This window comes from Roseburia sp. AF22-2LB, from assembly GCF_003461125.1.
In the GTDB taxonomy this organism is placed as follows: domain Bacteria; phylum Bacillota; class Clostridia; order Lachnospirales; family Lachnospiraceae; genus Roseburia_C; species Roseburia_C amylophila.
The window spans coordinates 230,685-288,355 of record NZ_QTWM01000001.1; the positions used below are offsets into that span (position 1 = coordinate 230,685).

The window sequence follows — 57,671 nt, forward strand, 5'->3', positions numbered from 1 at the left end:
TCCGTATGTGGCAGGACAGAATGGCGGAGGAATCTTTGTACTGTTCTATCTTATATTCCTGATTGCCATGGGGCTTCCGGTACTGACAATGGAATTAGCAGTCGGAAGAGCCAGCAGAAAAAGTGCAGTTTTAGGATATAAGGCGTTGGAGAAGCCAAAGAGTAAATGGCATATTCATGGCTGGGTGGCAATTTTCGGCTGTTATATGCTGATGATGTATTATACAACGGTTTCCGGCTGGATGGTAACTTATTTCTATAAGTTTGTAAAAGGTGAATTTACCCCGGGAATGGATGTCGAGCAGACCGGAGCTGTGTTCAGCAATCTTTTGGCAGATCCCAAACAGATGGCATTCTGGATGATACTGACTGTTGTGGTTGGATTCTTTGTATGTAGCCGCGGCTTGCAGAACGGATTGGAAAAAATCAGTAAAGTTATGATGAGTGCATTGCTGATACTGATTATTGTCCTTGCAGTACACAGCCTGACACTTTCCGGAGCCGGCGAGGGATTAAAGTTCTATCTGGTGCCAAATATGGACAGTGTCCGGGAAGTCGGTTTGAAAAATGTAATAACCTCTGCCATGAATCAGGCATTCTTTACTTTGAGCCTTGGCGTGGCAGCAATGGAGATTTTCGGAAGCTATATGGGAAAAGACCATACGCTGGCAGGAGAAGGAGTACGTATCTGTGCACTGGATACCTTTGTGGCGATTATGGCAGGATTGATTATTTTTCCGGCATGCTTCAGCTATGGCGTGGAAGTAGGCGTAGGACCAAGCCTTATCTTTGTGACACTGCCAAATGTCTTTGTAAATATGGGTGGCGGCAGAATCTGGGGCGCACTGTTCTTCCTGTTCATGACATTTGCAAGCTTTTCTACGGTAATTGCCGTATTTGAAAATATCATGTCCTTCTGCATGGATATGTTTGGCTGGAAACGCAACAAAGCGGCACTGGTAAATGGAATCATTATTCTTATTGCCAGTCTGCCATGTGTTTTAGGATACAATGTGTGGAGCAATCTCCATCTGATTGGCGGAAGGGATGTGCTGGACAGCGAGGATTTTATTGTAAGTAACCTGCTGCTGCCAATCGGTTCTCTTGTTTACCTGCTGTTCTGTGTGACGAAGTGGGGCTGGGGATTTGACAACTACTTAGAGGAAGCAAATACCGGAAAAGGCATTAAGATTGCAAGAAGATTAAAGCCATATTTCCAGTTTATCCTTCCGATACTGATTCTGTTTATTTTGATTCAGGGATTGTTATAAAAGAGGAAAAAGATTGTAATTACAGGAAGCATATGCGATTGCATCATTAAAAATAAAGTGTGCACTGCGGCGTATAAGGTAGATGTCGCAAGCGACCGCCGCAGGCGCAAGAAGGTGCCAGGGCACATTCTTTATTCTCAAATTTTATTTTACCAGTGCTTCTGCATAATCCAGTGCATCCACAATATTGTGATGGAAATTTTCTTTTCCAACTAATTCAATAAAACCATCTTTTTCCATCACGCGCATTGGCTGCTCATTGACATGGGAGAATACCAGCGTGATATTTTTGCGTTTTGCACGGTTGGCAAGCTCATGGAGAGAACGCATTGCGCTGGCATCAATGGCAGGAACGCTACGCATACGGATGACAACAACCTTCGTATGATGGTTACTGTTGATATTAAGAATCTGGTCTGCTGCGGCGAAAAACATCGGACCGCAGATTTCAAAAACACTGATGGAATGCGGGATGTCACGCAGTTTTTCCGCTTCACCCGGTGTAATGTCAGGAGAATCTGTGTATTTCCATGCTTTGATATCAGCTGTTTCTGCCATACGTTTCATAAAGAGCAGAGCTGCTAATACAACATCGATTTCGATGGCAACCACAAGGTCGAAAAATACTGTTAAGAAAAAGGTTGCAACCAGAACGATGATGTCACTCTTAGGTGCCATCTTACAAAGGCGGAAGAAAGAGGACCAGTCTGCCATGTTAGCGGCAACTACTAAAAGTACGGCAGCCAGTGTTGTCATAGGAATCAGTGCAGCCAGCGGCATCAACACCAGAAGAATAATGGTTAAAGTGATGCAGTGGGTGATTCCGGCAATCGGAGTACGTCCACCGTTTCGGACATTGGCAGCAGTTCTGGCAATGGCTCCGGTGGCAGGAATTCCGCCGAAGAGACCGGAGAAAATATTTCCAAGCCCCTGTCCCACTAACTCAGCATTGGATTTATGGGTATCGCCAATCATACCATCGGAAACAACAGCAGACAGTAAGGACTCAATTCCAGCTAAGATTGCAATGGTAAATGCCGGGGACAACATTTCCTGTACCAGCTTCATGGAAAGGGATGGAACATGAAAACCTGGAAATGCAGAATTTAATTCCCCGTAAACACTTCCGATGGTATTGACCGGAAGCTTGGCAAAATAAACCACTGCTGTTGTTACGATAATCGCAATCAGAGACCCCGGAATCTTATCGGTAACCTTCGGCCAGAGCAGCATAATTGCAACAGCCGCAATGCCAATCAGGGTTGCAGTCAGGTTGATGGAGCGGATATTTTTTGCATATACAATTACTTTATCTAAGAATTCAGAAGGAACAGAGGCAATATCCATACCGAAGAAATCCTTTAACTGTCCTACAAATAAAGTAACTGCGATTCCACAGGTAAATCCGGTGGTAATGGTATAGGGAATGTATTTAATCAGGGAGCCAAAACGGCAGATTCCCATAATTACTAAGATAATACCGGCAAGAATGGTAGCAACAATCAGACCGTCGGTTCCATACTCTGCAACGATGCCATAGATGATAACAACGAAAGCGGCAGTCGGACCGCCAATCTGTACACGGCTTCCGCCAAAGAATGAAATAAAAAATCCTGCGATAATTGCAGTATAAAGCCCCTGTTCCGGACCAACACCGGATGCAATCGCAAGGGCAATCGATAGTGGCAGAGCGATGATGGCAACAATGATACCGGAAATGATATCCTTCATCAGCTGCTCCTTCGTGTAGCCCTTCATCACATCAAAGAGCTTTGGTCGTAGTTCGTTCATAATAAAATCTCCTCATTTGTTCCTTTGTTTATAGTGGAAGATGAAATTTCTGTTTTGTCAGGATATCTGCACAGATATTCCAGAATACAGCGAAAACTTCACTTTCCCCCACTAAACACGCAATTCAAAAGTTTAGCACTCTTATAGTCTTATTTCAATGACAAAATCCAAGTTTCAGCCATTTGGTCAACAAATTTGAAAAAATAAAATTTTTTTGGAAATTTTAAAACCTCATCCATTTTTCATCCGTCTAGCAAGTGAAAGGAGGAAGAGCAATGCATGAGAGGGAAACTTTTATAACGATGGCAAAAGAGGATATCAAAAATCAGAAGTTTACATAATGGAGTAGACTATAGTATGGTTTTTGATTATAATTATTATATTAGTAACAATGGTGATATAAAGGCAGCCTTTGGAAATGATTTGAAGAGTTACTATATGCATTATATGTCCAATGGAAAAGCAGAAGGAAGAACTGCTAAATAGTGTGCCAGGAACAAAGGAGAATGAAGATGTGGAAAGAGTTTAAGAAGTTTGCAGTAAGAGGAAATATGTTAGACCTTGCAGTCGGTGAGATTATCGGTGGTGCTTTTAATTAACTGGTAAGCTCGCTGGTAGACAATGTAATTATGCCGATTCTTAGTCTTGTAGTTGGAAGACTGGATTTCAGTAACTGGTTTATTCCACTGGAAGCAACACGCTGTCCACATTGTACAAGCATGCTTGAAATCGAAGGGTAAGATAAAAAGCAGAATTTGAAAACAGAATTGAAAAATGAAATAAAAAACAGGATGTACCAATGAAACTATATTTAGCTCCCTTAGAGGGAATTACAGGATATGTATACCGGCAGGCTTACCATGCATGCTATGAAGATGCCGACAAATATTTTACACCATTTTTAGCTCCACATACGAAGCGAAGCTTCAATGCCAGAGAAAGAAATGATTTAATCCCAGAGCATAATGCTGGCATGTATACCGTGCCACAGGTGCTGTCAAAGAGCGGAGAAGATGTGGCAGCAATTGCAGAAGAGCTGAAAGCATTTGGCTATCAGGAAATTAATATCAACGCCGGATGCCCTTCCGGAACGGTAGTATCGAAGGGAAGAGGTGCCGGACTTTTAGATGATGAAAGAGCCTTGCTTCATTTCCTGGATGAAATGTTTGAAAAGACGGATGCAGAGATTTCCATTAAGACAAGACTTGGCATGGAATATCCGGATGAATTTGAAGGCATTTTAAAAATATACAATCGTTTCCCGATAAAGGAGCTGATTTTACATCCCCGTGTCAGAGAAGATTATTATAAAAATAAGCCGGATTGGACGATGGTAGAGTATGCACTGGAGTACAGCAGGAATCCGCTGGTTTACAATGGAGATATTTTTACAGTGGAAGATTATGAGCGGTTTACAGAACGTTTTCCAACGATAGATGCCATTATGTTAGGGCGTGGTGTTATAAGAGACCCGGCACTCATAGAGAAAATCCGCTCCGGTAGCACAATAGACAGGGCTGCTGAATTAAAGCGGCTTTATACATTTCACAATAAGCTGGTTGCCGGCTATCAGGAAGAAATGTCCGGGGAGAAAAATGTCCTCTTTAAAATGAAAGAATTGTGGTTTTATCTTGGCACACAGTTTACCGGAATTGAAAAACCGTTGAAGAAGATAAAGAAAGCAAACAGCCTGATAGAATACCAGGCTGCTGTTTCAGAGATATTTTCAACTGGTGCTGGAAAATAACCGAAAGAGTCAAATGACATAGAATCATGATGTAATATCAATTGATATGCAATAAAAATTATCACACGATATAAATTGCTATTCGGTATAAATGGGTGAAATAGAAACATCGTCCCCATCCAAAGTCAGAATAGCGATAGTACAGGAGGAACCACTGCGGCTTCGACCGGCACTGCCCGGATTGATGAAAGTAGTGGTTCCCCTTTTGCTTACTTCATAATGGTGGGTATGCCCGGTAATAATAAAATCTGCTTCCGGTTGTGGATAAGGCAAATCGCTTTTCTTATGGATGAGATAGAAAATCTTCCCACCAATGGGAGCCGCCAGAGTCTCCGGCAGATATTTCGTCCATTCGCCTTTGTCGCAGTTCCCCTTGATAATATAAAGCGGAACATGCAGTTCTTTTAAAGTTTCATAACATTTGAGACTTCCAATATCTCCTGCGTGCAGAAGATAATCACAGCTTTGCAGCTCGTCTAAAAATGTATCCTTTAATACACCATGTGTATCTGATAAAATTCCAATTTTCATAAAATGTACCTTTTTGTATGTGTCCTATTAAATTGCGAGGGCGGGATTGCTGGTTTGGGGTTACTTTTTCATTTTATAACGGTTATAATGAAATAACAAGTGTCCGGTGATTGGGAGAGGGGAAAAGACATATCATTGTTTTGAGGAAGTACTGCACTGTCCGTCGGAGACGGATACCACTTGATGCTTGAAAGGGGCACTAAGAATTTCGAAGTAGATATCCTTTTATCTGGCAACTGGCGCAAATTCGCATCCTTGCTCAATTGCGCCTTGCCGGCACGTCCCTGTGCCGGCATTGCCTGTTGCAGGACGAAATTCTAAGAGCCCCTAACAATCCTCATAAGGCATCCGCATTCCGACGAACTGTTCAGCCCTTTCGTCAAAGCAACGGAAAATAGTTTTCCCATTTCCCAATCACCGAACCACGAGATAATTAGAATTTTTAGAGTCATTATAATTTTTGGAACCCATGCCAGCCGGTCTGGTAAAGGAAGATGCATAACAAAAGTCTGTTAGAGGCACTTGGAATTTTGGAGAAAATCTTGCAACGCTGGTACAGGGATGTACCAGCGAGGTGCATCTGACTTCAATGGACGGACTGACACGGATGAAAAAGATAGAATAGTTATTATGACGTAACATTAAGTGAACGTAGGAAAAGGAAAAAGGAGAAAAATATGTTTCGAATCGGTTGCCATTTATCATCATCAAAAGGCTTCCTCGCTATGGCAAAGCAGGCAGAGGAAATCGGAGCCAATACATTTCAGTTTTTTACCAGAAATCCAAGAGGCGGCAAAGCGAAGGATTTAGATGTGAAAGATATAGCGGCATATCAGCAGTATGCTGTGGAGCATGGCATCGGGCAGATTCTTGCCCATGCACCCTATACGATAAATGCCTGCGGCAAAGATGAGCGGGTACAGGAGTTTGCCAGAGAGACCATGGCGGATGATTTGCGGCGTTTAGAGGAGATACCGGACTGCAAATATAATTTTCATCCTGGCAGCCATGTGCAGCAGGGAGCGGAAGTTGGAATTGAAAAGATTGCAGGAGTCTTAAATGAAATCATGTGGCAGGAGCAGAAAACAACAGTGCTGCTTGAGACCATGGCTGGAAAAGGAACAGAAGTAGGAAGAAACTTTGAAGAACTGCAGGAGATTTTAAGCAGGGTAAAATATCCGGAGAAAGTGGGAGTCTGTCTGGATACCTGCCATGTTTTTGATGGTGGCTATGATATCAGCGGACATTTAGAGGAAGTATTAGAAGAATTTGACCGCATTATCGGACTGGATAAGCTGTGTGCCATTCATTTGAATGATTCGAAAAATGTACTGGGCAGCCATAAAGACCGTCATGAATGTCTGGGCGCAGGCAATCTGACCATGGATGCCATTGTGCGGATAATCAACCATCCGGCATTGAAAAAACTGCCGTTTTACCTTGAAACACCGAATGATTTAGAAGGCTATGCCAGAGAGATTGCCATGTTAAAAGCGGCAAGAAAGGATTAGCTTAAAGGTTAAGTTTTTCGGAAAAAAGAACGATATATCAGGTATAAGACGGCATGGAGGCAATTTTGTCTTAAAATTAGGAGGAGAAACATGATTCGTGTAACAGGAAATAACAGCCTTTTGATGAGTTCACTGAATACGGACACAGACAATGATACAAAAGTGGTGGACCTGTTAAAAAAGAGCAGTGAGACAGAGAAGAGCAGCAAGACAACCGGGAAAAAGAGTGAAGAATATGACAGTGTCAAGAAGTCTGCATCCTCACTCAAAGCAAGTGCAGCAGTATTAAGTGAAACAGGAGAGGATTCCATTTTTGACAAGGCAGAAGAAAGCGGAGATTATTCCGGTTTGATTTCACTGATAGAGCGTTTTACCGGAGATTATAACAGTCTTTTAGAAAGTCTGTCAGACCTTGATACAGACAAATCTGCAAATTACAGCAAGGAATTAAAAAGCATTATTTCCGGTCAGAGTGAAGCGTTACAGAAGGTCGGTATTACCGTAGACAGTAATGGAAAACTTGTAATAGATGAGGAAACTCTGAAAAATGCAGATAAGAAGGAATTAAAAGACCTGTTCCAGGGAGAAAATTCCGTTGCAGGAAAAGTTGCTGATAAAAGCATTTACATCGGAGCAAATGCTGCGGCTGACCAGTATGTGGACAGTTGTGCCAACTATACAGCAGGTGGTACATCCGCAGAATATGTCCAGATGGCAAATCTGATAGGCAGTTACTTAGACTCTCTTTCTTGAGATTAAAGTGTCACTAAGTCAGAAAGAAGCGGTTCAAAAATAACACCCTGCAAAGTATCATCCGAAAGTGACTGCGAATAGGAAATACAGGAAGCAATAAAATGAGCTGCCTGTGTGGTACATTCTTGTAAGGAGAAGCCCCGTAAGGTAAGTGCAGATACAATACTGACGAAGATGTCGCCGGTTCCGGGATACCCCGGACCGGCTTTTTTCGTGGAAACAGTATCCACATTTCCGCTGCTATCGGAAATATAGTTAAGGAAAGTGTCGCCTTTTGGACAGCCGGTAATAATACATTTTTTCACACCTAGTGCATGAAGCTTTTTGGAAATGGCAGAAAGCTCCGAATCGGTGCAGTCATGCTCCGGATAAGGCGTATCTGTTAAAAGGCAGGCTTCCGTCAGATTTGGTGTGATAATATCACCCCGGGATACAAAGTCTTTCATGTGATTGCAGAATTCCGGCGTAATATGCTGATAGGCTCTGCCGTGGTCACCCATTACCGGGTCTATAATAAAAAGAGGTTTTTCGGTGAGAGAATCATAGTAATCGGAAATGGCATGAAGCTGTTCTTTTGCACCAAGGTAGCCGCAGTAGATGCCGTCCCAGTTCATGGAAAGAATATTCAGTGCAGCAAAATAATCCTTAAGCTGTCCGGTTAAATCAATTTTCAAGTGGGTAGGGAAACCGGTATGATTGCTGAAAACAGAAGTAGGCACAGGGATTCCCTGTACCTTACATGCACTTACCACCGGGAGGGACACGCTCATGGAGCAGCGTCCCACACCGGATATATCATTGATGATCAGAAGCTTTGGTGGTAAAGTATTTAATTTCATGCACATGCGTTTTCCTTTCCAAGACGTGGCAGCATATTAGATTTTGCCAGTACCGGACGCAGTGCCATGTATACAGCAGTCGCTACGATAACGGATAATACTGCATTGATGCTGGTTGCTGCAATGTTAATAGAAAGTGTAACTTCTGCTGCAGGTTTTCCTAAGATAACCAGTTTGTAGAAGTAGCCGAACAGTGGGTCAAATACAACGTTGAATAACAGTCCGCAGATACTTGCGATGACAACCCATTTGAAAATGTGCCTGCTATCTTTGGAAGTGGAAATTTTACCAATTTTGTGAGCAACCAGACCGGTAATCAGGCCGATGCAGAATTTTAAGATAAAAGTCTTTGGTGCGTATACAATGTAAATCGGGTCTAAAAGGTCGCCGATTGTCATACCGATGGCACCGCCGATTCCGCCATAAACACCGCCTAACAGTAATGCACCTAATACACATACCGCGTTTCCGAGGTGGATAGATGTGGCATCTCCGCCAGGAAGTGCGATTTTAATCTGTAAGAATGTGAATACCACATAGGAAAGTGCTGCCATAAGAGCAGTCAGTACAAGTTTGTAGATTCTTTCGTTTTTCATCATAAAGTCCTCTTTTCTTTCTCTTTGTTGCGGTTTATCATAAAACAGAAATGGCATTATAAAAACATCCAATTTTGATAAAAATGACCATGCCAGTTTAAAGATGAAGAGCAAGTTTTTTATGAACGTAATAATAAAAGAGTCCAATGGAAAGGCATATGGTAAGGCGTATAAATAAAAGTCTTTTCAATTTATGTAGAGAAAGGTATAATAAAATTGCTGGTAAAGTTCAAAAATTACAGTTTATATATGTTATATATGGGAGGATGAAAGAATTGACAGAACAAGGAAGAGTAAATAAGACTGCAATGACAGGGCATACAATTATGGGAATCTTATTGGCACTGGTTAATTTTTTGGAAATTTTCAGAACTTCCAAGAATGTAGTTTATGTGGCGGCGCTTATTGTGCTGGCACTTGGACCGGTGGTAGCAGAATGGATTTGCTATAGGAAAAACCAGGAGACAAAAGCAATCAAGCATCTTTTGGGGATTGGATTTGCAGTATATTATACAGTAGCACTGATAGGTGCCGGCAATCAGTTGGTTTTTGTATATGTAATACCGATGTTTATTTTGATTTCTGTATTTTCAGATTCGAAATATGCATTGGAGCTTGGAATTGGAGCAACTATCGTAAATCTTATTTCTATTGCGGTACATACCATGAAAGGCCAGGGTGAGGGACCTACTTTCTATGGAACAGAGATTATTATACTGATTTTGACAACGGCATTTTCTTATTGCAGTTCTGCAGTTTTGCAGAAATCGTTTTTATCACGGCTGGGTGAAATGAATCAGGCAAAGGGACAGTCTGATACCATGCTTCAGAAAATTTTAGAAGTATCTGATGTCATGACAAAGAAAATTAATGGAATGTCGGATGAAGTAGAGTTACTTGGCAGTGGTGTCAGCGATACCAGAAATGCCATGGAAGAGTTGACCGGTGGAACAACAGATACAGCGGAGGCGGTGCAGAATCAGTTAAGCCAGACAGAAGCAATCCAGGAAAAAGTAATGCAGGTAACCCAGGCTTCTGACAGCATTGCTGAGAGCATGACAGTTACAGCAGAAGCATTGAACGCGGGTAAGAAAAATATTGAACAGCTGGTATCGCAGGTGAGTGTGACTGAGCAGACGAACAGTCAGGTGGCAGCAGAACTTACTTCTTTAAAAGAGTATATGGATAAAATGTATTCCATCATTGAGATTATCAATAATATTACTTCAGAAACCAGCCTGCTTTCATTAAATGCGTCAATTGAAGCAGCCCGTGCAGGTGAAGCAGGAAGAGGTTTTGCTGTAGTAGCATCTGAGATTTCCGGTCTGGCAACCCAGACACAGGAAGCAACGGTCAGTATTGAAGAACTGATAAGAAATGTATCGGAAGAACTGGAAAAAGTAGTGACCATCATCGAAAGCATGATTTCACAGGTTGAACATCAGAATGTAACAGTCAATGAAACTGCCGGCAGCTTCCGTACAATAGAGGATAATTCGGACCGTGTACAGAGCCAGTCGGATGCATTGTCCGGTATTGTGAAAGAATTAGAAAGTGCCAATGCAGGTATCATGGATAGTATCCAGACAATTTCCGCTATTTCAGAAGAAGTAGCAGCTCATACAAATAGTACACTGACAACCTGCGAGAAGAACCAGAAGAGCGTAGAACATCTGATGGCAGAGACTGAAAATTTAATTGAACTGACGCATCAGCTTCAGCAGTAAAGATATTTATTATATGAGCAGGGAGCAGAAAATGGGAGCATATCATAATCTTTCAGAAAAATTACAGCAGAGAATCATAGAAGACAGAAAAGAGCATAGGGCAAATCCATATGCTTTTTCCGAAGAACAGGTTTTGCGCCGGGAGATGAATCATGACAGGGCGAATCTCTGGAGGCCTCCCTTTGTCCGGGACATTGAGAAAATCATGCATCTGCCTTATTATAACCGTTATGGAGATAAGACGCAGGTATTTTCCCTTTACAGAAATGATGACATTTCAAGACGGGCGCAGCATGTGCAGCTCGTTTCAAGGATTGCAAGGAATATTGGAAATGTATTAAATCTCAATCAGGATTTAATAGAAGCAATTTCCCTGGGGCATGACATCGGACATGCACCATTCGGACATGCTGGTGAGAGAATTTTAAGTGCACTTTTGCGGGGAGAGACGGGACGATATTTTAACCATAATGTGCACAGTGTGCGTGTGCTGGATGTACTGGGACAGAGAAATATCAGCCTGCAGACTCTGGATGGAGTCCTATGCCATAATGGTGAAATGGAACAGCAGGAGTATCAGCCGAAAAAGGCGAAGACCTTTGCAGATCTGGATACAGAAGTAGAAATGTGCTATCAGAAGGAAGATGGAATTAAACATCTTGTGCCGGGAACCCTGGAAGCCTGCGTAATGCGGATTTGTGATATTATAGCCTATCTTGGCAAGGACAGGCAGGATGCTGTACGCCTGCATCTTCTGCCGGATGACAGAGGTTTTAACGGAGATACTATAGGCAGCAGCAATGCGGAAATCATCAATAATATGGTAGTTAACATCATTGAAAACAGCTATGGAAAACCATATCTTTCCATGGATGAAGCATATTTTCAACAGTTGAAGCTTGCAAAGACTGAAAATTATGAGTATATCTATCACAATGAGAAAATCGAAAAAGTCATCCGGGAAAATCTGAATCCGATGTTTGAAGAGATGTACTATCAGTTATTGAAAGATGCAAGGGATAAAAATGAAAATTCCTGGCTCTACCGCCACCACATTGCATATGTGGCAGAAAACAACCGGTTCAGCAGAACCTTTTCGAAGGAACAATACATGGAGACAGAACCGAACCAGCTTGTGGTGGATTATATTGCAAGCATGACGGATGATTATTTTGTAGATTTGTACCATGAAATGTTCCCGAAGGGAAAGTATGATGTAAAATACATCGGCTACTTTGATGAAGATTAACTATTTTAATGGCGAGGCTGTTGCCCGGGAAACCATCCGGTCAACAGCCTTCAATTCTTCTAAGAAAAGCTGCTGGTTATAGCTGGAAAGAGTATGATAGATACTTAGCAGTTCACCTTCACAGCTGTTGAGATGCGTCAGACTGGCATTGCGGATGTTACTGTGACCGAGCAGATAGTCGGTGGAAGTATGAAAATAGTCGGCTATTCTTACTAAGGTTGCATAGTCAGGTTCTTTCCCCTGATTGATATATCCATTCAGAGCAGAGGGAGAGATATGTAGTGCATCTGCAAGCTGCCGCTGGGTAATGTTAGCTTCTTCAATCAGGTATCGTAACTTAGAACCGATATTCATATACAAACCTCATCTTTCGTAAATAATACCTCTATTTTAAAACATGTTAAAAAACCAGTGGCAAAAATAAACGAAAGATAAATTATATCAACGGAGCACAAACTATTCACATATGTAAATCAACACCAGCCACCATCTAAGGTAATAATCTGACCGGTGAGATATGGACTTTGTGATACGATAGCATAAGCAAGTTCAGCTGTTTCAACAGGTGTACCATATCTGCCGCAGGGAATTTCGGATTCTAAGTCAGCACGCTCTTCGGCAGAAAAACAGGCGTTCATGGAAGTGTCAATGGTGCCGCAGGCAATGGCATTGACAGAGATTCCACTGGGTGCAACCTCTTTGGCAAGTGCCTTTGTAAAGGAATTAACAGCTCCCTTGCTGGCGGAATAAGCAACCTCACAGGAGGCACCTACATTTCCCCAGACAGAAGAAATGTTAAGAATCCGGCCTGATTTTTTGTGCAGCATATCTGGCAGAGCATATTTGCAGCAGGAAAAAACAGAAGAAAGATTGGTGTTTATAACATGCTGCCATTGTTCATAAGTCATATCCTGCAGCAGGCCGATGTGGGAGATTCCGGCATTGTTAATCAGAACATCAACCGAAAGGGACTGCTGGTGAATTATGGCAAACATATTGGCAACAAAATCCGGATCACTGACATCTCCGATAACCGGAAGAACCGTGACATGATATTTGTCCGAAAGTTCATCAGACAAAGCCTTAAGAGCAGTTTCGGAATGACAGCAATTTAAAATGAGCTGATAACCGTGGCGGGCAAATACTTCTGCGATAGCAGCACCGATGCCCCGGGAAGCTCCGGTAATTAAAACAGTATTCATAAGAAACAAATCCTTTCTGGTTTTTATCTGCATTAGAAAATGATAGCACAGATGAAAGCGTTAAAAAATACAGTTATATTTTAGACTTATTTTAGAATACAGGCAATCCCTTTTGAAAAATCCTGCAGATTTCCCACTTTCAGAAAGATATTCGAAAAATTCTCTAAAAATACAGTAAATATTGCACAAAAAACTTGTAAATATTCGTACAAAATAGTATAATAAAACCATGATATCAGTCTGTATCAAATAAATGGCAAAGGGGTTGGACATCATGCGTATTACTATTTCAGGAAGAAACATCGAATTGACAGACGGTCTTAAGGCAGCAGTTGAGGACAAAATTGGAAAACTGGAGAAGTACTTTACTCCGGACACAGACGTATTTGTAACTTTGAGTGTAGAAAAGGAGAGACAGAAAATCGAGGTTACGATTCCTGTACCTGGACACATTATCCGTTCAGAGCAGGTAAGCAATGATATGTATGTATCGATTGATCTTGTAGAAGAGATTATTGAGAGACAGCTTAAAAAGTATAAGAATAAGATTATTACAAAACAGCAGAGCAACAGCAATTTCCGTAAGGAATATATTGAAAAAGAAGTGGAAGCAGATGATGAAATTAAAATCATCCGTACCAAGAAATTCGATATGAAACCAATGTATCCGGAAGATGCATGTGTTCAGATGGAATTATTAGGACATGATTTCTTTGTATTCGTAAATGCAGAGGATGACAATGTAAACGTTGTATATAAGAGAAAAGGTAACACCTACGGTCTGATTGAACCGGAATTCTAGATATATAACGAAAAAGACTATCACCGGCAGTTCCTTATGGATAACTGGTAGCAGACAGCGGTATCGCAGTTAACGTTTTGACAACAGTCTTGACAAAACGCCAATAGCGGTACCGCTATTTTTATGCTACAGTAGTTATAATATATCGATAAGACATTTCTATGGAACAGTCAATACGATGGGTTATGAGAAGAGGGAGGTTAGGAATTGGCTTGTTACAATCTTGGGGATTATATATGTGAATCCCGCAAACAGCTTGGCATTACACAGGAAGAACTTGCTTTTGGCATCTGTTCAACTGGAACTTTATCAAAAATTGAAAACGGATTTGTGGTACCAAAGCGGAAAAATTATGAAGCTATTATGCAGCGTCTTGGAAAGACGATGGGTATATGCAATATTCATGCAACGGCGGAAGAAATGGAATTATATGCCTATATGCGACAGCTGGTGCATGCAGTAGCAAATAATGATATGGAAGGCAGCAGGGAACTCTGGCAGAGACAACCGGAACATAAACAGGAGGATAAACTGACCAGACAGTTCTTTTCATACATAAAGGCGGTGCTGGACAGTAAGGAAGGAGTCCGTCCGGAACTTGTATATGCAAAGCTGGAAGAAGCGTTACATCTGACGCATCCGGCGGGGCTGGCAAATCTGGTGCAGAAGCGGATGTTTACCTTTGAGGAAATCAACATTATCAACAGTATGGCGGTACAGAAACAGCGGCTTGGTGAAAGAAAGCAGGCACTCCGCATCTGGATGCAGTTATCTGATTATCTGGAAGTAAGAAAAGTAGATGATGAAGAAAAAGAAAAGGTATATCCGATGATACTTTACAATGAAGCTAATCTTTTGTATGAGATGGAAATTTACAGAGAGGCGCTGGAATTATGCAATAAGGGTATCGATTATTGCACAAGGAGCAATAAATATATGGTATTGCCATATCTTTTGCTCTGCAAGTCCGGAATTTTAAAATGGATGGAGCAGCCGGAAGAAGCCATGGATGTACAGCAGTGTGCAGAGCATCTTTTTCAGGTGTTTGAAAATCATAATGCAAAGCCCGGAGAACCAATCTTGATTGCTTTGTGAGATTCTCTTGTCATTCTAAGAAAAAAAGGTATAATATACATATTGAAAAAAGAGATGTAATATACATATTTGAATCTGAAAGAAAGAAGGACATTAGAGAATGAATATCGTAGTTTTGGCAGGCGGCTTGAGCACAGAGCGTGATGTGTCTTTTAAAACAGGAGATATGGTAACAAAGGCATTGCGGAAGAATGGACATCAGGTTATTCTTCTGGATGTGTTTATGGGATATGGAGAAGAAGAACAGGATATTACTGGAATTTTTGAACATTCAGAAGAAGCAAGTGTAAAAGTAGCGGATATACCGGAGACGGCTCCAGATCTTGATAAGGTAAGAAAGAGTAGAAAAGACCAGTCTGCCTGCTTCTTTGGACCGAATGTAATCGCAATGTGCCGTATGGCAGATATTGTATTTATGGCATTACATGGAGAAAATGGAGAGAATGGTAAGATTCAGGCAGCCTTTGATTTGTTTGGAATCCGTTATACCGGAAGCGGCTATTTAAGCAGTGCGATTGCCATGAATAAAAATATGGCAAAGCAGTTTTTTGAAGCCAATGGAATCCCATGTCCGAAGGGCATTTATATGAAGAAAAAGGACAGAAAAGACAGTCTGGCTGAAATCGGAATTACGCTGCCTTGCGTGGTAAAGCCATGCTGTGGTGGTTCCAGTATCGGTGTTTCCATTGTAAAAGAAGAAAGCAATTTTACAAAAGCATTGGATGATGCATTCTTTTGGGAAGATGAAATCTTAATTGAAGAATATGTAGAGGGAAGAGAATTTTCAGTAGGTGTCATCAAAGGAAGAGCATTGCCGGTTATCGAGATTGCACCAAAAGAAGGATTTTACGATTATAAAAATAAGTATAAGGCTGGAAGCACAGTGGAAACCTGTCCGGCAGATATTAAAGACAGTGTGGCAAAAGAGATGCAGAAGCATGCAGTAAAAGTTGCGGAAGCGTTAGGCCTGGACACCTATTCCAGAATCGACTTCTTAGTCAATGCAAAAGATGAAGTATACTGCTTAGAGGCAAATACATTGCCTGGTATGACAGCAACCAGCTTACTGCCGCAGGAAGCCAAGGTAGAAGGAGTAAACTTCGAAGAGTTATGCCAGCAGCTGGTTGATATTTCCATGGAGAAATACGGAGCATAAGAAAGGGCAGAGAAGGCAGATATGAAGGAACTGACATTAGCACAGATTGCAGAAGCCTGCGGTGGAACATTAATAGGTGGGAATGAAGCAAAAGAATATACCGTAACCGGAGTAGAGATTGACAGCCGGAGAGTAAAGGCAGGAAATTTATTTGTTGCCATTCCGGGAGAAAAGGTCGATGGTCACAAATTTATTCCGGATGTATTAAAAAAAGGAGCATATGCACTGTCCCAGCAGAGTCTTGATGTAGATGGAGCTTATATTCTGGTGGAAGATACCGTAACTGCCATGAAGCGTCTGGCACGTTTCTATCGGAGTACTCTTGACGTTAAAGTAGTGGGAATTACCGGAAGTGTTGGAAAGACCAGTACCAAAGAAATGATTGCATCTGTACTGGGCACAAAATTCCGGGTACATAAGACACAGGGGAATTTTAATAATGGAATCGGTCTGCCACTGACTATTTTTCAGATTGAAAAAGAGCATCAGGTTGCAGTTCTGGAAATGGGAATTTCTGAATTTGGCGAGATGCATGAACTGGCAGATATGGCGCAGCCGGATATTATGGTTATTACCAATATCGGTTTATGTCATCTGGAGAATTTGAAAACCAGAGATGGAATCTTAAAAGCAAAGACAGAAAGCTTTGCCCATTTGAAACCGGATGGTGTTGTGATATTAAATGGAGATGATGACAAACTTTCAACTGTAGAGCAGGTGGCAGGAAGAAAGCCTGTATTTTATGGAATCAAGGGAAGGAATCTCTGCGAGACTTCTGTCTGTGCAGATGCAGTTACAGAGCATGGCTTAGAAGGAATGACAGCAGAATTCCACACTCCACAGGGAGACATGGAAGTATTTATTCCAATTCCGGGAGAACATAATGTATATAATGCACTGGCTGCAACCTGCGTGGCAGAACAGTTAGGCCTTTCCATGGATGAAATTAAATGTGGAATTGCAGCCGCTTCCACCATCAGCGGAAGAACGAATCTGATTCACACAAAGGGCATGACGGTTATTGATGACTGCTACAATGCGAATCCGGTTTCCATGAAGGCATCTTTGGATGTCCTGTCTAAGGCAGGGGGACGAAAGATAGCGGTTCTTGGAGATATGGGTGAATTAGGCGAGGATGAAAAACAGCTTCATTATGAAGTGGGAACCTATGCCGGAACACTGCCGATTGATTTGTTATTCTGTGTTGGAACATTATCCGGGAAACTGGCAGAAGGAGCGAAGAAACAGAATCCGGCTCTGACCGTAAAACACTATGCAACCCGTGAGGAGATGACAGAAGAACTTCTTGCTACCGTAAAAGAAGGAGATACTGTTTTAGTCAAGGCATCCCATTTTATGGAATTCCCGAAAGTGGTGGCAGCATTAACCGAAGCATAAGAAAATGTTTTTTTTAATGGTAAATACAGGAAGTGTTTGATAATAATATAGAAAAATGAAAAAAGAAACTGTAACTTTGAAGTATAGTCATCAAAGCTACAGTTCTTTTTTTATCAATATTTGCGGTTTAAAGATATTTCCGGTTATCTGCCAACAGCTCATGCACCGTATTCTGTGTATAGGCAGCAAGATGTTTGCGGTCATCAGCAGAAAGCTGATCTAAATAAATCGGAGTACCATACTGCAGGATAACATGGGTAGGTTTTACCTTTGGAAAATGATTTTCCAGAATATCAGCAGAATTGGTGATTGCCATAGGAACAATCGGACATCCGGTTTTCTCAGAGAGCTTTAGGCTTCCGGCTTTGAAAGGAAGCATTTCGTCCTCAGTCTTGTTTCTGGTACCTTCCGGGAAGATACACATGGAAATGCCGGCTTTAATCTGGTCGATACCGGTCAGGATGGTTTTTAAGCCCTTCTTCATATCGGTACGGTCTAAGAAGAGGCAGTAGAGCCGTTTCATCCAGATGTTTAAAAGAGGAACTTTTCCCATGGTGTCTTTGGCAATGTAACCGGTGAGTCTCGGACATCTGGAATAAGTGATAATAATGTCAAAATAACTTCTATGATTTCCGATATAAAGAACCGGAACATCTTTTGGAACATTTTCTTCCCCGATTACAGTCAGCTTAACGCCACAGATAAACATAATCACACGGAATGCCCACTGCACCATGCGAAGACTGCTGATATCGGCGGCATGGCGGTTACATTTACGGATAATCCATTCTACAAAGAGAACTGGAATACCAAGAATCAGGTAAAGAACAGCAAATAAAAGTGCAAGAATTGCTCGTATCATAGAGATAGAATTCCTTTCTGGATATAAATTTCAAAAACAAAATACTGATTTCTTTCCCTATTATAGCGGTAAAACTTAAGAATTACAACATGATAATCCGGATTTTGGAATAGAATGAAAAGAATAAAAACAGGGAGAAGAAAGTGAAACAGAAAACAATAGAAGCAGGGAAAGCTGTCCGGAGTGTCATCGGTCTGCTTGCGGTAGCATGGATTGGACTGGCAGCAGCAGGCTGCGGTATCGAAGATACCAATGGCAGTAAAATAGAAGACGTGGAATTTACCGTGTTAGAAGAGGAAGCAGTGCCGGAAGAATTGAAGCAGGAAATTGAAGAACGAAAGGAAATGGATTTCAAGCTGACTTATGAAGATAACGGAAAACTCTATATTGCAAGGGGTTATGGAGAGAAGGAAACGGGAGGCTACAGCATTTCCGTAAAAGATGTTTATCTGACTCAGAATGCCCTCTGTTTTGTTACAACGCTGATTGGCCCGGGGGAGAATGAGACGGTGGCAAAGGCACCAAGTTTCCCATATATTGTGGTTGAGGTGACAAAATGTGACAAGAACGTGGTGTTTGAGTGAAAAAATGGTACTTTTTTCCCTTTGACAGCATTTTAACACGGTGATATACTAAAGAGCGTGGATAAAAAAGGAGGAACTGGTATATGCAGAGAGCAGATATTAACAGAGTCCGGGCATCCGTGCATCAGCAGTGCGGTAGCAGTGTAATGATTCAACTGGACAGAGGTCGTAATAAAGTAGATGTACAGCGTGGTGTAATACAGAATGCTTATCCGAGTGTATTCACGATTCTTGTAGATGATGAAAGAGAAGGCAATCCGCCACAGTTATTATCTTTCAGTTATACAGATATCATAACAAGAGATATCCGAATGAAATTATGTTAGAAGAATAAAGTCCCTTTTTCCTGAATAAAATGAAATAACATTCAGGAAGGGGATTTTTTTAGTGGAAATAAAGAAACAGAACATACATATGAATTATGAAAAAGCCAGTGCCATGAGTCAGATTACTCTGGATGATGATTACAATCTACCGGATTATCGGCCGGATATTGTAAAAGTACTGAAAGAAAAAGGTGAAATCCGCTTTGATGAGATACAGGTAAAAGAAGGACGTATTTATGTGAAGGGGAATCTTATCTTTCATGTGCTCTACCGCAGCGATATGGAGGAGCATAAATTAGACTGCCTGCGGGGACAGATTCCATTTGAAGAAACCATCAGTATGGATGGAGTGAATGAATTAGATCCGGTGGACGTCACAGCAGAACTGGAAGACATTAATATCGGGATTATTAATTCCAGAAAATTAAGTGTTCGTGCACTGGTGATGCTGAAGGCAGAAATGCGGATGCGCAAGGAGACGGAACTGATTACGGGAGTAGCCATGGAACATCCGTTGGAAATCCTTCAGAACAGGCATAATATTCTGGAATTGGAAACCTGTAAGAAAGATAATTACCGGTTGAAACAGGAAATAGAGTTGCCCCAGAGCAAGCCAGATGTAGAACAGATTTTATGGAAAAGTGTGCAGCTTCGGGGTGTGGAAACGAGGTTACGAGAAGAAAAAATCCAGCTTACCGGAGAAATAAGGCTGTTTTTGCTTTATTATGCCCAGAAAGAAGAACGCCGGTTAGAATGGTTAGAAGAGACGATACCACTGAACGGAGAACTTGCCTGCGAGGGATGCAGTGAGGAAAAAATCTATCGGATTCAGGTAACACCTGCCAGTGTGGAAGTAGAGGTCAGACCGGATTATGATGGAGAAGACCGGAAAATCAGTCTGGATATGACGTTAGAATTAGATATCTGTATCTGGAAGGAAACAGAGGCAGATGTGGTAGAGGACGTATATTCGCTGCGGGAAGAGATGACACCAGCTTATGAAGAAGTTACCATGAGCAGGCTGCTGGCAAAGAATTATGCAAAATGCCGGTTGACAGACCACATGAATTTAAAGAAGAATCAGGAGAATATCCTGCAGATTTGTTCCTGCGAAGGAATGGCATTTATTGACCATGTGGAGCCACAGGCAGACGGTCTTAAAGTGGAAGGAAGCCTGAATGTGGAAATCCTTTATGTAACCACGGACGATGCCATGCCGATTGGAACCTGCCGGGAGACATTTCCTTTTGAACAGTTGATTGAAGTCCCGGAAATGACAGACGATATGAACTATGAACTGGAAGCGGGAATCGAGCAGTTGTCAGCGATTCTTTTAGACAATACCCAGATTGAGGTAAAGGCAGTACTGAATCTGAATCTGATTGCATTTTCACAGGAGAACATCCAGAAAATGGATGAAATTAGAATTACAGAACGGGATATGGAAGAATTACAGAGACAGCCAGGAATTACTGGATATATTGTAAGAGAGGGGGACAGTCTCTGGAAAATTGCCAAGGCAAATCATACGACTATTTCCCAGTTAATGGAAACCAACGACTTAAAGAGTGAAGAAATTCAAAAAGGCGATAAATTGTTAATTGTAAAGATGGTATCATGATGTTATACTAAGATGATAGGAAATACACAAAAGTGGAAGGAGCAGAAATATGCACAGAAAAAAACATATGTGGAAAATGCGGTTGGTTGCAGCAGGACTGGTAGCAATTCTTGGAATTTCATGTTTTCAAAGTGCGTCAGCAAGCGCTCTTTCAAAGGCTAAAAACAAGAAGAGTGAAGCACAGACCGCATTGGATAATGCCAATGCAGATATAGAGAATATACAGAGCCAGCAGCAGGAACTGCAGTCCCAGATTGATGCACTGGATGCAGATCTGGTAAATATTATTATGAACTTAGATATTCTGGAAGGGGAACTTTCGGATAAGCAGACTGAACTGGATAATGTGACAGCACAGCTTGCACAGGCGCAGGAAGATGAACAGAACCAGTACGATGCTATGAAAAAGCGTATCGTATATATGTATGAGAATGGGGATGACAGTTATATTGAGGCACTGGTGGGTGCAACAGATTTCTCTGATTTACTGAATCGTCTGGAATATGCCCAGCAGATTTATGATTATGACAGAAATCTGCTGACGCAGTATCAGGAGACAGTGCAGCAGGTAGCTGACCTTAAGAGTCAGGTGGAGACAGAGAAGGCAGAGTTAGAGGAAGTGCAGCAGTCTTATCAGGAACAGCAGGCTTCTTATGAAAGCATGATTGCAGAGAAACAGTCTCAGATGTCTGATTTTGATACTCAGCTTGCATCAGCCCAGAGTCTTGCAGCCCAGTATAAAGCTACTGTTGATGAGCAGAATGAAATCATAAGACAGGAGCAGGCAGCTGCAGCAGCTGCCGCTGCTCAGAATAATAATAAAGGTAATAATACAACAACTGCTAACAATAATAATGGAAATACAACGGGAAATAATAATGGCAGCAATACCGGAGGTGACAGCACTACTGGTGGCAGTACAGGGGGAGGTGGATTGAATCCTTCTTTTAGTACATCAGTAAGTGGAAGTGATGTAGTATCTTATGCCTGTCAGTTTATTGGAAACCCGTATGTATGGGGCGGCGAGAGCCTGACTGATGGAGCAGATTGTTCCGGATTCATTAAAAGTGTCTATGCAAACTTTGGAATCAGCCTGCCTCATAGTTCGGTAGCATTACAGCGGGCAGGAAGTGAAGTAAGCTATGAGAATGCCCAGCCAGGTGACATTGTCTGCTATGCCGGTCATGTGGCAATTTATATGGGCGGAGGACAGATTGTCCATGCAAGTTCACCGTCTACCGGCATTAAGACAGGCTCAGCAACTTATCGAAGCATTATATCTGTCCGGCGTGTATTGTAAAAAGTTATCCATAAAGAAGAAAAATGATAAAAATTCCCCGCAGTAAGCAAACTACTGCGGGGTTTTAAGAACTTGTAAAATCTTTCAAGTTGCGTATAATGAAAAAGTAGAAAATATTTTAGGAGGAATAAGAAATGCAGATAGAACAGTTACAAAAAGAAATGATAGCAGCAATGAAGGCAAAAGATAAACCAAGAAAAGATGCAATTTCTTCGCTGGTTTCTGCAGTGAAGAAAACAGCAATTGATGAAGGCTGTCGTGATGACATAAAAGAAGAATTAGTAAACCGTGTGATTTTAAAAGAAATGAAGACCGTAAAAGAACAGATTGATTCCTGTCCGGCAGAAAGAACAGATTTACTTGCGGAATATCAGCAGCGTTATGACATTATGAGCGAATATGCACCGGCAATGCTTTCTGAGGAAGAAGTACGTAAGATTCTGACAGAAAAATTTGCAGATGTCATTGCAACCAAAAATAAAGGTCAGATTATGAAAACAGTTATGCCGGAGTTAAAAGGTAAGGCAGATGGTAAATTAATCGGACAGGTTGTAGCAGAGCTTTGCAAATAGGATAGTGTATGAGTGAAAATAAATCACAGAAGAAGCGCATATGGTTCATTACAATACTGATTCTACTGGTACTGTTATTAATCAGTCTCTTTGTTTCCGAACGAAGGGGGAAGATTGTATACAGGGAGTATCTTTCCGAAGATATCCTGACAGTAGATGGAGAAAAACTGCAGCTTGGGGATCTGGCAATGTATATCGCTTATGAGGAACTGAAGGTAGAAGATGAGGCAGCAGCCTATGACTATTATGATACGAATAAGTATTGGAATCTTCATACCAGTGGAAGGTTTGTAAAAGAAGTGGCAAAGACCCATGTCATCGAAATGGCAGTACATGATGAAATCTTTTACCGGCAGGCAATGGCAGAGAAACTGACGCTGGATGAAAAAGAAGAAGAACAGCTTTGCAGCCGTCAGGAGGATTTCTGGACGGATATGACAGAGGAACAGCAGGAAAGACTGGGCGTTGATAAAGCAGAGATAGATCGTCAGTTAGAGAAAGCTGCACTGGCACAGAAATATCAGAATCAGATAGCAGCAGAGAATAACAGTGATTTTGACGGTTACAGTGCCGGGGCAGAGCCATATGAGCAGATTTTAAAAGAACATAAGTATAAACTGAATGAGAAGCTCTGGGACAGAGTGGATTTTGGGAATATCATATTGAATCATTAGAATGGAAGGAAATAGAAATGTCTGTAAAAATAGGTAGAAATGATCCCTGCTGGTGTGGCAGTGGAAGAAAGTATAAGACATGCCATCAGTCATTTGATGAGAAGATTGAAAAGTATCGTGAGGCAGGCTGTATTGTGCCAACCCATGATTTGATTAAGACACCGAAGGATATCGAAGGTATCAGGGAAAGTGCCAAAATTAATGTGGCAGTACTGGATTATGTGGCTGAGCATATCAAAGCCGGCATGAGTACAGAAGAAATTGACCGTATGGTATATGAGAAAACAACAGCTATGGGTGGAATCCCGGCACCACTTAATTATCAGGGATTTCCGAAGAGCGTCTGTACGTCAATTAATGAAGAGGTATGCCATGGTATTCCATCGGAGGATATTATTTTAAAGGATGGCGATATCATTAATGTGGATGTTTCCACAATATTAGATGGATATTTTTCTGATTCCTCCAGAATGTTTCTGATTGGAGATGTCAGTGAAGAAAAGAAGCGTCTTGTCCAGGTAACGAAAGAATGTGTGGAAGAAGGCTTAAAAGCGGTAAAACCATGGGGCTTTTTAGGAGATATGGGGCAGGCAGTGCATGACCATGCTTATGAAAATGGCTATACTATCGTAAGAGAAATCGGTGGACATGGTGTTGGAAAAGAATTCCACGAAGAGCCATGGGTTGGCTATCACAGCAAGAGAGGAACCGAGATGCTCTTAGTTCCGGGCATGATGTTTACGATTGAGCCAATGGTAAATATGGGAAAAGAAGCTATCTACATAGATGATGAAAATAACTGGACCGTGTATACAGAAGACGGACTTCCAAGTGCCCAGTGGGAGATTCAGGTTCTGGTAACCGAAGAGGGAACCGAAGTTATTTCCTGGTAGGTATCTCTTAAAAAAGCTATTTTTGAAAGAAAAACCGGATGGAAAGTTTCTCATTCTGGTAAGCGCAAAGATGCTTATAGATAACAAGCAGTGCAATTCCAAGGCAGGCAAAGTCAATGGAGAGAACCGGCACAAAGAGAAAGACCAGAAGGCAGAATACGCCAAAGGTAATAATGGACCGGAAAAGATGTGGCCGGATAATTAAGACCACAGAAAAAAGAATATAAGCAGCAGCAAGGAAAAGAACCGGAAGAACAACCGGAAAGATTCCAAGCAGTACACCAAAGGAGACGGCAATGGCTTTGCCGCCTTTTTTGTTACTGTTTTTCGGATGAAACTGCAATGGGAACGCATGTCCGAGAACCGGTGCTATCAGAATCGGAATCATGTGTGGAGTGTCAATATCCAATGTCCGTAGGGCGAGTACGACCGGGAAAAAGCCCTTGAAAAGTTCCAAAAGGAGCGCAAGAATACCAGCCCGGAATCCGCCGTACACAAAGGCATTGGCAGTGCCGGGATTTCCATCCGGACTTAATGCACAGATATCTTTCTGGAATAATATCTTTGGAATCCAGTAGGCATAGAGTATGCTGCCGCTGAGATAGCCGGCGATGGAAAAAAAGATGCAGGTGATAATTGATTGGTTCATATAAAGGCTCCTTTTCTTTTCGATAAACAGGTGATTGCGGAAGGAGATAGATTTTGTATAAAGGAATTTTGCGGTATTCCATATGCATTGATTTTCCGATGATGAAATACCACCGTTCTAAGTAGTTCATTTTTCTTTTTCTGATAAAAACAGTCTTTTCCATGTTTAACAGAATCCTGGTACTGTTCGTCAAAGTGCGGATGCCTGGTAAGGACTGTTAGGGGCACTTGGAATTTCGTCTGGCAACAGGCAACGCTGGTACAGGGATGTACCAGCGAGGCACAGTTGAACATGGATGTGAATTTGTGCCGGTTGCCAGATGAAAATAGTATGATGTCGAAATTCCTAGTGCCCCTTGCAGGCTTTATGTGGCATCCGCTTTTGACGGACAGTGCCGAGATTCTGTCAAAGCAAGCGAAAAGACAGTTTATAATCAAGAAAAATGAACCACTAAGAATGGTTGGCATTTCACATCCAGGAAAATCAGATGTACATGGAATGCCACAAAATTTCCTATTAAAATCTTTTCTCCTGCTTCCGCAATCACTTGTTTGAATAAAAGCAATTGTCGTTATTTTTCAGACAGTGATTCTAACAGGTCCACAATGCGTTCTGCTGCATCGGATTTCTGCTCCCGGAGCTGTGCGGTATGCATTTCCTCCTGTAAATCATGGCTTCGCATCAGCAGCTTTCCAAGGCGAATCTGTTCTATCATGTATTTAGAGGCATAGGAAATACCACGGTCTACGAAAAATGCACTGTTTGCGGTTTCGCAGCCTGGAATCGGTGCGGTATGGATAGTTGGGATTCCCTTTACTAAAGTTTCAGTGGAAGTAAGTCCGCCCGGCTTGGTAAAGATGACATCACAGGCATCCATATAAAGGGAAACATGTCTGGTGTAGCCTAAGACATGAACCCGCGGGCAATGTCTGAATTCTTTGGTGAGAACAGACTGTAATTTCTTATTGTTTCCGCAGATAATTACAATGTGTTCGTCATTTTTACACTGCTTATAAAGTGCCATGGCAAAGACTGCAAGCTTTCCAAATCCCATACTTCCACTCATAATGAGAAAGGTAGGAGCATCAGCATCTAGGTGGCATTTGCGGCGGGCAATGTCCTTTGGTGTATGCTTGGCAAAGGCGTGGCGCACCGGAATACCGTAAGGCAGTAATTTTTCCTTTGGAACACCGCGTTTTATATATTCGTCTACTAAATCCTCATGGGGAATAACATAGTAGTCGCAGTTGGTTTCCTCCCAGAAAGGGATGCAGGCATAATCGGTTCCGATAGCGACTGCTTTTACCGGCAGCATGTTGTGTTTCTTCATATAAGTAATGGTCTCTGCCGGGTAAAGGTGCGGCATCACCACAATGTCATAATTTCCTTCTTCGATGAGGGATGCAAGCGGTTTCGCCAGCTTTGCATTTGCCCAGTAAACCGGAGATTTGAAATGGCGGTTACTGATAAGCATTCCCAGCTTATAAATGAAACCGAAAAACCACGGCAGATGCTTTACAATTCCAATATAAAGTCCGCTGATAAGGCGTGAAGTATGTCTTTTGCCAAGCTGCATGGCATCGACAAAATTTACTTCGTGTCCCCTTGCCAGAGCTGCTTCTTCCACGGCATGACCGGCGGCGTTATGTCCTTCTCCTGTGTTGCAGGATAAAATCAGAATTTTCACAAAAAATCCCCTTTCCGAACTTTTCTTTCGTATAGAACATCTTAATATATTTGCAATAAAATAGCAACTTTTCATAAAAAATTGTAACGAAAAACTTAACATTTTATAAAAAATTGCTTGTATTTCTGGCAGTATAAATTTATAATAAAAAGGTGTTTTTTAAAACAGAGGGCAGTAAATAGAAAGAAGGGTATTAAGATGAAAAAAATAGAAGAATATGTAAGAAGTATACCGGATTTCCCGGAACCGGGAATCATTTTCAGGGACATTACTTCCGTATTGCAGGATGCAGATGGACTTCAGCTTGCAATAGATTCCATGATTAAGCTTTTAGATGGTGTGGACTATGATGTAGTTGCCGGTACAGAATCCAGAGGGTTCATTTTCGGAGTACCAATTGCTTACGAAATGCATAAACCGTTTGTACCGGTTCGTAAAAAAGGAAAATTACCATGTGAGACCATTTCACAGTCTTATGATTTAGAGTATGGACTGGCTACCATTGAGATGCACAAGGATTCCATCAAACCGGGGCAGAAGGTTGTGTTAGTAGATGACTTAATCGCAACCGGCGGAACCATTGAAGCTGCTATCAAATTAGTAGAGCAGCTTGGCGGTGAAGTAGTCAAAGTCATTTTCTTAATGGAACTGGCTGGATTAAAGGGAAGAGAACGTTTGAAGGGTTATGATGTTGCTTCTGTAATTACATATGAAGGAAAATAATTTACAGAAGAGAAGTTTACCATGACTTATTGCCAGAGAGGCTGGCTTTAGGTATAAAAAACAATTTGGAGGAAGAAAAATGTTAGAGAAAATGTTCAAATTCAAAGAGAACAACACTAACGTCAAGACAGAAGTAATTGCAGGTCTTACCACATTTATGACAATGGCTTACATCCTGGCAGTTAACCCGAACCTGTTATCTGCTGCTGGCATGGATCCTACTGCAGTTCTGATTGCAACCTGTCTTGCATCCTTTATCGGAACACTTGCAATGGCTTTGATGGCTAATTATCCATTCGCATTAGCTCCTGGTATGGGATTGAATGCATATTTCGCATTTACAGTATGTGGAAATATGGGTTATGACTGGAGAGTCGCTTTAATGGCAGTGTTCATTGAAGGTATCATCTTTATCGTACTTTCACTGACCAACGTACGTGAGGCAATTTTCAATGCCATTCCTGCTACACTGAAAAAAGGTGTAAGTGCCGGTATTGGTCTGTTTATTGCTTTCATCGGTTTACAGGGTGCTCACATTGTTGTTGACAACAGCACTACTTTATTATCTTATGTTAAATTTACAGAGAATTGGCATACAGAAGGAATCTGTGCTTTACTTGCACTGATTGGTTTAATTCTTACCATCATTTTATATGTAAAGAATGTAAAAGGTTCCATCCTTATCGGAATCCTTGCTACATGGATTCTTGGTATGATCTGCCAGGCGGCAGGCATCTATCAGATTGATGCAGAAGCTGGATTCTATTCTTTATATCCTACATTTGCAATGACAGACTTCACCAAAATCGGAGAAACCTTTGGACAGTGTTTCAAAGCTGACTTTACCGGTGTAGGTATTGTTAACTTTATCGTAGTATTATTATCCTTCTTATTTGTAGATATGTTTGATACCATCGGAACCTTAATCGGTGTTTCTGATAAAGCTGGTATGTTAGACAAAGAAGGAAAGCTTCCAAGAGTTAAAAATGCGTTATTAGCTGACGCTATCGCAACATCCGCTGGTGCTGTTCTTGGTACTTCTACAACCACAACTTTCGTAGAGAGTTCTGCTGGTGTAGGTGCAGGTGCCAGAACCGGTTTTGCATCTGTTGTAACCGGATTCATGTTCCTGATTGCAATCTTATTTGCACCAATCTTTACAGCAATCCCAGGATTTGCTACCGCTCCTGCATTAATCTTCGTTGGATTCCTTATGGTATCTGCAATCGTTAAGATTGACTTCAACGATGTTACAGAAGCAGCTCCTGCATACCTTTGCTTAATTGCTATGCCTCTTATGTACAGCATTGCAGAAGGTATCGCAATCGGTGTTATCTCTTACGTTATCATCAACTTAATCTGTGGTAAAGTTAAGAAGATCACTCCACTGATGTATATTCTTGCAGTATTATTCATTTGTAAATATATCTTCCTGTAAGAGGAGATTCAAAATTAAATAAAATAATTATGAAGAGCCAGATATCTTTGTTTTAAGGTATCTGGCTCTTTTACTAATATTTGAGTGTTAAGACATCAGGATGGGGGCAAAATGAAGTAAGTTATGTTGTAATTGAAAAAATATAAATGGTATTTTGCATAGTTGAAATTCCCTTCTCGTCAAAATCCACAAATTCAGGAAACTAATTTTGGTGATTCAGTTTCTTGTAACGGAAATCCCAAGGTGTTACAATTAAGGAAACCGAAAAACAAAAAGTAGTTTCCACAGAGAATAGGGGTAGTGAACATGGAATTGAGAGAAAAAATATTGCAGGGCACGATGCAGGCATTTAACCAGAAGGGATTGAAATTTACCATGGATGATATCGCCCACATTCTTGGTATCAGCAAGAAAACGATTTATCAGGTATTTGCAGATAAAGAGGCGTTATTTCTTGCCATGGTGGATTATCTGTTTGACTGCATCAAGGAAAGTGAACGGGAAGTTATGGCAGACGAAAGCCTTGGAACTTTAGAAAAAATACGGAAAATCTTAGGGGTAATGCCGGAGAGTTATAAGGAAATTGATTTCCGGCAGATGTATTTATTAAAAGATAAATTTCCGGAAATCTATCATCAGGTGGAACTTCGGTTAGAGACCGGCTGGGAGACCACCATTGCGTTATTGGAACAGGGCATGGAGGAAGGCGTAATCCGCCGCATCAACATACCGGTTTTAAAGATGATGCTGGAAGCCTCCTTAGAACAGTTCTTCCAAAGAGACATCCTGATTCAGAGCAAACTTTCCTATGGTGAGGCATTAGAGGAAGTAGTGAATATTCTGGTGGATGGAATTAACACGAGACAATAGACATGTGTGAATAGAGATGCATGAATAGAAATACACCAGTAGAAAGAGCGAGGAAAAGGTATGAGAGAAAAATACTATTTGGACAATGACTGGTATTTCAGTGAGAAATGGGAAGCAACACAGGGCAATGCAGAATATGACGAAGCAGCAATGCAGAGCGTACGGATTCCCCATACGGTAAAGGAACTGCCCTTTCACTATTTTGATGAGCATGCGTATCAGATGGTAAGCGGCTACCGCAGACACCTTTTGGCGAAGAAAGAGTGGGAAGGAAAAGTGGTACGGCTGACCTTTGAGGGAGTTGCCCATGACAGTGAAGTCTATGTAAATGGAAAGAAAGCAGGCACACACCACTGCGGATATACGGCATTTACCATTGATATTTCAGCACAGCTTCACTATGGGGAAGATAATATCATTGCGGTGCGGGTGGACAGCAATGAGAATCTGAATGTTCCGCCCTTTGGATTTGTTATTGATTATATGACCTACGGTGGAATTTACCGGGATGTTTATCTTGAGATAAATGAGGAAAGCTATCTTGCAGATGTATTTTTAAAACCACAGGTGGAGCTGGAGACAAAGAAGGGAACACTGCTATCAGAAATTACGCTGGCAGGAAACGAAGAAAACCTGTTGCTGCGGCAGTACATCCGGAAAAAAGGTGAAGAGGAATACCGGCTGATTGGAGAGAAAACTTTTTCTGAAATTCCTACGCAGGAGGGAAAGAAAAAACTTGCATTTCCGGCAGGAATCGTATCCCTATGGGAGGTAGAGAATCCGGCGTTATATGAAGTAAAGACCCAGCTTGTAACCGGAAATAATATAATCGATGAGGTTGTAACAACGGTGGGCTTTCGTCAGGCAGTATTCCAAAAAGATGGCTTTTACTTAAATGGACAGAAGTTTAGAATCCGGGGTTTGAACCGTCACCAGAGCTATCCTTATGTGGGTTATGCCATGCCGGCTTCCATACAGAGGATGGATGCGGAAGTATTAAAGAAAGAGTTAGGGCTGAATGCAGTGCGGACCTCCCATTATCCGCAGTCCCAGGAATTTATAAACCGGTGCGATGAGCTGGGGCTTATGGTATTTACCGAGATTCCGGGCTGGCAGCATATCGGTGATGAAGCATGGAAAGCACAGGCGGTGGAAAATGTAAAAGACATGGTGATGCAGTACCGCAACCATCCATCCGTTATTCTCTGGGGTGTGAGGATTAATGAATCACAGGATGATGATGAATTTTACCGCCGCACCAATGCAATGGCACACAAGCTGGATGATACCAGGCAGACCGGTGGTGTGCGGGCGCATAAAAAGAGCAGTCTTTTGGAGGATGTATATACCTATAATGATTTTGTACACAATGGTCTGAACAAAGGCTGTGAGCATAAGAAGGATGTGACATCCGATATAGAAAAACCGTATCTTATCACAGAATATAACGGACATATGTATTCCACCAAATCCTTCGACTGGGAAGAACATCGTATGTGGCATGCACTCCGCCACGCCAGTGTACTGGATGCAGTAGCAGGAGAAGAGGACATTGCCGGAAGCTTCGGATGGTGTATGGCAGATTATAATACACATAAAGATTTCGGCAGTGGAGACAGAATCTGCTATCACGGAGTCTTAGACATGTTCCGTAATCCGAAAATGGCGGCAGATGTGTATGCCTGCCAGCAGGAAGAAAGACCGGTATTAGCCTTAAGTTCAACGATGGATATTGGAGAACATCCAGCCTGCAACCGGGGCGAGACTTATATTTTTACCAATGCAGACAGTGTTAAAATGTACAAAAATGACCGGTTTATCAAGGAATATAAGAAAGCGGATTCTCCATATAAGAATCTGAAACATGGTCCGGTTCCAATTGATGATTACATTGGAAATGCCATCGAAGAGGGAGAGAATTTCGCACCGAAACAGGCGGCAATGGTAAAAGAGGTTTTGAATCTGGCAGCACGATATGGCATGAACCATCTGCCGAAAAGAGCATATTATCTGGCAGCAAAGCTGATGCTTTTTTATCATATGAAGATGGAGGATGCGGTTGCACTTTATAACAGGTATGTCGGGGACTGGGGCGGACAATCTATGGTATATAAGTTAGAAGCCATAAAGGATGGTAAGGTGGTCAAAACTTTAGTAAGAGAACCGGTACAGAAGGTGCAGTATCAGATTACGGTCAGCAGTCAGAAATTAAAAGAAACGCATACCTATGATGTGGCTGCGGTAAGAATACAGGCAGTGGATGAAAATGGAAATCTGTTACCATATTTTCAGGAGCCGGTGCAGCTAAAATGTGAGGGAGCATTAGAAATCATCGGACCGGACATCATCAGCCTGCAGGGCGGTATGGGTGGCACTTATGTAAAGACCATAGGAAAGACCGGAAGCGGAAAACTTATGATAAGCAACCGCCAGGCAGGAACCAGAGAAATTACATTTGAAATAGAATAAGGGAGTATAACGATAAGGAGGGTATCTATGAAGGAGAAATCAAGGGAAATCTTCGGAAACAAAATGCCGCAGAAGGTGTACCGGAAAGCGGTAAAGAGTAAGAAGAAGTTTCAAAAGAAATTTGGGGATGACAGTAAGACAGATTATCCGGTAGTGTTAAAAGAAAATGTACATATCGGAGATTCCCTTGGTGTTGTGGATGTGCTGCTGCCGGAGCAGAAAGAGGCTTCGAAACTGGAATTTGACAAAGAAAAAGGCATTATCGTAGGAAATATCCGTATGGGTTTTGGACATTACCGGATTTCCATGGCAATCGCATCAGCAGCAAAATCCATGGGTTATATCCCATACTGGATGGACTTGAATTCCTATAAGCAGACGACCTGCACCAAAGTAATCGGCGCACAGAATGATTTGTATTCTCTGGGTTCTAGACTTTCCGGTAAGAGTAAGCTCTTTAATAAACTGGTGTGGGAGCCAATGAACTATGAGGGATTCCGGAAGCTTTCCTATAATGCCTCCGACCAGAAAAATGCAGAGCTTATGGCTCCGGTTTACCGGAATGTACCAAAGGAAATTCCGGTGGTAGCAACCCATGTGTGGCCGGCACAGGCAGCTATACATGCCGGCATGAAATATGTAGTCAATGCGATTCCGGATAACTGGCCGATGGCATTGCATTTATCCGAAGGAAGCCTTCATACGGTGCAGACTCATTATGCGTATCAGGGTTATCGGATTTTAAATGGCATGCAGGGAAAAGATGTCTTAAATCCTATGCCGGAAAAAGATCTTATATACACGGGACATTATATTGACCATGAGCTGGTAAGCAATATTGAAGCAGACTGCGAAGCGAGAATTAAAAGAAAGCAGGAGAAGAAACCGATGCGTTTCTTATTAACCATCGGCGGAGCAGGAGCCCAGAGAGAAATTTTTGCGGCTATTATCAGATATCTGCTGCCGGCAATCCGGGAAGGCAGGGCAGCACTTTATGTCAATGTGGGAGATTACCGGAATGTCTGGGAAGAATTATTACAGGAAATTCCGGGACTTAAAAATGCAGCAACGGAGCATTTTGATGACTGGGAGAATACAAAGCAGTTTGCCGAAGCTGCACTGGATGGGGAAGTAACCGGAGTCCATGGCTTCTACCATAAGAATATTTTTGAAGCAGTGTACTGCACGAATCTTTTGATGCGAAGCTGCGATGTACTGGTGACAAAGCCTAGCGAACTGGCATTTTATCCGGTGCCAAAGCTCTTTATCAAAAGAGTGGGTGGACATGAACAGTGGGGTGCCATCCATTCCGCAGAGATTGGGGACGGTACCCTGGAATGCCGTGATATTCCACATACCCTGCAGATGATGGAATTATTCCAAAGCTCAGACCATCTGCTTACCGATATGTGTGAAGCAATTATGGAAAATAAGAAACAGGGGATTTACGATGGCGCATACAGGGTAGTGGAACTGGCAATGGGCTTACGAAAAGGAGGAGAAGGACAATGAGATTAACAACAAAAGAAAAAGTAGCATATGGCCTTGGTGCAGTTGGCAAAGACATGGTATACATGCTTTCTGCAAGTTACATTTTATATTACTATCAGGATATTTTGGGTGTCAGTGCCATTGCAATGGGAATTATCCTGATGGCAGCAAGAGTATTTGACGCATTCAATGACCCGGTTATGGGAATTATCGTAGCCAAGACGAGAACCCGCTGGGGTAAGTTCCGTCCGTGGCTTCTGATTGGAACCATAACCAATGCAGTAATTTTATATCTGATGTTTGCGGCACCACCTGCATTAGATGGCGGTGGACTGGTTGCCTATGCAGCAGTAACCTATGTGCTGTGGGGCGTTACTTATACCATGATGGATATTCCATTCTGGTCCATGATTCCGGCATTTACCGAAGGCGGCAAAGAAAGAGAGGGACTTTCTACCCTTGCCCGATCCTGTGCAGGCGTGGGCTCTGCACTGATTACTATTATCACGGTAAAATGTGTGGTTTTATTAGGGCAGGGCAATGAACGTGCCGGTTTCAAATGGTTTGCATTAATCATTGCAGTGTTATTTGTGATTTTTATCACCATTACCTGTATGAGCATCAAAGAAAAATCCACCGTAAATGTGGACTCTCCGTCAGTGGGACAGATGTTTAAGGCATTGTTACAGAATGACCAGGCAATGACCGTTGTTATTACGATAGTGCTGATTAACTGCTCTCTTTATATTACTTCAAACCTTTTGATTTATTTTTTCAAATATGATTTTGGCGGGGACGCGTGGTATAACAGCTATACTTTATTCAATACCTTTGGTGGTGGAATCCAGATTATTTCCATGATGATATTCTTCCCACTGCTGCGTAAATTCTTAAGTGTCTTGAAGGTATTTTATGTAAGCTTTGTTATGGCAATCGCAGGTTATGGTGTATTATTTATACTGACACTGACAAATATGTCAAACTTATTGTTATTATTTATTCCGTCATTCTTTATCTTTACAGCCTTTGGAATGCTGACGGTACTTACCACCGTATTTCTTGCAAATACCGTGGACTATGGCGAACTGAAAAATAACCGGAGAGACGAGAGCGTTATCTTCTCCATGCAGACCTTTGTAGTAAAACTGGCATCCGGAGTAGCCGCACTGGCAGCTTCTATCTGCTTAAATCTCTGCCACTTAAGTAATGATACTGCAGAAACAGCAGCCGCAGCTGTCGCATCCGGCAGCTCCCTTTTAGGACTCCGCATGACAATGGCAGGAATTCCGATTATCGGCTTGCTGATTGCAGTGCTGGTATTCCGTAAGAAATTTATCCTGACAGAAGAAAAAGTGCAGGAAATCACAGATCAGATTAAAGCGAAAGAAGCATAAACAGACATTAAGCAAAACAGCAGGCAGAAACAGTAAGCAGAAAAAGCAGGATGAAAGAGAAAGGAATTTATTTATGATTCGTAAGGAAAAGAATTATTTTATTCTGGATACCGACCATACCACCTATTGCTTCCGGGTACTTCCTACCGGGCAGCTGGAACATCTTTATTATGGCAGAAAACTTCATATCGAGGACGAAGCAGATATGCAGCCGCTGGTGGAAAAGCATGTCTTTGCACCGGGTAATGTGAATCTGTATAACGAAGAGAAGAAAGCATATTCCTTAGAGGATATGCGCCTTGAAATGTCCTCCTATGGAAAAGGAGATATAAGAGAGCCTTTTGTGGAAGTGGTGAATGCCAATGGAAGCAATACGATAGATTTTGTATACAGGGAAGCAGAGATAACCAAAGGTAAGGAAGCCTTTGCGGAACTGCCGGGTTCCTATGGCAGCGAAGAGGAAGTGGAGCAGCTTTGTATCCGGCTTGCGGACGAAGGAAATGAGCTGGCACTGGAATTGTATTATTATGTCTATCCATCCTGTGACATCATCAGCCGCAGTGCGAAATTCTATAATAACGGAAAGAAAGCTGTGCAGTTGAAACGGCTGATGAGCCTGCAGCTTGACTTTGATGGGCATGATTATGCATTTACTACATTTCATGGAGCCTGGGCAAGAGAAATGAAGCGGAGTGATATGCCGGTAATAGCAGGAAAATTAGTAAATGCTTCCTATACCGGAACCACCTCCAGCCGGGCCAATTCCTTTGTGATGCTAAGCCGGCCGAAGACTACAGAGGATGCCGGGGAATGCTTTGGTTTTCACCTTATCTATTCCGGTAATCACTATGAAGCAACAGAAGTAAACAGCTTTGGCAAAATGCGTCTGGTGACAGGAATCAATCCACAGGCATTTTCCTATGAAGTGGTGCCGGAAGAAAGCTTTCAGGCACCGGAGGCAGTGATGGCATATGCAGAAAACGGATTTAACCAGATGAGCCAGAGGCTGCATCATTTTATCCGGGAGCATATTATCCGTGGAACCTGGCAGAAGAAGGAGCGGCCGATACTGCTTAACAGTTGGGAGGCTTCCTATTTTGACATCAGTGAGAAGAAGTTACTGAAGCTGGCAAAGGAAGCAAAAGAAGTTGGCATAGAATTATTTGTAATGGATGACGGCTGGTTTGGCGAGCGGATGGATGACAGCAGTTCCTTAGGAGACTGGGAAGCAAATACGAAGAAGCTGCCGGGCGGTCTTAAGGGCTTATCTGATAAGATTCATGGACTGGGACTGCAGTTTGGAATCTGGGTGGAGCCGGAAATGGTCAATGTGAAAAGCAAACTTTATGTGGCTCATCCGGACTGGACGATTGAGATTCCGGGGCAGCCTCATTCGGAAGGAAGAAACCAGCGGATTTTAGATTTGGGAAGAAGAGAAGTACAGGATTATATTATTGAGAGCATGAGTAAAGTCTTTTCTTTAGCGGACGTTTCCTATGTGAAATGGGACATGAACCGGACCTTCAGCGATTATTATTCCACAGCACTTCCACCGGAACGGCAGGGAGAAGTGGCACACCGTTATGTGTTAGGATTATACCGGTGTATGAGGAAACTGACGGAACGGTTTCCGGAGATTTTATTTGAAGGCTGTGCGGCAGGCGGCAACCGTTTTGACCTTGGAATCTTATGTTATTTTCCGCAGATCTGGGGCAGTGATGATACGGATGCATTGTGCCGGGCGGAGATAGAAGAAAATTATAGTTACGGTTATCCGCTGTCAGCAGTCAGTGCCCATGTGTCTGCCTGCCCGAATCACCAGACGCTGCGGAATACGCCATTAGAGACAAGATTTCAGGTGGCATGCTTTGGAAGCTTCGGCTATGAATGCAACCTCTGTGATATGAAAAAAGAAGAAAAGGAAGCCATGAAGGAGCAGATTGCATTGTATAAGAAATGGCGGAAGGTATTGCAGCAGGGAACCTTTTACCGGGGCAGAAGCTTTTGCGACGGAGCACAGAGTGGAATGGGTGGCAGTGTTTTAGCGGACGAAGCCGGTAACCAGATGGAGTGGACCTGCGTATCGGAAGATGGCACCAAAGCAGTGGGTATGCTGATGCAGAAATTAGTGGTACCAAATACGCAGCAGCAGACTTATTATCCGAAGGGATTGCTGCCGGATGTCCGTTACCATTTCTACAACCGTAAATTAAAATATAATATCAAAGAATTCGGTGATCTGGTAAATACGGTTTCGCCGGTTCATATCAGACAGGATTCCCTGACCCATCAGGTGCTTTCGAAATTGGTAAAAATGGATGGCGAGACGGAAGACTTCCATGCATATGGAGATACCTTAATGTATGGCGGCGTTCATGTCAGCCCGGCATTTGGCGGAACTGGATACAATGATAAGGTAAGGCACTACCCGGATTTTGCATCCCGTTTATATTTTATGGATGGAGAAGTAAAAAAGTAGGGAGACAGAAGTCCATGTTTGTGCTAAGATGAACATATCCATAAACACAAACAGGAGCGGATATGAAGAATAAATCAAAGTTAAAGAAAATAAGAGAAAAGAAAGCAGGCACAGCCACCGTTACCAAAGAGTGGCTTTATATGAATCCAAATTCCATCACAGTAGCAGAGATTGAAAATGCATTAGAGGGAATGGATGGCATCGAAACAGAAATCTGGAAAGAGGCGGGAGTATTAGAGGTGGAGGTTCCGGAGCATCATTCCATGGATATCGAGGAGATTGCAGTTGATTTAAAGGATGAATATGCCAATGCTTATTTAAAAGAGCATGACATTCATGCTCTTTTTGCTGTCACAATTGACACAGAAAACTATGCATTTATGCAAAAAATCATGCAGAAAATCATCGCCGGTGCAGGAGGCTTCTTCTGCGGTGATACAGAGGATTTTATACCGGTAGTAAAAGAGTAAGAAGTGAAATAAAAAATGCGAAAGATAAGATTATATGATGCAACAAAATTAGACCGGGAACATATGATGTTTTCCAATAAGCAACTTATTACGCTGCTTCTGCCGATAATGGTAGAGCAGCTTTTGAATTCCTTTATGGGAATGGCGGATACCATGATGGTAAGCAATGTGGGAAGTGCGGCAATCTCTGCGGTATCACTGGTGGATTCCATCAATGTACTGGTCATACAGGTATTTACGGCATTAGGAGCAGGAGCAGCAATTATCTGTTCCCAGTATCTTGGAAGGGGAGACCGGGAGTCCAGCAATGAGGCTGCGAGACAGGTGACTTTAAGCGTACTGACGATTTCTACGGTATTGTCTATATTTTGTATTATATTTCGTGGACCACTGCTGCATCTGATTTTTGGCCAGGTAGAAGAGGCTGTTATGGATAATTCTATGATTTACTTCCTGCTGACTGCAATTTCATTTCCGTTCATTGCACTTTTTGATGCCGGTGGAGCTTTTTACCGGGCAGCAGGAAACAGTCGTTTTCCAATGATGATTTCTGTCCTTTCCAATGGACTCAACATTGCCGGAAATGCAGTGCTTATCTTTGGATTAAAAATGGGCGTGGAAGGAGCAGCTCTTTCTACCTTATTTTCAAGAATCTTCTGTGCAGTAGTCATTTTCTGGAATCTGCGGAAACCGGATCAGGTGATTGTGGTAAATCATTATCTTAAAATCCGGCCAAATTTCCCATTGATTGGAAAAATTCTTTCTATCGGAATTCCATCCGGAATTGAAAACGGAATGTTCCAGTTCGGAAAGCTGGCAATCCAGTCCAGCGTATCAACCCTTGGAACGGCAGCCATTGCCGCGCAGGCAATGACCATTATTCTGGAAAATTTAAATGGAATCGGAGCCATTGGAATCGGAATCGGACTGATGACAGTAGTAGGACAATGTATTGGAGCCGGAAAAGTGGAAGAGGCGCGTTATTATATGGTGAAACTCTGCGGCTATGCAGAAATTGTTATTCTGATTTCCTGTGCAGTGGTATTTTTATTGACAAAGCCGGTTACATTTTTAGCTGGAATGGAAGCAGAAAGTGCCTCCCTCTGCATGGAAATGATAATAGCAATTACGATTGTAAAACCGATTGTATGGGTGCTGGCATTTATCCCGGCTTATGGCATGCGTGCTGCCGGAGATGTGAAATTCTCCATGATTTTATCCAGTCTTACCATGTGGTTCTGCCGTGTTGCACTGTGTGTTTATCTGATCCGCAGCTGTGGTTTCGGACCAATGGCGGTGTGGATTGGCATGTTTGCCGATTGGACGCTTCGTGCTATCGCATTCAGTGTCCGGTATCTAAGTGGCAGGTGGAGCCGGATACATGTCATTTAGAACATGCTAGCGGAAGCAGTACCTGGGTAATAAATTTACTTTTATCTTTATGTTGTGGCGGTCCCTCTAAATAGCAGTGACGGAAGATACCAACCGGTGTAAGTTTTTGTTCTCTGGTATAGGAAAGCAGGGTATCATGAACCGATGGCAATTCTTCATACGCTCCATGATGATAGAGGCAGACTGCTTTCTGGGCGGGGAGATTTAAAATGTGCTCACCCTTGCTTCCTGCCGGGACAACAGCAAAAAAGGACATATCCTTTGCATCCGTAATGGGAGCTTCCGTAAAATAAATCTGCCCGGTATGTGCCGGACCATAGTTCTGCAGTGCTTCCAAGGCAACCTCTCTTAACAAATTCGTCTTTTCTGCGATGCTGTCACTTTCCGTTTTGCGGCAGTACACCGTTTGTGGTGGAATTGTAATGATTTCCATTGATTCAAATCCCTGATTGATTCTTTCGTATAAGGCTTTGATATTGGCATTTAATTCATCCCGCAAAGCTTCCAGCCTTCGAACCATGGATAAAAGGTCGTTGGAGTTGTCAAAGTAGCCATGGATTTCATCTAGTGACAGGCCAAGATTCTGCAGCGAGCGGATGGTTCGAATCTTCGTCAGTGTATCAATGGTATAGTAACGATTGCCGGATGGGTCTTCTTTTACATCCGGAAAAACCAGTCCATGAGCTTCATAATTTAAAATAATTCTTCTTGTGATGCCCACAAAGTCTGCGGCATCTCCAATTGAAAACAGTTCTTTCAAAATGTTTCCCCCTTTTTATTTATTCGGTGATTGTGAAAAGAATGGATTTAGAAATTTTTGAAGAAATAAAGAGGGTTTGCTTATTGCCTTAAAATGCCAACAGTTCTTAAGTGTATGTTTTGCTTGGTCATAAGCTGTCTTTCCGTTGCTTTGACCGGCTGCACCGATTGTCCGTCTGCGACAGATACTTCCACAAACCCGTAAGGAGGTCTAGACATTCTGGCAAATAAGTTTATGATTCCGGCAACCGGCGCAAATTCATATCCATATTCAACTGCGCCTTGCAGGCACATCCCTGTGCCTGCATTGCCGGTTGCATAACAGAATGCCAAGACCTCCTAACAGGCTTGTTTATGTATCTGTATGCAGGCGGACAGCCGGCGCAGACTGTCAAACATTGGAAAGACGGGCTTTCATAAAGAAAAGCAAAACATGTATTTTAGAACTGTGGTATTTTAAGACAAAGCAACACTCTTTAACTCTTCAAAAATTTCCATATCATATTTCTTTTCTCAAATATCGGCAAAATTTGTAAAATGATTGCATCGTACATTGATGTGCGGTGTAAAATAACAGTGTAATTGTAACACAGCATTGAGAGTGTGAAAAGTGAAAAAAGAAAGAAAAAAAGTAATTTAAGAAGGGAAGGATGTACATGAAACAAAAGAAGAAAAGTTTATTTTCCTTGTTACTTGCGTTGATGATGATGGCAGGTCTTATGCAGGGGATGACAGTTGAGACAAAGGCAGCCACAAATTCGGTTCAGGCAGGACCATTTACGTTGTCAAGGGATTCGGGGACGATTGTAGAAGGAGTCGATTATACCTATGGAAAATATGGATCTGGAAATAGAAATTCGCTTACCATTCTGACAGATGACATTACGATTGCAATGGATGAAAATGCGGAGCCCACATCAGATATTATTGAGCTGGGAGAATATAATGAACCACCACTTGACAGTTTTTCAAAGGTGACATTTTCTAATTTAAAATTAAAATCTTATTCTTATAATGTATTAAGCTATGTAGATAACATTCATATTACACTGGTTGGAAACAATGAGCTGGTCAGCATAAAAGAAGAATCCAGAACCTATGGTGATTTTGCAATTTTTGGATGTGGAAGTGTAAGTATTGAGAATAGTCCAAATGGTTCCCTTTATGCGACTGCAGATGGACTTGACTGGGGTGCCATTTTCACATCAGATGGATATGGAAAAAGTGATGCATGCATTACAGTTGGAGATGCCATGTCAATGAAAGGTTCTACAGCTATGATGGCAGATATTTCAGAATTGACAGATACGCCACAAGTTTGGAGAGGTCATATTGAAGTAGGTCAAAAATCTGCCAAAACACTCCTGATTGGTGAGTGGAAGCACAGTCACACATGGAGTTATGCAGTGGATGAAGGCAAAGATGGAAGCCGTATTCTTGCAGCCTGCAGTGGCCTGGAAGACTGCAATGAGAAAGATGCATCTTTATGGTTATCCTTATCAGCTGAGAATACAGACTATGATGGAACAGCAAAAGCTGCCAATATAACAACATCCGAAGACTGGAAGAGACTTAATCTTCCGGTTCCGGAAATCGTATATTATCTGAGTGGAACAGACACAAAGACCAACAGTGACAACAGCGGAGCAGAAGCCGTTGGAGGTGCACCAAAGTTACCGGGCAGTTATAAGGCACAGATTACGGTTGGAACAGATACGAAAGCAACAAAAGAATTTACAATTACATGCAAGCATGGTGAATGGGTGGAAACAGTATCAGATTCCTATCTGAAAACAGCAGCAACCTGTACGGCACCGGCAGTTTACTACAAATCCTGTAAGCTGTGTGGGGCAAAGGGAACAGAGACATTTACCAGTGGAAATCCATTAGGACATGACTTTAGCAACAATGCAGAAGTCTGCAGACGGGAAGGTTGTAATGAGAAGAACCCGGATTATAAACCGGCAGCACCGGTCATTATTGAAGGTGCCGGTGGAGAATGGACAAAGGAAAGTGGTGCAACGCTTCGTTTCCGCAGTGATGCAGGTATCAGCAGTTTTGTTCGTGTAGAAGTGGATGGCACCGTAGTAGATGCGAAAAACTATACGGTAACAGAAGGCTCTACCATTGTCACCTTTACTGCAGAATACTTAGAAAGCCTTGCTACCGGAAAGCATACGGTTGCGATTGTGTCTTCTATCAGTGGGGAAGAAAAGAAAGCAACCGCCGAATTTACCGTTGCGAAGAAAGCTGATACAACAAATGGAAGTAATAATGCAACTGCAGACCAGACCACAGCACAGAAAACAAAAGTATTGAAAACGGGCGATGAATCACCGGTTGGATATCTGCTTGTACTCTTGGCATTATGCGGAGCGGCAGTAGTATTCACAGGGAAAAAGGGTTATTTGAAATAGAATATAGATGAGATAAAAAGCCATACATAAAAGCAAATCCTCTGCATACAATGTAAAAACAAGTATTGCAGGGGATTTTCTTTGAAAAGCTATATAGAAGAAAGAGCCGTAGAAATAGCCAAATACATTATAGATAACAATGCGACAGTGCGTCAGACCGCAAAGCAGTTTGGAATCAGTAAGAGCACGGTACATAAGGACGTAACAGAACGTTTATCCCAGGTGAATCCGACTCTGGCGCGGGAAGCAAGGAAAGTGCTGGACGTCAATAAGTCGGAGCGTCATATCCGTGGGGGACTGGCAACGAGAGAAAAATATCTTCATCAGCATATGACTGGTTGATATGTCATGTTGACATAATGATATAAAAGTGCTATCGTTATAGTAATAACCAAGGAGAAGGGAGACAATTTTGAGTACGTTAAAGGATGTGGCAGAACGGGCAGGGGTAACTGTTACGACTGTTTCGAGAGTAATTAATAACCGTGGATATATCAGTGAGAAGACCAGGCAGAAGGTATATGATGTCATGAAGGAGATAGGCTATCAGCCCAATGAGGTAGCCCGTTCTCTTTCAAAACAGCATACCAGCACGATTGGCGTAATCGTACCGCATATCGTTCATCCGTATTTTGCAAAGCTTTTAAGCAATATTGAATCAGCGGCAGCAGCAGAGAATTATAAAATGATTGTCTGCAATTCCAAGGAGGAGCGCAGCAACGAACGGAAATATGTAGAGATGTTTAAGAGTAATCAGGTGGCGGGAATTATATTGTGCAGTGGAACGGTAAGTGCCAATGAATTCCTGAACCTGAATATTCCAATTGTTACCATAGAGTGTGATGATGCATTGGGGGACTGCAATATTCAGTGTGACAACTATATGGGCGGAGTGCTTGCCACAGAGCATCTTGCTAAATGCGGATGTAAAGAAATTGTACATTTCAGTGGAGTAGAGCGTCAGGTGATGCCGGCAGACAGACGTTGTGTAGGTTTTCGGGAAGTCTGTGAGAAATATGGAATCCGGCATCATGAAATAGAGACAAGCGAGGCATCCTACAGTGTGATGGAATATCTGGAAAATATCAAGCAGACACTGCAGAAATATCCGGAAATGGATGGGATTTTTGCCAGCAGTGATGTTATTGCAGCCCAGTCCATTCAGGCATGCAGTGCTCTTGGAAAGCGGGTTCCGGAGGATGTGCAGATTGTAGGTTTTGATGATGTCAATATTGCAACATTGGTAAATCCGATGCTGACAACCATCCGGCAGCCGATTAAGGAAATGGCACAGTTAGCAGTGGATGCTATCTTAAAAAAACGCGGTGGCGGCGTAATGCCGGCGAAGGTGGTACTTCCGGTCAGCCTTATGAAGCGCGGTACAACAAAAGAAAAGTAATAGATTGACAGAAATAATAAGTAAATAAAAGAATAAATGATAGTTCCTGGTTCGTGTTCCTCGGTTGACATGAATTAAGAACTATTTTTTGTGATAAAACCGGATAAATTGGTTAATATTAGTGCATTATGAACAAAAAATAGGACGCTATCTTGTGAAAATCTAACATTTTGTATGTTAACCGCTTGACATTTTGCAAAAGAGGTATTATATTAGAAATGTAATCAAGTGAAACGCGTTCACGATAAGAAAATATAAGGAACGGGGAAGAGATACTTTTTACAATGACAGGAGGAAGACAAATGAAGAAAAAGATTTTGGCTGCAATTCTTACTGCAGCAATGACAATTGGAATGGTTGGATGTGGTTCCACCAGCAGCTCTGATAATGGAAACAATTCCGCTTCAAATACCGAAGCATCTTCAAACGAACTGACCGTTTGGTGCTGGGATGCAACCTTTAATATTCCGGCAATGGAAGAGGCAGAAAAGATTTATCAGAAAGACCATCCGGATGTAAACGTAAATGTAGTAGAAACATCCTGGGAGGATATTCAGACCAAGCTTACAACAGCAGCAACCTCTGGACAGACCGATACACTGCCAGACATCATTCTTATGAATGACACTGCTTTATTAAATAATGTAAAGAACTATCCGGACTTATTTGCAGATTTATCTGATTCCGGAATCGATTTTTCCAAATTTGCAAGTTATAAAACAGCAATTGGAACAGTAGATGGAAAGAATTACAATGTACCATTCGACAGTGGTGTAACCGCATTATATATTCGTACCGATGTAATCGGTGAAGCTGGTTATTCTATCGATGACTTTACCGATATTACATGGTCCAAATTCATTGAACTTGGTGAAGATGTATTAGCAAAGACCGGAAAACCATTATTAAGCGCACAGGCTGGTGGACCTGACTTACTGATTGCAATGTTAAGAAGTGCAGGAGACAGCATGTTTGATGAAGACGGCAATCCGAATTTTGCAGGAAATGATGTAGTTGCAGAAGCTGTAGAAGATTATGAGACCATGGTTGACAAGGGAATTTTAGTAGAAGTAAATGACTGGGATCAGTATATTGGAACCATTAACAACGGAACAGTAGCAAGCGTAATCAATGGATGCTGGATTACAAGTACCATTCAGGCGCAGGAAGATCAGTCCGGTGACTGGGGCGTTACTACAATGCCAAGACTGGACAATGCTCCAAATGCAACCAACTACAGTAACAATGGTGGTGCAGGATGGATGGTTATGAATGACTCACCAAACAAAGACCTTGCTATCGATTTCTTAAAGAACACATTTGCAAGCAGCACGGAGCTTTATGATACTATTCTTCCTACTACCGGTGCAGTAGCAACCTACCTTCCGGCAGCAGAAAGTGATGCATACTCACAGGAAAATGAATTCTTCGGTGGCGATAAGATTTATGAGAAATTTGCCAACTACGGTGCTGAAGTACCGGCTATCACATTAGGCCAGTACTGGGAGGAAGCAAAATCCGCACTTGGAACAGCACTTACCCAGATTCAGCAGGGACAGGATATTCAGGAAGCGTTAAAAGAAGCAGATGATACTGTATCATTTGCAATGAGCGAATAAATTAGCATTAGCACTTTACAAACTGCCTGCATAGCAGCTGCTGTGCAGGCAGAATTTTCAAGAAGAAGGGAAAGCTGTAAAGTCGATACGAATTGGAGGTACAACAGTGAAAACGAAGAAAAGAAAGATTATGGGATGGACATTCGTAATACCGGCATCGATAATGATTGTCATATTCAATTTCGTGCCGATGATACAGTCCTTTATTTTATCCTTAAAACGCGGAAGCGGAACGAACATGATTTTTACCGGATTTTCTAATTATAAAAGAATGTTCCAGGATAAAATTTTTAAAATGACATTAAGCAATACTTTTATTTATCTGATCTTAGAAGTGGCAATCATGCTGGTGATGGCAATGTTCTTGGCATCACTTTTGAATGATAAGAGATTAAAAGGAAAATGGTTTTTCCGCCTTGCAATTTTCTTACCATGTACTACTTCCCTGGTATCGTATTCCATTATTTTCCGTTCCCTTTTCTCTGTGGACGGATTCATCAATACGATTCTTACGAATCTGCATCTGATTGCATCTCCAATCAACTGGCTGGGAAATACCTGGACCGCACGAATTGTAATCGTACTGGCATTATTGTGGAGATGGACCGGTTATAATATGATATTTTTCCTGGCAGCATTGCAGAATATTGACAGTTCTATTTATGAAGCAGCAGTTGTAGATGGAGCCAATGCATTCCAGAAGTTTACTAAGATTACAATCCCGATGCTTCGTCCGACAATTTTACTGACAGCAATTATGTCAACCAATGGAACCTTACAGCTCTTCGATGAGTCTATGAATATTACCAATGGTGGACCGGCAAATACGTCCATGACAATATCCCACTACATATACAATTTGTCTTTTGCAGGAAATCCAAACTTTGGATATGCATCCGCAATTTCTTATGTAGTATTTATCCTGGTGGCAATCCTTGCCTTTATTCAGATGAAAGTAGGTGATGAGAAATGAGTAAAAGAAAAATCGTATATTTCTGGAAATATGTATTCCTGATTCTGGTCGCAATCATTTCCATCTTCCCAATGTACTGGATGATTGTCAGTGGAACCAATAAAAGTGTGGATGTCATTGCAGGAAAAATTCTTCCAGGCAATTACCTGATGGAAAACTTGAAATCTCTTTTGGATACAACGGTTCTTTCACAGGCAATGTGGAATTCCATCCGGAACGCAGTGGTTTCCATGGTTTTAAATGTATTTGTCTGCTCACTGGCAGGTTATGGATTCGAGAAATTTCATGATAAATACAAAAATAAAATTATGTCCATCCTATTACTTTCCATGATGGTACCGACTGCTGCAACTGTAATTCCGCTGTTCCGTATGTTTGGAAAGATGGGACTTTTAAATACAACCGTTGGATGTATTTTACCGACCGTTTCTACTGCATTTATGATATTCATGTTCCGCCAGGCAGCAAAATCATTTCCGGATGAAATCATTGAAGCAGCCCGGATTGATGGAGTAGGTGAATGGGGCATTTACTTTAAAATGTTCTTACCAATTATGAAATCTACCTACGCAGCAGCAGCAATCGTAAGCTTTATGAATGCATGGAACAGTTATATGTGGCCGTTGATTGTATTACAGAATGAAAATTCCAAGACTATGCCGATTCTGGTATCTGGACTGACCGCACGATATACCATTGATTATGGAAGCATGATGCTTGCAGTCACGATTTCTACAATTCCGATGTTGATTATATTCTTCGTATTACAGAAGAACTTTGTAGAAGGAATTACCGGTTCTGTAAAATCATAAAGGAGAAGAGCTATGGAATTTAACGAAAATGTAATTTATGAGCCAGACTGTTTTGCAATCCGGCGGATGCCGGCGCATTCAGACCATGGATATTATGCAACCGGAAAAGAGGCAGACGGTGGGAAAAGCAGTTTTCTCACCAGCCTCAATGGCAGATGGAAATTTGCATATGCCAACAACTTAGCGGAAGTCATAGAGGGCTTTTATCGTAAGGATTATGACAGCGGCGACTGGGATGAGATTATGGTGCCTTCTTCCATCCAGCTTTTTGGTTATGGCAAATTGCAGTATGTGAATTCCCAGTATCCGTGGGATGGAAAAGAAGCTGTCCGTGGCAAAGAAATTCCAAAGAAATATAATCCGGTAGCAATGTATGTACATTCTTTTACAGTGACCGGAGAAATGTTAAAGGACAGGTTATCCCTCCGGTTTGATGGTGTGGAAAGTGCTATGGCACTCTGGGTAAATGGCAGATTTGCAGGCTATAGCGAAGACTCTTTTACACCGGCAGAATTTGATGTCACAGAATTGGTATGCGAGGGAGAAAATAAGCTGGCGGCAGAAGTCTTTCACTTCTGCACCGGAAGTATTTTAGAGAGTCAGGATTTCTTCCGGATGTCTGGAATCTTCCGTGATGTGACACTGCGTCGTATGCCGGCACATCATATCTATGATTTGAAGGTAAGCCAGCAGTTTCAGGATAATCTGACAGAAGCAGTTTTGAAATTGCAGTGGAAGGGTGTACCGGAACAGGAAGACCAGCCGGCACAGGAAAACTGGCAGGAGAAAGAGCCGGTAGGAGCCGGTGCAGATACCTGTTGCAAGCTGCATATTTCCTTATACAATGATAAAAAGGAATGTGTTGTAAAGACAGAGACAGTTTATACAGAAGCTGGAACAGAGTTAAAAATAACAGCACCGAAGCTTTGGAGCGCGGAGGAGCCGAATCTTTATACCTTATATATAGAAGTAACAGACTCCGATGATAACGTAATAGAAGTAATAAAACAGCGCATCGGCTTCCGGCATTTTGCTATGGAAAATGGCATCATGTGCCTGAATGGAAAACGTATTGTATTCCGTGGTGTAAACCGCCATGAATTAAGCTGTGACCATGGAAGAAGTATTACAAAAGAAGAGATTCTTCATGACCTTCTTATCATGAAACAGAATAATATCAATGCAGTGCGGACTTCACATTATCCAAATCAGAGTTATTTCTATGAACTTTGCGATGAATTGGGGTTGTATGTGATAGACGAGGCAAACCTTGAGTCCCATGCGGATTGTTTCCTTGCAACAGTTGGAAAGGCACCGATGAGTGAGACGATACCGGGCAGCAAAGCAGAGTGGAGAGAAAACGTCTTAGACCGTGCCAATTCCATGTATCAGAGAGACAAGAACCATGCCTGTATCCTGCTTTGGTCCTGCGGAAATGAGTCCTGCGGTGGAAGCAATTTATATGAAATGTCAGAGTTCTTCCGGAAAAATGATTCCGAACGCCTGGTGCATTATGAGGGCATTACCTTTGATGATACTTATCCGGATACTTCTGATGTGAAGAGCTTTATGTATGCTCCGGCGGAAAAACTGCGGAAATATTTACGAGAGAGTGAAGTCTCTGTCAATGAAAAGATAAAACCGGTAATCAGTTGCGAATATATGCATTCCATGGGCAATTCCACCGGTGGAATGGACGAATATATCCGGCTTACGGAAGAAGAACCGCGATATCAGGGCGGATTTATCTGGGATTTTATTGACCAGAGCTTTTATATTACCAATAAAAAGGGTGAGAAATATTTAGCCTACGGAGGAGACTTCGGAGACCGTCCGAATGATGGAACCTTCTGTGGAAACGGACTTCTCTATGCTGACCGCAAGGTGACTCCAAAGATGCAGGAAGTAAAATTCCAGTATCAGAGTGTAAAACTTTTGCCGGAGGAAACAAAGGTTATTGTAAAAAACGATAATTTATTTATTTCTTTGAAAAACTATATATTAAAAGTTGTTATAGCAACAAAAGACGGCGTATGTGCAGAGAATGCTTATGAACTTCAGGCAGCACCACAGGAAGAAGAGACGATAGATATCAGCAGCCTTTCCAAGGGGCTTAAGATAGCCGGAGAATTTACGGTGACCGCCTCCTTATTTACCAAAGAAGATACTGCATGGGCGAAAGCCGGATATGAGCTTGCCTTTGGCCAGTATGTAGGAAAAAAGGAAGCTCCGGAAGAAGTAATCAGAGAAGCAGAAGATTTTGAACTGGTTGAAGGACTTATGAATATCGGCGTGAGAGCAGGCAATATAAAAATGCTTTTTGCAAAAGAAGGTGGCGGACTGACCTCTTATCAGGTAGAAGAGAAAGAATTTATCGTATCCGTTCCAAGACCGAATTTCTGGCGGGCACCGACAGACAATGACAAAGGAAGTGGAATGCCGCTGCGTTGCGGATGCTGGAAGACAGCCAGCATGTATGCAAAAGCAATGCCGGCAGAGCTGAAAGAAACAAAGGATGGTGCAGAGATTTCTTATGTATACCGTCTCTTTGATGCGGGAGAAAACATTCCGGGAAATGAGTGCAGGGTGACTTATGGTATCAGAAAAGACGGAGCACTCACCATCCATATGGAATATGAAGCCAATGAGAAGATCAAGACTCATGAAATGCCGGAATTTGGTATGCTTCTTCGAATCCCGGAGCAATATGATAAAGTAACTTACTATGGATACGGTCCGGAAGAAAATTACTGGGACCGCCGTCAGGGCAGCAGACTTGGAAAATTCCATTTTTCCGTAAAGGAAAATCTGTCAGAATATCTGGCTCCGCAGGAAAGCGGTGGACGCAGTGGTGTCAGAGAAGCAGTAATCGAAGATGAGAATGGTTATGGACTTCGGATTAGTGCAGAAGAAATGGATTTTTCAGCGTTGCCATATACACCGCATGAACTGGAAAATGCCAGACATCTTTACGAGCTGCCGGATAGTGAATATACGATTCTCCGTCCGTCTCTCCATCAGATGGGAGTTGGCGGCGATGATAGCTGGCTTTCCAAACCACATCTGCAGTACCGGATGGAACAGCCGGGAAAATATGAATTTACATTTACAATAAAAGGAGGGAAGAAGCTTGAAACTGACAAATAAAATTATGCTGATTACTTATGCAGACAGTCTTGGAAAAAATCTTTCTGAATTAAAAGAAATGTTAGAAACTTATTTTCATAAGGCAGTAGGTGGCGTACACATTCTTCCGTTCTTTCCGTCTTCGGCAGACCGGGGATTTGCACCGATGCGTTATGACATGGTAGACGAGCAGTTTGGAACCTATGAAGATGTACGCAAAATCGGAGAAGAATACTATCTGATGTTTGATTTTATGGTCAACCACATTTCCAGACAGTCTCCGTATTTTAAAGATTTTTTAGAAAAAAAGGATGCATCGGAATATAAGGATTTCTTCATCCGATACAAGGATTTCTGGGAAAACGGAGAACCGACAGAAGAACAGGTAGATTTGATTTATAAAAGAAAACCAAGAGCACCTTATATTGATGCGGACTTTGCTGACGGAAGCAGCGAGAAGGTCTGGTGCACCTTTGGGGAAGAGCAGATTGATTTAAATGTGGAATCTAAAGCTGTTCAGAAATTTATAGAAGATACACTGGAACTGATGTGCAGTAAAAATGCTTCCATTATCCGGCTGGATGCATTTGCTTATGCCGTAAAGAAAGCGAATACAAGCTGTTTCTTTGTGGAACCGGAAATTTGGAATCTCCTGCATCGAATTGAAGAAATCGTAAAGAAACATGATGTGATAATTCTGCCGGAAATTCATGAGCATTACAGTATTCAGATGAAAATTGCCAATCAGAATTTCTGGATTTACGATTTTGCACTTCCGGTGCTGGTATTGAACGCCCTTTACTTTGGAAAGGGAACTTATCTTAAGAAATGGCTGGAAATGAGTCCGAAGCATCAGTTTACCACGTTAGACACCCATGATGGAATCGGAATTGTGGATGTGAAGGATCTGATGCCGGATGAAGAGATTGATCGCACTAAGGAAATGATGTTCTCCGAAGGAGCGAATGTCAAGAAAATTTACAATACGGCAGCCTACAATAACCTTGATATTTATCAGGTGAATACGACTTACTATTCTGCACTTGGAAATCAGGATGATGCTTATCTTCTTGCCCGTGCAATCCAGTTCTTTGCACCGGGAATTCCGCAGGTCTACTATGTAGGCATGCTGGCAGGCAGCAATGACCTGGAGCTTTTGGAAGCAACGAAAGAAGGCAGAAATATTAACCGCCACTATTATTTGAAGGAAGAGATTGCAAAAGAGGTAGAGCGTCCGGTGGTAAAGAAGCTTTTGGAATTAATGGAATTCCGCAATAGCCATCCGGCATTTGATGTGGAAGGTGATATTGCAGTAGAACTTCCGGAAGAGGGACTGCTTGAGATTCGAAGAAGCAGCGGAGCAGACTATGCAGTATTAAAGGCAGACCTTGTGAAGAAAACATTTACCATTGAACATAGTTAGAAAATGGTGAAAAGAGGAAGGCAGATCAGATGGAGAAAAAACTGTATGCAATCGGAGAAGCACTGATTGATTTTATTCCGCAGGAAAGCGGCAGACCTATGAAAGATGTCCTGGGATTCTGCCCGAAAGTAGGTGGTGCACCGGCGAATGTGTGCGGTGCATTTACCAGACTTGGTGGTAAATCTGAGATGATAACGCAGCTTGGAGATGATCCTTTTGGCGATAAAATTGAAGAAGCATTGGAAGAAAACGGAATCGGAACCAGTCATGTACTTCGTACAAAAGAGGCAAATACTTCACTTGCTTTTGTGGCTTTAAAGGAAGATGGTAACCGTGAATTTTCTTTTTACCGGAAGCCGGGAGCCGATATGCTTTTTTCAAAAGAAAAAGTAGAAGCGGATTGGTTTAAGGATGCTTATGCGTTGCATTTCTGCTCCGTTTCGTTGGGAGATTTTCCAATGAAGGAAGCACATAAAAAGGCGATTGAAGCCGCAACAGAGGCTGGTGCAATTATAAGCTTTGACCCGAATCTCAGGTTTGCACTCTGGGAAAATCCGGAAGATTTAAAGAAAGCAGTGCTGGAATTCCTCCCATTGGCACATGTATTAAAGCTTTCGGATGAGGAACTTTATTTCCTGACTGGAGAGGATTCGATTGAAGCAGCAAAAGAAAAACTTTTTGTAGGAAATGTTTGTCTCCTTATTTATACCAGGGGAGCAGATGGAGCAGAGTGTTATACGAAGAAAGCAAAGGCACAAAGCAAGGGAGAGAAAGTAAAGGCGGTGGATACCACCGGAGCTGGGGATGCATTTATCGGCTCCTTCCTGTATCAACTCTATGCAGATGGTGTGACGGAAGCAGATTTGCCGGAACTGACTTCGGATAAGATGGCAGTATACCTTGATTTTTCCAACCGCTATTGTGCAAAGAGTGTACAGAAAGCCGGAGCCATTGCCTCTTATCCAACCATGGCTGAAATGGAAGAATAAAATTAAGAAAACGTGATATTGTGCCCGGCGTTGGGAAAAATCAGTGCGGCGGCACAATCAAAAAGAAATGCCAGTATCAGCAGCGTAAGAAAAATGTGTTGCAGGGGTACTGGCATTTTTCTCCATAAATGGGAGGCAATCCGCGCAAACACACAGACCCAGAGCACACCAGCAATACCAAAACCCAGTGCAGAATAAAGACAGATATAACCGCCAAGCTGCAGTGGATAACCGTGATAATCCCAGTAACGCAGGTGGAAAACTTGGGCGAGGAACCATCCGATAAAAAGTTCTACGAAAGAGCCGAGAAGCGCTGCAAGAAAAAAGACTTTGACAGGATGCTTCTGAAAGCGTCTTAAAATAAGCAGCATCAGGACAGCACCCACACCATAGACCGGAAGCCATGGACCATAGAGAAAGCCACGGTTACAGAAAACCCCATCCTGCACATAAAAAAGCAGCACTTCCCACAGGTATCCAAGAAATGATCCCAGAAAGAAAAAGAAAATATATTGTGTGATGGATTTAATCAGATAGTCTTTATGCATACAGGGAGTATTTCCATATAATAAAGAATTATGTGCTGCCCCAAATAACAACTCAGAATATCTTGCGAAAACAAAATAGGGCTTGTCTTTCCAGGGTGGCTCAACTATAATAAAATTTAGACGCTGGGCGAGTCTCAGCAAAAATTAGGAGGAAAAACGTCCATGGATAAGGAAAAAGTTATTGTCATTGATTTTGGCGGACAGTACAACCAGCTGGTTGCAAGACGTGTCCGTGAATGCAATGTATATTGTGAAATATATTCTTACCGCACGGATATCGAGACAATCAAAGCGATGAACCCGAAGGGAATTATCCTGACCGGAGGCCCAAATAGTTGTTATGAGGCAGATTCACCAACTTACAGCAAAGAGCTTTTTGAACTTGGTATTCCGGTTTTAGGACTTTGCTATGGCGCACAGCTCATGATGCATGTGTTGGGCGGCAAGGTAGAAAAAGCACCGGTTCGTGAATATGGTAAGACAGAAGTAATGGTAGATAAGAATTCGCCATTATTCCAGAATGTAGAAGAAAAGACCATTTGCTGGATGAGCCATTTTGATTATATTTCAAAGACAGCACCTGGTTTTGAAATCGTAGCACATACTGCAGACTGCCCGGTGGCAGCCGCAGAAAATCGTGAAAAGAATCTCTATGCCATCCAGTTTCACCCGGAGGTACTCCATACCAAAGAGGGAACCAAGATGCTCCACAACTTCGTGCGTGGTGTCTGTGGCTGTGCCGGAACATGGAGAATGGATTCCTTTGTGGAAAATACCATCAAGGAAATCCGTGAAAAAGTCGGCAACGGAAGAGTGCTTCTGGCATTGTCCGGTGGAGTGGATTCTTCTGTGGCAGCAGGTCTTTTATCCAGAGCAATCGGAAAGCAGCTTACCTGCGTATTTGTTGATCATGGTCTTCTTCGTAAAGACGAGGGAGATGAAGTGGAAAATGTATTCGGACCGAACGGTCAGTTTGACTTAAACTTCATCCGTGTAAATGCCCAGGAGCGTTACTATAACAAGCTTGCCGGAGTAACAGAGCCGGAAGCAAAACGTAAAATTATCGGTGAAGAATTTATCCGTGTCTTTGAAGAAGAAGCAAAGAAAATCGGAGCCGTTGATTTCCTGGCACAGGGAACCATTTATCCAGATGTGGTAGAAAGTGGTCTTGGCGGAGAATCCGCTGTCATCAAATCCCACCATAACGTAGGTGGTCTTCCGGAATATGTTGATTTCAAGGAAATCATCGAGCCATTGCGTAACCTCTTCAAAGATGAGGTTCGTAAAGCCGGTCTTGAACTTGGAATTCCGGAGCATCTGGTATTCCGTCAGCCATTCCCGGGCCCGGGTCTTGGTATCCGAATCATCGGTGAAGTCAATGCTGAGAAAGTCCGCATCGTACAGGATGCCGATGCCATCTACCGGGAAGAAGTGGACAAGGCAGTAGCTGCTTACAAGAAAGAAAACGGCAAAGCTCCATCCTGGATGCCGAACCAGTATTTCGCAGCCCTAACCAATATGCGTTCCGTTGGAGTAATGGGCGACGAGAGAACCTACGACTACGCAGTTGCACTGCGCGCCGTAAATACCGTCGATTTCATGACCGCCGAAAGCGCAGAGATTCCATTTGCAGTACTGCAAACAGTAATGAGCCGAATCATCAACGAGGTACGCGGGGTAAACCGTGTATTCTATGATTTGACGAGTAAGCCACCTGGAACGATTGAGTTTGAATAACGGATTAAAATGCCGAAAGCCTGTATTTATGCGGGCTTCCGGCATTTGTTTTATCAAATGGCTCTAGTTTGGCTCTATTTGTGGGGAGAGTAATTGATGCAAATATAATTATTCAGAAGAATGAAAAGGAAAAAATGATATGAAGAAATGCAAACTTCTTTTATTTGATTTAGACGGAACTTTATTACAGAGTGACAAAACAATATCAACCAGAACATTATCAGCTCTAAAAAAATGCAGGGGAAATGATATATTGATAGGTGTTTCCACCTCCAGAAGTGAGCAAAACTCTTTGGTATTTTTAAATGAATTGATGCCCGATATTTTAATATCGAGTGGAGGTGCATTAGTAAAATACAAAACAGAATATATTTATAGGGCAGAATTTTCCGAAGAAGAAACGAATGTGATGATTGACATGGCAAGAAATATTTGTGGAAATGATTGCGAAATTACGATAGACACAATAGATGCACATTATTGGAATTATAAAATAGATCCTAAGAAGTTAGATAAGAGTTGGGGAGATAGTATTTATACAGATTTTTCAGATTTTAACGAATGTTCATTAAAAATGTGTGTTGAGATATTTAATCAAGATAAGGCAGATAAGCTGACTCGAAGTCTCTCTGATTGTGATTGTATTCGTTTCTCTGATGGATTTTGGTACAAGTTTACAAAAAAGAATGTGACGAAAGAAAACGCAATTATGAAGATTACGGAAGTATGTGGATTTAGTACAGATTCAATTATTGCATTTGGAGATGATTATGCAGATATCGGAATGCTTGAATTATGTGGAACAGGTGTTGCAATGGGGAATGCGATTGATGAGGTAAAAGAGAGAGCTGATATTGTAATTGGTTCAAATGATGAAGATGGTATTGCGGGTTTTATTGAAAATGAAATATTATAGATATGTACATGGAGAGGAAATATGGTGGAAGTAAAATTTTATGATACGGTTAATGATGAACTATTGAAATTTGCAGTGATTATCTCACAGAGTAACGGCAAGTGGGTATTTTGCAAGCATAAAGAAAGAGATACATATGAAGTGCCGGGAGGGCATAGAGAAGATGGTGAGGATATTCTTGAAACAGCCAAACGAGAACTATATGAAGAAACAGGAGCAATAACTTTTGATATTACTCCAATTTGTATATATTCTGTGACTGCACCAGATAATTTCGATGGAATGGAGACTTTTGGAAAATTATTCTTCTCAGATATACATACATTTGAAAAAGAGCTTCACAGTGAAATTGAAAAAATAGCAATTATGGATGAACTACCGATTAATTGGACTTACCCAGAAATTCAACCCAAACTGCTGGAAGAAGCAAGAAAAAGAGGATTTTGCCCCAAAAAGGACGAAATAAAATGGCTATTTTTTGATGTTGGGTCGACATTGGTTGATGAAAGCAAAGTTTATGAAGACAGGATGAAAAGGATAGCGGATTTATCAGGTTTAACTTACGAGCAAATTTATAAATATGCCATGTCGTTTTATAAAGAAAACAAAAAAGGAGACTTAGAGGTAGCAAGGCAATTGGGCGTGAAACTACCTAAATGGGAATCGCAATACGAAAGGCTGTATACAGATACCAAAGATTGTCTGAAAAAGTTAAGTAGAATTTATAAAATTGGTGTAATTGCAAACCAATCACTAGGAACTTCTGAGAGATTAGAAAATCTTGGAGTACGAAAATATATTGATTTGATTATCGCATCAGCAGAAGAAGGTGTTTCAAAACCAGATAGGCGAATATTTGAAATTGCATTGGAAAGAAGCCGTTGCAGACCAGAGAATGCAGTTATGATTGGTGACCGTATTGATAATGATATTGTACCTGCAAAACAGTTGGGTATGAAAACTATATGGGTAAAACAGGGATTTGGAAGTTTGTGGAATATAACAGATGAGAGTGAAAAAGCTGATATTGAAATTAATAACTTATCTGATATATTAAAATATTTATAGGGAATGAGTCTATGAAATAAGATTCAAATTACAATTGTTCTTGCAGAACATATGATATATATGCTAGGGTACTCTTTAAGGAAAGTACCCATGACAGGGCGTTAAGTGTCTGGGGGGCTTGCTTAGCGCCGATGACGGCTTATGAGATCATTTCGATTTTCATTGGGATATTAGCATTGTTGATGTCCTTTGGTAGCTTGATTATAGCGTTGCTTGCCTTTCTCGATAAAGAGAAAGGCTCTTCGAGGAAGAGCAGGCGAAAATAAAAATGCCTATCCTGTCTGCCAACAGGATAGGCGGTGTCTGTAAGGACATTTCTTTAGC

General features: G+C 41.9%; 52 protein-coding genes (1 of these 52 only partly in view). 40 read left to right on the plus strand and 12 right to left on the minus strand.

The window, feature by feature from the left end; genetic code table 11:
- Positions 1 to 1,270, plus strand: partial view of a sodium-dependent transporter gene (locus tag DWX96_RS01055; protein ID WP_118056590.1) — the 3' portion only. It extends 86 nt beyond the left edge of the window; the window shows 1,270 of its 1,356 coding nt (coding positions 87-1,356); its start codon lies beyond the left edge, outside the window; the stop codon is at positions 1,268 to 1,270.
- A 144-nt stretch (positions 1,271 to 1,414) separates the two neighbouring features.
- Here the strand turns inward: DWX96_RS01055 and DWX96_RS01060 are convergent, their stop codons facing one another.
- The gene (locus DWX96_RS01060; RefSeq protein WP_118056589.1) at positions 1,415 to 3,061 is read right to left on the minus strand and encodes a SulP family inorganic anion transporter; all 1,647 of its coding nucleotides are present in this window, start codon (positions 3,059 to 3,061) and stop codon (positions 1,415 to 1,417) included.
- A gap of 357 nt (positions 3,062 to 3,418) precedes the next feature.
- Between DWX96_RS01060 and DWX96_RS14710 the strand changes: the two genes are divergently transcribed.
- The 3 genes from DWX96_RS14710 to DWX96_RS01070 all read left to right on the plus strand — a co-directional run bounded on the left by DWX96_RS14710 (position 3,419) and on the right by DWX96_RS01070 (position 4,808).
- Positions 3,419 to 3,547 (plus strand): hypothetical protein, encoded by a 129-nt coding sequence (locus tag DWX96_RS14710; RefSeq protein WP_256385586.1) that lies wholly within the window; start codon positions 3,419 to 3,421, stop codon positions 3,545 to 3,547.
- 20 nt (positions 3,548 to 3,567) lie between these two features.
- A complete protein-coding gene (locus DWX96_RS14775; RefSeq protein WP_330408422.1) occupies positions 3,568 to 3,660 on the plus strand; it encodes an MscL family protein in 93 nt (30 codons plus the stop codon).
- Between the two features lie 200 nt (positions 3,661 to 3,860).
- On the plus strand, positions 3,861 to 4,808 hold the full coding sequence (locus DWX96_RS01070) for a tRNA dihydrouridine synthase (protein ID WP_118056588.1): 948 nt from the start codon (positions 3,861 to 3,863) through the stop codon (positions 4,806 to 4,808).
- Between the two features lie 78 nt (positions 4,809 to 4,886).
- Here DWX96_RS01070 and DWX96_RS01075 read toward each other — a convergent pair whose 3' ends face one another.
- Positions 4,887 to 5,339 (minus strand): metallophosphoesterase family protein, encoded by a 453-nt coding sequence (locus tag DWX96_RS01075; protein WP_117699060.1) that lies wholly within the window; start codon positions 5,337 to 5,339, stop codon positions 4,887 to 4,889.
- A gap of 677 nt (positions 5,340 to 6,016) precedes the next feature.
- Between DWX96_RS01075 and DWX96_RS01080 the strand changes: the two genes are divergently transcribed.
- Both DWX96_RS01080 and DWX96_RS01085 read left to right on the plus strand, forming a co-directional pair.
- Positions 6,017 to 6,850, plus strand: coding sequence for a deoxyribonuclease IV (locus DWX96_RS01080; protein ID WP_118056587.1), 834 nt, complete (start codon positions 6,017 to 6,019; stop codon positions 6,848 to 6,850).
- A 90-nt stretch (positions 6,851 to 6,940) separates the two neighbouring features.
- Entirely contained in the window at positions 6,941 to 7,603 is a 663-nt protein-coding gene (locus tag DWX96_RS01085) for a hypothetical protein (RefSeq protein ID WP_118056586.1), read from the plus strand.
- Positions 7,604 to 7,605: 2 nt separating this feature from the next.
- Here DWX96_RS01085 and DWX96_RS01090 read toward each other — a convergent pair whose 3' ends face one another.
- Positions 7,606 to 8,442: a pyridoxamine kinase gene (locus DWX96_RS01090; protein WP_158561804.1), complete on the minus strand. Its 837-nt coding sequence runs from the start codon at positions 8,440 to 8,442 to the stop codon at positions 7,606 to 7,608.
- Positions 8,439 to 9,038: an ECF transporter S component gene (locus DWX96_RS01095; RefSeq protein ID WP_117699055.1), complete on the minus strand. Its 600-nt coding sequence runs from the start codon at positions 9,036 to 9,038 to the stop codon at positions 8,439 to 8,441. The genes DWX96_RS01090 and DWX96_RS01095 overlap by 4 nt, the downstream gene beginning before the upstream one ends.
- A 275-nt stretch (positions 9,039 to 9,313) precedes the next feature.
- On the opposite strand from DWX96_RS01095, the gene DWX96_RS01100 reads away from it, so the two are divergent.
- Both DWX96_RS01100 and DWX96_RS01105 read left to right on the plus strand, forming a co-directional pair.
- Entirely contained in the window at positions 9,314 to 10,765 is a 1,452-nt protein-coding gene (locus DWX96_RS01100) for a methyl-accepting chemotaxis protein (protein WP_158561803.1), read from the plus strand.
- 31 nt (positions 10,766 to 10,796) lie between these two features.
- Positions 10,797 to 12,014 carry a deoxyguanosinetriphosphate triphosphohydrolase family protein gene (locus DWX96_RS01105; protein ID WP_022244206.1) on the plus strand — a complete coding sequence of 406 codons (1,218 nt, stop codon included), beginning with the start codon at positions 10,797 to 10,799 and terminating at the stop codon, positions 12,012 to 12,014.
- Here DWX96_RS01105 and DWX96_RS01110 read toward each other — a convergent pair whose 3' ends face one another.
- A complete protein-coding gene (locus DWX96_RS01110) occupies positions 12,015 to 12,368 on the minus strand; it encodes a helix-turn-helix domain-containing protein (protein WP_022244205.1) in 354 nt (117 codons plus the stop codon).
- Positions 12,369 to 12,487: 119 nt separating this feature from the next.
- A complete protein-coding gene (gene ymfI / locus DWX96_RS01115) occupies positions 12,488 to 13,216 on the minus strand; it encodes an elongation factor P 5-aminopentanone reductase (RefSeq protein ID WP_118056583.1) in 729 nt (242 codons plus the stop codon).
- Between the two features lie 274 nt (positions 13,217 to 13,490).
- Here ymfI and hpf point away from each other — a divergent pair, with 274 nt between their 5' ends.
- The 4 genes from hpf to DWX96_RS01135 all read left to right on the plus strand — a co-directional run bounded on the left by hpf (position 13,491) and on the right by DWX96_RS01135 (position 17,667).
- Positions 13,491 to 14,018: a ribosome hibernation-promoting factor, HPF/YfiA family gene (gene hpf, locus DWX96_RS01120; RefSeq protein WP_117698857.1), complete on the plus strand. Its 528-nt coding sequence runs from the start codon at positions 13,491 to 13,493 to the stop codon at positions 14,016 to 14,018.
- Positions 14,019 to 14,225: 207 nt separating this feature from the next.
- Positions 14,226 to 15,113 (plus strand): helix-turn-helix domain-containing protein, encoded by an 888-nt coding sequence (locus tag DWX96_RS01125; RefSeq protein WP_118056582.1) that lies wholly within the window; start codon positions 14,226 to 14,228, stop codon positions 15,111 to 15,113.
- A gap of 100 nt (positions 15,114 to 15,213) precedes the next feature.
- On the plus strand, positions 15,214 to 16,269 hold the full coding sequence (locus DWX96_RS01130) for a D-alanine--D-alanine ligase family protein (RefSeq protein WP_118056581.1): 1,056 nt from the start codon (positions 15,214 to 15,216) through the stop codon (positions 16,267 to 16,269).
- A 21-nt stretch (positions 16,270 to 16,290) separates the two neighbouring features.
- The gene (locus DWX96_RS01135) at positions 16,291 to 17,667 is read left to right on the plus strand and encodes a UDP-N-acetylmuramoyl-tripeptide--D-alanyl-D-alanine ligase (RefSeq protein WP_118056580.1); all 1,377 of its coding nucleotides are present in this window, start codon (positions 16,291 to 16,293) and stop codon (positions 17,665 to 17,667) included.
- A 127-nt stretch (positions 17,668 to 17,794) separates the two neighbouring features.
- Here DWX96_RS01135 and DWX96_RS01140 read toward each other — a convergent pair whose 3' ends face one another.
- Complete coding sequence (locus DWX96_RS01140) at positions 17,795 to 18,529, minus strand: lysophospholipid acyltransferase family protein (protein WP_022244199.1); 735 nt, start codon at positions 18,527 to 18,529, stop codon at positions 17,795 to 17,797.
- Positions 18,530 to 18,672: 143 nt separating this feature from the next.
- Between DWX96_RS01140 and DWX96_RS01145 the strand changes: the two genes are divergently transcribed.
- From DWX96_RS01145 to DWX96_RS01175, 7 genes are all read left to right on the plus strand, one after another.
- Positions 18,673 to 19,113, plus strand: coding sequence for a protease complex subunit PrcB family protein (locus DWX96_RS01145; protein ID WP_242988680.1), 441 nt, complete (start codon positions 18,673 to 18,675; stop codon positions 19,111 to 19,113).
- Between the two features lie 83 nt (positions 19,114 to 19,196).
- Entirely contained in the window at positions 19,197 to 19,439 is a 243-nt protein-coding gene (locus tag DWX96_RS01150; protein ID WP_022244197.1) for a Veg family protein, read from the plus strand.
- A 61-nt stretch (positions 19,440 to 19,500) separates the two neighbouring features.
- Entirely contained in the window at positions 19,501 to 21,060 is a 1,560-nt protein-coding gene (locus DWX96_RS01155) for a DUF3794 and LysM peptidoglycan-binding domain-containing protein (RefSeq protein WP_117698852.1), read from the plus strand.
- Between the two features lie 49 nt (positions 21,061 to 21,109).
- Entirely contained in the window at positions 21,110 to 22,360 is a 1,251-nt protein-coding gene (locus DWX96_RS01160; protein WP_117698851.1) for a C40 family peptidase, read from the plus strand.
- Positions 22,361 to 22,494: 134 nt separating this feature from the next.
- A complete protein-coding gene (locus DWX96_RS01165) occupies positions 22,495 to 22,932 on the plus strand; it encodes a GatB/YqeY domain-containing protein (protein ID WP_022244194.1) in 438 nt (145 codons plus the stop codon).
- Between the two features lie 8 nt (positions 22,933 to 22,940).
- Positions 22,941 to 23,606, plus strand: a complete 666-nt coding sequence (locus DWX96_RS01170; protein WP_117698850.1) for a hypothetical protein — start codon at positions 22,941 to 22,943, stop codon at positions 23,604 to 23,606.
- A 17-nt stretch (positions 23,607 to 23,623) separates the two neighbouring features.
- The gene (locus DWX96_RS01175) at positions 23,624 to 24,499 is read left to right on the plus strand and encodes a methionyl aminopeptidase (protein ID WP_022244192.1); all 876 of its coding nucleotides are present in this window, start codon (positions 23,624 to 23,626) and stop codon (positions 24,497 to 24,499) included.
- Between the two features lie 16 nt (positions 24,500 to 24,515).
- On the opposite strand, the gene DWX96_RS01180 is transcribed toward DWX96_RS01175, so the two are convergent.
- Positions 24,516 to 25,148, minus strand: coding sequence for a glycerol-3-phosphate acyltransferase (locus DWX96_RS01180; protein WP_118056579.1), 633 nt, complete (start codon positions 25,146 to 25,148; stop codon positions 24,516 to 24,518).
- Between the two features lie 571 nt (positions 25,149 to 25,719).
- Entirely contained in the window at positions 25,720 to 26,835 is a 1,116-nt protein-coding gene (locus DWX96_RS01190) for an MGDG synthase family glycosyltransferase (protein WP_118056577.1), read from the minus strand.
- Between the two features lie 198 nt (positions 26,836 to 27,033).
- Between DWX96_RS01190 and DWX96_RS01195 the strand changes: the two genes are divergently transcribed.
- From DWX96_RS01195 to DWX96_RS01235, 9 genes are all read left to right on the plus strand, one after another.
- Positions 27,034 to 27,558 carry an adenine phosphoribosyltransferase gene (locus DWX96_RS01195; RefSeq protein ID WP_118056576.1) on the plus strand — a complete coding sequence of 175 codons (525 nt, stop codon included), beginning with the start codon at positions 27,034 to 27,036 and terminating at the stop codon, positions 27,556 to 27,558.
- 79 nt (positions 27,559 to 27,637) lie between these two features.
- Positions 27,638 to 28,996: an NCS2 family permease gene (locus DWX96_RS01200; protein WP_118056575.1), complete on the plus strand. Its 1,359-nt coding sequence runs from the start codon at positions 27,638 to 27,640 to the stop codon at positions 28,994 to 28,996.
- A 306-nt stretch (positions 28,997 to 29,302) separates the two neighbouring features.
- Positions 29,303 to 29,866: a TetR/AcrR family transcriptional regulator gene (locus DWX96_RS01205; protein WP_118056574.1), complete on the plus strand. Its 564-nt coding sequence runs from the start codon at positions 29,303 to 29,305 to the stop codon at positions 29,864 to 29,866.
- A gap of 60 nt (positions 29,867 to 29,926) precedes the next feature.
- A complete protein-coding gene (locus tag DWX96_RS01210) occupies positions 29,927 to 32,335 on the plus strand; it encodes a glycoside hydrolase family 2 protein (RefSeq protein ID WP_118056573.1) in 2,409 nt (802 codons plus the stop codon).
- A 27-nt stretch (positions 32,336 to 32,362) separates the two neighbouring features.
- On the plus strand, positions 32,363 to 33,847 hold the full coding sequence (locus DWX96_RS01215; RefSeq protein WP_118056572.1) for a DUF6937 domain-containing protein: 1,485 nt from the start codon (positions 32,363 to 32,365) through the stop codon (positions 33,845 to 33,847).
- Positions 33,844 to 35,220 carry a glycoside-pentoside-hexuronide (GPH):cation symporter gene (locus DWX96_RS01220; RefSeq protein WP_118056571.1) on the plus strand — a complete coding sequence of 459 codons (1,377 nt, stop codon included), beginning with the start codon at positions 33,844 to 33,846 and terminating at the stop codon, positions 35,218 to 35,220. The genes DWX96_RS01215 and DWX96_RS01220 overlap by 4 nt, the downstream gene beginning before the upstream one ends.
- 73 nt (positions 35,221 to 35,293) lie before the next feature.
- Positions 35,294 to 37,699: an alpha-galactosidase gene (locus DWX96_RS01225; protein ID WP_118056570.1), complete on the plus strand. Its 2,406-nt coding sequence runs from the start codon at positions 35,294 to 35,296 to the stop codon at positions 37,697 to 37,699.
- A 62-nt stretch (positions 37,700 to 37,761) separates the two neighbouring features.
- A complete protein-coding gene (locus tag DWX96_RS01230; protein WP_118056569.1) occupies positions 37,762 to 38,169 on the plus strand; it encodes a hypothetical protein in 408 nt (135 codons plus the stop codon).
- A gap of 15 nt (positions 38,170 to 38,184) precedes the next feature.
- Positions 38,185 to 39,561: an MATE family efflux transporter gene (locus DWX96_RS01235; protein ID WP_242986219.1), complete on the plus strand. Its 1,377-nt coding sequence runs from the start codon at positions 38,185 to 38,187 to the stop codon at positions 39,559 to 39,561.
- On the opposite strand, the gene DWX96_RS01240 is transcribed toward DWX96_RS01235, so the two are convergent.
- The gene (locus DWX96_RS01240; protein ID WP_158561802.1) at positions 39,554 to 40,321 is read right to left on the minus strand and encodes a MerR family transcriptional regulator; all 768 of its coding nucleotides are present in this window, start codon (positions 40,319 to 40,321) and stop codon (positions 39,554 to 39,556) included. The two genes, DWX96_RS01235 and DWX96_RS01240, sit on opposite strands and share 8 nt — an antisense overlap.
- Before the next feature lie 80 nt (positions 40,322 to 40,401).
- Positions 40,402 to 40,653: a hypothetical protein gene (locus tag DWX96_RS01245; protein ID WP_118056567.1), complete on the minus strand. Its 252-nt coding sequence runs from the start codon at positions 40,651 to 40,653 to the stop codon at positions 40,402 to 40,404.
- Between the two features lie 323 nt (positions 40,654 to 40,976).
- On the opposite strand from DWX96_RS01245, the gene DWX96_RS01250 reads away from it, so the two are divergent.
- The 9 genes from DWX96_RS01250 (at position 40,977) to DWX96_RS01290 (ending at position 53,078) form a co-directional block, all read left to right on the plus strand.
- The gene (locus DWX96_RS01250; RefSeq protein WP_147337962.1) at positions 40,977 to 42,737 is read left to right on the plus strand and encodes a hypothetical protein; all 1,761 of its coding nucleotides are present in this window, start codon (positions 40,977 to 40,979) and stop codon (positions 42,735 to 42,737) included.
- A gap of 81 nt (positions 42,738 to 42,818) precedes the next feature.
- Entirely contained in the window at positions 42,819 to 43,079 is a 261-nt protein-coding gene (gene spoIIID / locus DWX96_RS01255) for a sporulation transcriptional regulator SpoIIID (RefSeq protein WP_117698893.1), read from the plus strand.
- A gap of 70 nt (positions 43,080 to 43,149) precedes the next feature.
- Positions 43,150 to 44,136: a LacI family DNA-binding transcriptional regulator gene (locus DWX96_RS01260; RefSeq protein ID WP_118056565.1), complete on the plus strand. Its 987-nt coding sequence runs from the start codon at positions 43,150 to 43,152 to the stop codon at positions 44,134 to 44,136.
- Between the two features lie 302 nt (positions 44,137 to 44,438).
- Positions 44,439 to 45,755, plus strand: coding sequence for an ABC transporter substrate-binding protein (locus tag DWX96_RS01265; protein ID WP_117698895.1), 1,317 nt, complete (start codon positions 44,439 to 44,441; stop codon positions 45,753 to 45,755).
- Positions 45,756 to 45,885: 130 nt separating this feature from the next.
- Complete coding sequence (locus DWX96_RS01270; RefSeq protein ID WP_118056717.1) at positions 45,886 to 46,728, plus strand: carbohydrate ABC transporter permease; 843 nt, start codon at positions 45,886 to 45,888, stop codon at positions 46,726 to 46,728.
- Entirely contained in the window at positions 46,725 to 47,540 is an 816-nt protein-coding gene (locus DWX96_RS01275) for a carbohydrate ABC transporter permease (RefSeq protein WP_118056564.1), read from the plus strand. Before DWX96_RS01270 ends, DWX96_RS01275 begins: the two co-directional genes overlap by 4 nt.
- 12 nt (positions 47,541 to 47,552) lie before the next feature.
- Positions 47,553 to 50,687, plus strand: coding sequence for a glycoside hydrolase family 2 TIM barrel-domain containing protein (locus tag DWX96_RS01280; protein WP_118056563.1), 3,135 nt, complete (start codon positions 47,553 to 47,555; stop codon positions 50,685 to 50,687).
- Positions 50,671 to 52,089, plus strand: coding sequence for a sucrose phosphorylase (gene gtfA, locus DWX96_RS01285; protein ID WP_118056562.1), 1,419 nt, complete (start codon positions 50,671 to 50,673; stop codon positions 52,087 to 52,089). Before DWX96_RS01280 ends, gtfA begins: the two co-directional genes overlap by 17 nt.
- 29 nt (positions 52,090 to 52,118) lie before the next feature.
- A complete protein-coding gene (locus DWX96_RS01290; RefSeq protein ID WP_118056561.1) occupies positions 52,119 to 53,078 on the plus strand; it encodes a carbohydrate kinase family protein in 960 nt (319 codons plus the stop codon).
- A 2-nt stretch (positions 53,079 to 53,080) separates the two neighbouring features.
- Here the strand turns inward: DWX96_RS01290 and DWX96_RS01295 are convergent, their stop codons facing one another.
- Complete coding sequence (locus DWX96_RS01295) at positions 53,081 to 53,626, minus strand: putative ABC transporter permease (protein WP_118056560.1); 546 nt, start codon at positions 53,624 to 53,626, stop codon at positions 53,081 to 53,083.
- Between the two features lie 162 nt (positions 53,627 to 53,788).
- Here DWX96_RS01295 and guaA point away from each other — a divergent pair, with 162 nt between their 5' ends.
- From guaA to DWX96_RS01310, 3 genes are all read left to right on the plus strand, one after another.
- Positions 53,789 to 55,363 carry a glutamine-hydrolyzing GMP synthase gene (guaA, locus tag DWX96_RS01300; protein WP_118056559.1) on the plus strand — a complete coding sequence of 525 codons (1,575 nt, stop codon included), beginning with the start codon at positions 53,789 to 53,791 and terminating at the stop codon, positions 55,361 to 55,363.
- A gap of 139 nt (positions 55,364 to 55,502) precedes the next feature.
- Positions 55,503 to 56,279 carry a Cof-type HAD-IIB family hydrolase gene (locus tag DWX96_RS01305; protein ID WP_117946275.1) on the plus strand — a complete coding sequence of 259 codons (777 nt, stop codon included), beginning with the start codon at positions 55,503 to 55,505 and terminating at the stop codon, positions 56,277 to 56,279.
- A 21-nt stretch (positions 56,280 to 56,300) separates the two neighbouring features.
- Positions 56,301 to 57,347, plus strand: coding sequence for an HAD-IA family hydrolase (locus DWX96_RS01310; RefSeq protein ID WP_117946277.1), 1,047 nt, complete (start codon positions 56,301 to 56,303; stop codon positions 57,345 to 57,347).
- The last annotated feature ends 324 nt before the right edge of the window (positions 57,348 to 57,671 follow it).

What these genes read in the sequence shown, in the direction of transcription:
- DWX96_RS01060 (WP_118056589.1), bottom strand. Translation starts at nt 3,061, where the DNA reads ATGAACGAACTACGACCAAAGCTCTTTGATGTGATGAAGGGCTACACG.
- DWX96_RS14710 (WP_256385586.1), top strand. Translation starts at nt 3,419, where the DNA reads ATGGTTTTTGATTATAATTATTATATTAGTAACAATGGTGATATAAAG.
- DWX96_RS14775 (WP_330408422.1), top strand. Translation starts at nt 3,568, where the DNA reads ATGAAGATGTGGAAAGAGTTTAAGAAGTTTGCAGTAAGAGGAAATATG.
- DWX96_RS01070 (WP_118056588.1), top strand. Translation starts at nt 3,861, where the DNA reads ATGAAACTATATTTAGCTCCCTTAGAGGGAATTACAGGATATGTATAC.
- DWX96_RS01075 (WP_117699060.1), bottom strand. Translation starts at nt 5,339, where the DNA reads ATGAAAATTGGAATTTTATCAGATACACATGGTGTATTAAAGGATACA.
- DWX96_RS01080 (WP_118056587.1), top strand. Translation starts at nt 6,017, where the DNA reads ATGTTTCGAATCGGTTGCCATTTATCATCATCAAAAGGCTTCCTCGCT.
- DWX96_RS01085 (WP_118056586.1), top strand. Translation starts at nt 6,941, where the DNA reads ATGATTCGTGTAACAGGAAATAACAGCCTTTTGATGAGTTCACTGAAT.
- DWX96_RS01090 (WP_158561804.1), bottom strand. Translation starts at nt 8,442, where the DNA reads ATGAAATTAAATACTTTACCACCAAAGCTTCTGATCATCAATGATATA.
- DWX96_RS01095 (WP_117699055.1), bottom strand. Translation starts at nt 9,038, where the DNA reads ATGAAAAACGAAAGAATCTACAAACTTGTACTGACTGCTCTTATGGCA.
- DWX96_RS01105 (WP_022244206.1), top strand. Translation starts at nt 10,797, where the DNA reads ATGGGAGCATATCATAATCTTTCAGAAAAATTACAGCAGAGAATCATA.
- DWX96_RS01110 (WP_022244205.1), bottom strand. Translation starts at nt 12,368, where the DNA reads ATGAATATCGGTTCTAAGTTACGATACCTGATTGAAGAAGCTAACATT.
- ymfI (WP_118056583.1), bottom strand. Translation starts at nt 13,216, where the DNA reads ATGAATACTGTTTTAATTACCGGAGCTTCCCGGGGCATCGGTGCTGCT.
- hpf (WP_117698857.1), top strand. Translation starts at nt 13,491, where the DNA reads ATGCGTATTACTATTTCAGGAAGAAACATCGAATTGACAGACGGTCTT.
- DWX96_RS01130 (WP_118056581.1), top strand. Translation starts at nt 15,214, where the DNA reads ATGAATATCGTAGTTTTGGCAGGCGGCTTGAGCACAGAGCGTGATGTG.
- DWX96_RS01135 (WP_118056580.1), top strand. Translation starts at nt 16,291, where the DNA reads ATGAAGGAACTGACATTAGCACAGATTGCAGAAGCCTGCGGTGGAACA.
- DWX96_RS01140 (WP_022244199.1), bottom strand. Translation starts at nt 18,529, where the DNA reads ATGATACGAGCAATTCTTGCACTTTTATTTGCTGTTCTTTACCTGATT.
- DWX96_RS01150 (WP_022244197.1), top strand. Translation starts at nt 19,197, where the DNA reads ATGCAGAGAGCAGATATTAACAGAGTCCGGGCATCCGTGCATCAGCAG.
- DWX96_RS01160 (WP_117698851.1), top strand. Translation starts at nt 21,110, where the DNA reads ATGCACAGAAAAAAACATATGTGGAAAATGCGGTTGGTTGCAGCAGGA.
- DWX96_RS01165 (WP_022244194.1), top strand. Translation starts at nt 22,495, where the DNA reads ATGCAGATAGAACAGTTACAAAAAGAAATGATAGCAGCAATGAAGGCA.
- DWX96_RS01170 (WP_117698850.1), top strand. Translation starts at nt 22,941, where the DNA reads ATGAGTGAAAATAAATCACAGAAGAAGCGCATATGGTTCATTACAATA.
- DWX96_RS01175 (WP_022244192.1), top strand. Translation starts at nt 23,624, where the DNA reads ATGTCTGTAAAAATAGGTAGAAATGATCCCTGCTGGTGTGGCAGTGGA.
- DWX96_RS01180 (WP_118056579.1), bottom strand. Translation starts at nt 25,148, where the DNA reads ATGAACCAATCAATTATCACCTGCATCTTTTTTTCCATCGCCGGCTAT.
- DWX96_RS01195 (WP_118056576.1), top strand. Translation starts at nt 27,034, where the DNA reads ATGAAAAAAATAGAAGAATATGTAAGAAGTATACCGGATTTCCCGGAA.
- DWX96_RS01200 (WP_118056575.1), top strand. Translation starts at nt 27,638, where the DNA reads ATGTTAGAGAAAATGTTCAAATTCAAAGAGAACAACACTAACGTCAAG.
- DWX96_RS01205 (WP_118056574.1), top strand. Translation starts at nt 29,303, where the DNA reads ATGGAATTGAGAGAAAAAATATTGCAGGGCACGATGCAGGCATTTAAC.
- DWX96_RS01210 (WP_118056573.1), top strand. Translation starts at nt 29,927, where the DNA reads ATGAGAGAAAAATACTATTTGGACAATGACTGGTATTTCAGTGAGAAA.
- DWX96_RS01215 (WP_118056572.1), top strand. Translation starts at nt 32,363, where the DNA reads ATGAAGGAGAAATCAAGGGAAATCTTCGGAAACAAAATGCCGCAGAAG.
- DWX96_RS01220 (WP_118056571.1), top strand. Translation starts at nt 33,844, where the DNA reads ATGAGATTAACAACAAAAGAAAAAGTAGCATATGGCCTTGGTGCAGTT.
- DWX96_RS01225 (WP_118056570.1), top strand. Translation starts at nt 35,294, where the DNA reads ATGATTCGTAAGGAAAAGAATTATTTTATTCTGGATACCGACCATACC.
- DWX96_RS01230 (WP_118056569.1), top strand. Translation starts at nt 37,762, where the DNA reads ATGAAGAATAAATCAAAGTTAAAGAAAATAAGAGAAAAGAAAGCAGGC.
- DWX96_RS01235 (WP_242986219.1), top strand. Translation starts at nt 38,185, where the DNA reads ATGCGAAAGATAAGATTATATGATGCAACAAAATTAGACCGGGAACAT.
- DWX96_RS01250 (WP_147337962.1), top strand. Translation starts at nt 40,977, where the DNA reads ATGAAACAAAAGAAGAAAAGTTTATTTTCCTTGTTACTTGCGTTGATG.
- DWX96_RS01265 (WP_117698895.1), top strand. Translation starts at nt 44,439, where the DNA reads ATGAAGAAAAAGATTTTGGCTGCAATTCTTACTGCAGCAATGACAATT.
- DWX96_RS01270 (WP_118056717.1), top strand. Translation starts at nt 45,886, where the DNA reads ATGGGATGGACATTCGTAATACCGGCATCGATAATGATTGTCATATTC.
- DWX96_RS01275 (WP_118056564.1), top strand. Translation starts at nt 46,725, where the DNA reads ATGAGTAAAAGAAAAATCGTATATTTCTGGAAATATGTATTCCTGATT.
- DWX96_RS01280 (WP_118056563.1), top strand. Translation starts at nt 47,553, where the DNA reads ATGGAATTTAACGAAAATGTAATTTATGAGCCAGACTGTTTTGCAATC.
- DWX96_RS01290 (WP_118056561.1), top strand. Translation starts at nt 52,119, where the DNA reads ATGGAGAAAAAACTGTATGCAATCGGAGAAGCACTGATTGATTTTATT.
- DWX96_RS01295 (WP_118056560.1), bottom strand. Translation starts at nt 53,626, where the DNA reads ATGCATAAAGACTATCTGATTAAATCCATCACACAATATATTTTCTTT.
- guaA (WP_118056559.1), top strand. Translation starts at nt 53,789, where the DNA reads ATGGATAAGGAAAAAGTTATTGTCATTGATTTTGGCGGACAGTACAAC.
- DWX96_RS01305 (WP_117946275.1), top strand. Translation starts at nt 55,503, where the DNA reads ATGAAGAAATGCAAACTTCTTTTATTTGATTTAGACGGAACTTTATTA.
- DWX96_RS01310 (WP_117946277.1), top strand. Translation starts at nt 56,301, where the DNA reads ATGGTGGAAGTAAAATTTTATGATACGGTTAATGATGAACTATTGAAA.